39 protein-coding genes and 2 tRNA genes are annotated in these 41,276 nt (G+C 67.1%); 17 read left to right on the top strand and 24 right to left on the bottom strand.

Annotation, left to right across the window (positions count from 1 at the left end):
* Positions 1-195: hypothetical protein (locus tag RT688_RS20040; protein WP_313706600.1), on the bottom strand; the 195-nt coding region annotated here is incomplete at its 3' end.
* A 122-nt stretch (positions 196-317) separates the two neighbouring features.
* Here RT688_RS20040 and RT688_RS20035 point away from each other — a divergent pair.
* The 3 genes from RT688_RS20035 to RT688_RS20025 all read left to right on the top strand — a co-directional run bounded on the left by RT688_RS20035 (position 318) and on the right by RT688_RS20025 (position 4,425).
* Positions 318-1,142, top strand: a complete 825-nt coding sequence (locus tag RT688_RS20035) for a fused MFS/spermidine synthase (RefSeq protein WP_313706599.1) — start codon at positions 318-320, stop codon at positions 1,140-1,142.
* A gap of 126 nt (positions 1,143-1,268) precedes the next feature.
* Positions 1,269-4,124, top strand: a complete 2,856-nt coding sequence (locus RT688_RS20030; RefSeq protein ID WP_313706598.1) for an EAL domain-containing protein — start codon at positions 1,269-1,271, stop codon at positions 4,122-4,124.
* 91 nt (positions 4,125-4,215) lie between these two features.
* On the top strand, positions 4,216-4,425 hold the full coding sequence (locus RT688_RS20025) for a hypothetical protein (RefSeq protein ID WP_313706597.1): 210 nt from the start codon (positions 4,216-4,218) through the stop codon (positions 4,423-4,425).
* 68 nt (positions 4,426-4,493) lie between these two features.
* Here RT688_RS20025 and RT688_RS20020 read toward each other — a convergent pair whose 3' ends face one another.
* Positions 4,494-4,865 carry a hypothetical protein gene (locus tag RT688_RS20020; protein WP_313706596.1) on the bottom strand — a complete coding sequence of 124 codons (372 nt, stop codon included), beginning with the start codon at positions 4,863-4,865 and terminating at the stop codon, positions 4,494-4,496.
* Positions 4,866-4,979: 114 nt separating this feature from the next.
* Positions 4,980-5,117 (bottom strand): hypothetical protein, encoded by a 138-nt coding sequence (locus tag RT688_RS20015; RefSeq protein WP_313706595.1) that lies wholly within the window; start codon positions 5,115-5,117, stop codon positions 4,980-4,982.
* 189 nt (positions 5,118-5,306) lie between these two features.
* Here RT688_RS20015 and RT688_RS20010 point away from each other — a divergent pair, with 189 nt between their 5' ends.
* Positions 5,307-5,483, top strand: a complete 177-nt coding sequence (locus RT688_RS20010; protein ID WP_313706594.1) for a hypothetical protein — start codon at positions 5,307-5,309, stop codon at positions 5,481-5,483.
* Between the two features lie 134 nt (positions 5,484-5,617).
* Here RT688_RS20010 and RT688_RS20005 read toward each other — a convergent pair whose 3' ends face one another.
* Together RT688_RS20005 and RT688_RS20000 are read right to left on the bottom strand one after the other, a co-directional pair.
* Positions 5,618-5,800 (bottom strand): hypothetical protein, encoded by a 183-nt coding sequence (locus RT688_RS20005; protein WP_313706593.1) that lies wholly within the window; start codon positions 5,798-5,800, stop codon positions 5,618-5,620.
* Between the two features lie 72 nt (positions 5,801-5,872).
* Complete coding sequence (locus RT688_RS20000) at positions 5,873-6,055, bottom strand: hypothetical protein (RefSeq protein WP_313706592.1); 183 nt, start codon at positions 6,053-6,055, stop codon at positions 5,873-5,875.
* Between the two features lie 147 nt (positions 6,056-6,202).
* Here RT688_RS20000 and RT688_RS19995 point away from each other — a divergent pair, with 147 nt between their 5' ends.
* On the top strand, positions 6,203-7,114 hold the full coding sequence (locus RT688_RS19995; protein WP_313706591.1) for an alpha/beta hydrolase: 912 nt from the start codon (positions 6,203-6,205) through the stop codon (positions 7,112-7,114).
* On the opposite strand, the gene RT688_RS19990 is transcribed toward RT688_RS19995, so the two are convergent.
* Positions 7,080-7,382 carry a 2Fe-2S iron-sulfur cluster-binding protein gene (locus RT688_RS19990; protein ID WP_313706590.1) on the bottom strand — a complete coding sequence of 101 codons (303 nt, stop codon included), beginning with the start codon at positions 7,380-7,382 and terminating at the stop codon, positions 7,080-7,082. The two genes, RT688_RS19995 and RT688_RS19990, sit on opposite strands and share 35 nt — an antisense overlap.
* Positions 7,383-7,548: 166 nt before the next feature.
* Between RT688_RS19990 and RT688_RS19985 the strand changes: the two genes are divergently transcribed.
* Positions 7,549-8,562 (top strand): L,D-transpeptidase, encoded by a 1,014-nt coding sequence (locus RT688_RS19985; RefSeq protein ID WP_313706589.1) that lies wholly within the window; start codon positions 7,549-7,551, stop codon positions 8,560-8,562.
* Between the two features lie 20 nt (positions 8,563-8,582).
* The gene (locus RT688_RS19980; protein ID WP_313706588.1) at positions 8,583-9,281 is read left to right on the top strand and encodes a M23 family metallopeptidase; all 699 of its coding nucleotides are present in this window, start codon (positions 8,583-8,585) and stop codon (positions 9,279-9,281) included.
* A gap of 331 nt (positions 9,282-9,612) precedes the next feature.
* Here the strand turns inward: RT688_RS19980 and RT688_RS19975 are convergent, their stop codons facing one another.
* The 5 genes from RT688_RS19975 to RT688_RS19955 form a co-directional block, all read right to left on the bottom strand.
* Positions 9,613-11,397, bottom strand: coding sequence for a M4 family metallopeptidase (locus RT688_RS19975; RefSeq protein WP_313706587.1), 1,785 nt, complete (start codon positions 11,395-11,397; stop codon positions 9,613-9,615).
* Positions 11,398-11,564: 167 nt separating this feature from the next.
* Positions 11,565-12,182, bottom strand: a complete 618-nt coding sequence (locus tag RT688_RS19970) for a hypothetical protein (protein ID WP_313706586.1) — start codon at positions 12,180-12,182, stop codon at positions 11,565-11,567.
* Positions 12,183-12,192: 10 nt separating this feature from the next.
* Complete coding sequence (locus RT688_RS19965; RefSeq protein ID WP_313706585.1) at positions 12,193-13,377, bottom strand: zinc-dependent alcohol dehydrogenase; 1,185 nt, start codon at positions 13,375-13,377, stop codon at positions 12,193-12,195.
* 188 nt (positions 13,378-13,565) lie between these two features.
* The gene (locus RT688_RS19960) at positions 13,566-14,450 is read right to left on the bottom strand and encodes a neutral zinc metallopeptidase (RefSeq protein WP_313706583.1); all 885 of its coding nucleotides are present in this window, start codon (positions 14,448-14,450) and stop codon (positions 13,566-13,568) included.
* Positions 14,447-14,623 (bottom strand): hypothetical protein, encoded by a 177-nt coding sequence (locus RT688_RS19955; protein ID WP_313706582.1) that lies wholly within the window; start codon positions 14,621-14,623, stop codon positions 14,447-14,449. The genes RT688_RS19960 and RT688_RS19955 overlap by 4 nt, the downstream gene beginning before the upstream one ends.
* A 183-nt stretch (positions 14,624-14,806) precedes the next feature.
* Between RT688_RS19955 and RT688_RS19950 the strand changes: the two genes are divergently transcribed.
* Together RT688_RS19950 and RT688_RS19945 are read left to right on the top strand one after the other, a co-directional pair.
* Positions 14,807-15,748: a class I SAM-dependent methyltransferase gene (locus RT688_RS19950; protein ID WP_313706581.1), complete on the top strand. Its 942-nt coding sequence runs from the start codon at positions 14,807-14,809 to the stop codon at positions 15,746-15,748.
* A gap of 169 nt (positions 15,749-15,917) precedes the next feature.
* Entirely contained in the window at positions 15,918-17,963 is a 2,046-nt protein-coding gene (locus RT688_RS19945; RefSeq protein ID WP_313706580.1) for a diguanylate cyclase, read from the top strand.
* A 45-nt stretch (positions 17,964-18,008) separates the two neighbouring features.
* Here RT688_RS19945 and RT688_RS19940 read toward each other — a convergent pair whose 3' ends face one another.
* Positions 18,009-18,782 (bottom strand): sulfite exporter TauE/SafE family protein, encoded by a 774-nt coding sequence (locus RT688_RS19940; protein WP_409521955.1) that lies wholly within the window; start codon positions 18,780-18,782, stop codon positions 18,009-18,011.
* Between RT688_RS19940 and RT688_RS19935 the strand changes: the two genes are divergently transcribed.
* Positions 18,781-18,969 carry a hypothetical protein gene (locus tag RT688_RS19935; protein WP_313706578.1) on the top strand — a complete coding sequence of 63 codons (189 nt, stop codon included), beginning with the start codon at positions 18,781-18,783 and terminating at the stop codon, positions 18,967-18,969. The genes RT688_RS19940 and RT688_RS19935 overlap by 2 nt on opposite strands.
* 80 nt (positions 18,970-19,049) lie before the next feature.
* Here the strand turns inward: RT688_RS19935 and RT688_RS19930 are convergent, their stop codons facing one another.
* A complete protein-coding gene (locus tag RT688_RS19930) occupies positions 19,050-19,259 on the bottom strand; it encodes a cold-shock protein (RefSeq protein ID WP_313706577.1) in 210 nt (69 codons plus the stop codon).
* A gap of 311 nt (positions 19,260-19,570) precedes the next feature.
* Here RT688_RS19930 and RT688_RS19925 point away from each other — a divergent pair, with 311 nt between their 5' ends.
* Positions 19,571-20,164: a response regulator gene (locus RT688_RS19925; RefSeq protein ID WP_313706576.1), complete on the top strand. Its 594-nt coding sequence runs from the start codon at positions 19,571-19,573 to the stop codon at positions 20,162-20,164.
* A gap of 202 nt (positions 20,165-20,366) precedes the next feature.
* Here RT688_RS19925 and RT688_RS19920 read toward each other — a convergent pair.
* The 8 genes from RT688_RS19920 to RT688_RS19885 all read right to left on the bottom strand — a co-directional run bounded on the left by RT688_RS19920 (position 20,367) and on the right by RT688_RS19885 (position 28,975).
* Positions 20,367-20,456: transfer RNA gene (locus tag RT688_RS19920), tRNA-Ser, on the bottom strand.
* A 94-nt stretch (positions 20,457-20,550) separates the two neighbouring features.
* A complete protein-coding gene (locus tag RT688_RS19915) occupies positions 20,551-21,255 on the bottom strand; it encodes a hypothetical protein (RefSeq protein WP_313706575.1) in 705 nt (234 codons plus the stop codon).
* A 337-nt stretch (positions 21,256-21,592) separates the two neighbouring features.
* Positions 21,593-21,682, bottom strand: a tRNA-Ser gene (locus tag RT688_RS19910).
* A 94-nt stretch (positions 21,683-21,776) separates the two neighbouring features.
* Positions 21,777-23,072: a serine--tRNA ligase gene (serS, locus tag RT688_RS19905; RefSeq protein WP_313706574.1), complete on the bottom strand. Its 1,296-nt coding sequence runs from the start codon at positions 23,070-23,072 to the stop codon at positions 21,777-21,779.
* Positions 23,073-23,187: 115 nt separating this feature from the next.
* Complete coding sequence (locus RT688_RS19900; protein WP_313706573.1) at positions 23,188-24,501, bottom strand: replication-associated recombination protein A; 1,314 nt, start codon at positions 24,499-24,501, stop codon at positions 23,188-23,190.
* 171 nt (positions 24,502-24,672) lie between these two features.
* Positions 24,673-25,608: an NADP-dependent oxidoreductase gene (locus RT688_RS19895; RefSeq protein ID WP_313706572.1), complete on the bottom strand. Its 936-nt coding sequence runs from the start codon at positions 25,606-25,608 to the stop codon at positions 24,673-24,675.
* A gap of 110 nt (positions 25,609-25,718) precedes the next feature.
* Positions 25,719-26,351 carry an outer membrane lipoprotein chaperone LolA gene (lolA, locus tag RT688_RS19890; RefSeq protein WP_313706571.1) on the bottom strand — a complete coding sequence of 211 codons (633 nt, stop codon included), beginning with the start codon at positions 26,349-26,351 and terminating at the stop codon, positions 25,719-25,721.
* 95 nt (positions 26,352-26,446) lie between these two features.
* A complete protein-coding gene (locus RT688_RS19885; protein ID WP_313706570.1) occupies positions 26,447-28,975 on the bottom strand; it encodes a DNA translocase FtsK 4TM domain-containing protein in 2,529 nt (842 codons plus the stop codon).
* 185 nt (positions 28,976-29,160) lie between these two features.
* Here RT688_RS19885 and trxB point away from each other — a divergent pair, with 185 nt between their 5' ends.
* From trxB to RT688_RS19865, 4 genes are all read left to right on the top strand, one after another.
* Positions 29,161-30,117: a thioredoxin-disulfide reductase gene (gene trxB, locus RT688_RS19880; protein WP_313706569.1), complete on the top strand. Its 957-nt coding sequence runs from the start codon at positions 29,161-29,163 to the stop codon at positions 30,115-30,117.
* A gap of 10 nt (positions 30,118-30,127) precedes the next feature.
* A complete protein-coding gene (locus tag RT688_RS19875) occupies positions 30,128-30,796 on the top strand; it encodes a Smr/MutS family protein (RefSeq protein WP_313706568.1) in 669 nt (222 codons plus the stop codon).
* Positions 30,797-30,927: 131 nt separating this feature from the next.
* Positions 30,928-33,111 carry an ATP-binding protein gene (locus tag RT688_RS19870; RefSeq protein WP_313706567.1) on the top strand — a complete coding sequence of 728 codons (2,184 nt, stop codon included), beginning with the start codon at positions 30,928-30,930 and terminating at the stop codon, positions 33,109-33,111.
* Between the two features lie 87 nt (positions 33,112-33,198).
* Entirely contained in the window at positions 33,199-33,807 is a 609-nt protein-coding gene (locus RT688_RS19865) for a trimeric intracellular cation channel family protein (protein WP_312549489.1), read from the top strand.
* Between the two features lie 109 nt (positions 33,808-33,916).
* Here RT688_RS19865 and RT688_RS19860 read toward each other — a convergent pair whose 3' ends face one another.
* A complete protein-coding gene (locus RT688_RS19860; RefSeq protein ID WP_312549471.1) occupies positions 33,917-34,255 on the bottom strand; it encodes a P-II family nitrogen regulator in 339 nt (112 codons plus the stop codon).
* A gap of 41 nt (positions 34,256-34,296) precedes the next feature.
* Positions 34,297-36,345 carry an NAD(+) synthase gene (locus tag RT688_RS19855; RefSeq protein WP_313706566.1) on the bottom strand — a complete coding sequence of 683 codons (2,049 nt, stop codon included), beginning with the start codon at positions 36,343-36,345 and terminating at the stop codon, positions 34,297-34,299.
* Positions 36,346-36,408: 63 nt separating this feature from the next.
* On the opposite strand from RT688_RS19855, the gene RT688_RS19850 reads away from it, so the two are divergent.
* Entirely contained in the window at positions 36,409-37,572 is a 1,164-nt protein-coding gene (locus RT688_RS19850) for a GNAT family N-acetyltransferase (protein ID WP_313706565.1), read from the top strand.
* A gap of 185 nt (positions 37,573-37,757) precedes the next feature.
* On the opposite strand, the gene RT688_RS19845 is transcribed toward RT688_RS19850, so the two are convergent.
* Positions 37,758-38,651, bottom strand: a complete 894-nt coding sequence (locus RT688_RS19845; RefSeq protein WP_313706564.1) for a LysR family transcriptional regulator — start codon at positions 38,649-38,651, stop codon at positions 37,758-37,760.
* A 293-nt stretch (positions 38,652-38,944) separates the two neighbouring features.
* Between RT688_RS19845 and RT688_RS19840 the strand changes: the two genes are divergently transcribed.
* Positions 38,945-41,233, top strand: coding sequence for a TonB-dependent receptor (locus RT688_RS19840; protein WP_313706563.1), 2,289 nt, complete (start codon positions 38,945-38,947; stop codon positions 41,231-41,233).
* Positions 41,234-41,276 lie beyond the last annotated feature (43 nt).

Raw genomic sequence — 41,276 nt, 5'->3', positions numbered from 1 at the left:
GCTCGGCGCCTCGTTCCAGAACACGATCAGGGTGCCCTTGTGGTCGTGCAGCTGTGTCACCCGCTCGACGAAACCGGTGTTGCCGGCGCTGTCGGCCAGCGCCATCGCATACCCGTAGACGCGGTCGAGCCGCTCGATGCGGTCGGGCTCGGTCAGGCTGTTGGTGGCGGTGATCGATGGGTGATCCAGGAACATGAAGAACTCCGTGTGGCGGCAAAGGCCAGCTTATCAGAATTTAATGCCTGCGAACAAGGCAGAGCCGCCCCGCAGCCACCGGCGGCGCTGCCGAGCGCGCAACGGATCGATATACTTGCGCCATGCCCCACGAGTCCGACGCCACCCGCCCACACGAACGCCAGGGCGCACCGCTGGTGCGCACGCGCGGCAACCGCCGTACCCTGGAGTTCCAGCCCGGCGACATCCAGAGCGAGATGCTGCTTTCCAGGCCCGACGCCCTGGTGCTCGAGTATGCGCGCGCGATGATGTGCTTCGTCCTGTTCGTCCCGCAGCCGCGCCATATCCTGATGGTCGGCCTGGGCGGCGGCTCGCTTGTCAAGTTCTGCCACCGCCACCTGCCGCGCACGCGCATCACGGTGCTCGAGATCAGCGCCGAGGTGATCGCCCTGCGCGAGCAATTCCACATTCCGCCCGACGACGCGCGCCTGCGCATCGTGCATGCCGACGCCGCCGACTACATCGCGGCCATGCCCGCCAGCGCCGACGTGATCCTGGTCGACGGCTTCGACGCCGCCGGCATGCCCGCCGCGCTGGGCAGCGCCGCGTTCTACGCGGCCTGCCGGCGCGCGCTGCGCGAGGGCGGCGTGCTGGTGGCCAACCTGCTCAGCTACGACCCGCAGTACGCGGCGCTGCAGGCGCGCATCGACGCCGCCTTCGGCGGGCGGGTCTGCCAGCTCGACGGCATCGCCGGCAACAACCACATCCTGTTCGCCCTGCGCGCCCCGGGCCCGCCCGGCCCCGGCTCCGCGGCCGACCCCGCGCTGGCGTCGCGGGCCGCCCGTCACGCCCGCCTGGCGCGTCGGCGCAGCGCGCGCCCGTCCTGGCCGGACCGCCTCCGGCATCGCCTGCTGCATCGCCTGCTGGCGCGCCTCGTGGTTGCCTGGCTGGCATGGCGTCCTGTCTGATCCGGACGACAGCGGCGCGCATGCGCGGGCGGGGGCGCGGAAGTGTTTGCCGAAAGCCGCCGTTGTATGACACACTTCGGGGCTTTGGTGCTCTTGGGCAAGCAAATTATTCTTCTGGAACAGAACATGGTGCGTCGCCTGTCGTTTTCCCTCACCCGCGCGGCCGTCCTCACTTTCGGGGCCGGCCTGGCCGCCTCGTGCGCGCTGTTCGTCGGCGTGAGCCATCTCGAATACGACAACCTGGCCCTCTCCTTCGGCCAGCGCGCCGACCAGCGCGTAGCCACGGTGCGCCAGGGCCTGCACGATGCGGTCGAGGTGGTCACGGTCACCAACCAGCTGTTCAGCCTGGGCGCGCCGGTGACGCGCGACCAGTTCCACGATTTCACCTCGCCCCTGCTGCAGCGCCATCCCTACATCAAGGCCTTCAACTTCCACCGCACGGTCGAGGACAGCCAGCGCGCCGCGGTCGAGGCCGAGATGCAGCGCGTACTGCCGGGCACGGTGATCAGCCAGGTGCGCGACAGCCTGAGCGTGCCGGCCGAACGGCGAGCGCAGTACCACGTCGTCTACTACCTCGAGCCGATGGCCGGCAACGAACCGGCCTTCGGCTTCGATTCGGGCACCCGTCCCCAGATCCGAGAAGCGGTGGCCCGCGCCCGCGCCGAAGGGCGCGCCGTCGCCAGCGAGCTGTTCCAGCTGGTCCAGGACACCTATCCGCAGCCGAGCTTCCAGCTGGTCATGCCGCTGAGCGACCGCAGCGGCAAGCCGCTCGGCGACACCACCATCATCGTGCGTGCGCGCGACCTGGTGCACAACGCCCTGGCCAGCGCCAACCTGCTGGGCGACAGGCAGATCGTGATGTCGGTCTACGCCTCGGACAAGCCCGACCCGGCCAGCCTGATCTTCAGCACCCGCGCCGAGGACGCCCCGGTACCGCGCGACACCATGGGCGCCTGGATCGCCCCCGAACACCGCTCCAGCCTGGTGCGCACGATCGAGGCCGCCGGCCGCCCCTGGCTGGTGGAAGTCATCGCCCTGCCGCGCCCGTTCGCGGCCGACCACCTGGCCTCGCTGGCGATCCTGGCCGGCGGCATCCTGCTCAGCCTGCTCACTGCGGCCTGGGTCCAGGCAGCCGGCGTGCGCACCCGGCGCGTGCAGCAGCTGGTGCGCAAGCGCACGGCCGACCTGAAGCGCACCAACCGGCGCCTGGTCGACGACATGATCGCGCGCGAGCGCACCGAAAAGGCCCTGCAGCAGAGCGAGCAGCGCTTCCGCCAGCTGGTGGCGATGTCCTCGGACTGGTACTGGGAACAGGACCGCAACTACCGCTTCACGATGATCACCGGCGGCTTCGCCGAAAAGGCCGGCGTGACGGTCGAGCGCGTGCTCGGCAAGACGCGCTGGGAATACATGCAAGGGCTGGCCGACACCGAATCCGGGCGCGCCCACATCGCCCAGGTGAAGGCCCACGAAGCCTTCAACGACCTCGAATACCAGGTCCTGGACGACAACGGCGACACGCGCTGGTTCCTGGTCAGCGGCCAGCCGGTGTTCGACGAGCACGGCACCTTCCAGGGCTACCGCGGCACCGGCTCCGACATCACGGCGCGCAAGCTCACCGAGCAGCGCGTGCACCACGTGGCCCAGCACGACGTGCTGACCGGCCTGCCCAACCGTTCGCTGCTGCAGGACCGGCTCGGCCAGGCCGTGGCCTACGCCACCCGCAGCGCCAATCCGGTGTGGGTCATGCTGATCGACCTCGACCGCTTCAAGTTCGTCAACGACAGCATGGGCCACAAGGCCGGCGATGTGCTCCTGATGACGGTGGCGGCGCGCCTGCGCTCCTCGCTGCGCGATTCGGACACGGTGGCGCGCCTGTCGGGCGACGAATTCGTGGTGATCCTGTCCGAGCACGGCGAGCAGCACCTGACGGTCGACATCGTGCAGCGCGTGATGGATGCGGTGGCCCAGCCGGTCATGCTCGGCACCAAGGAATTCTTCGTCACCTGCAGCATCGGCGTGGCGGTCTACCCGAGCGAAAGCACGCCGGCCGACGCCCTGATCGAGCACGCCGACATCGCCATGTACCGCGCCAAGAAGCTGGGCCGCAACAACTTCCAGTTCTACACCCCGGCGATGAACGAGGAGTCGCTGGAACGCGTGCGCATCGAAGGCGCGCTGCGCAACGCCCTCGAGCGCGACGAATTCGTGCTGTATTACCAGCCCCAGCTCGACATGAAGAGCGGCAAGATCGTCGGCATGGAAGCCCTGATCCGCTGGCAGCATCCGGAACTGGGCATGGTGCCGCCGAGCCGCTTCGTCAGCATTGCCGAGGAAACCGGGCTGATCGTGCCGATCGGCGCCTGGGTGATGCGCACCGCCTGCGCCCAGAACAAGGCCTGGCAGGATGCCGGTTTCGAGAAGCTGCGCGTGGCCGTGAACCTGTCGGCGCGCCAGTTCGCCGCCGCCGGCCTGATCGAGAGCATCGAGCAGATCCTGCGCGACACCGGCCTGGAACCGCGCTACCTGGAGATCGAGCTGACCGAAAGCCTGTTCATGAGCGACGTCACGCCGGCGGTGGAACTGCTGCACCGGATGAAGGCGCTGGGCGTGAACCTGTCGATCGACGACTTCGGCACAGGCTACTCGAGCCTGTCCTACCTGTCGCGCTTCCCGATCGACGTGCTGAAGATCGACCGTTCGTTCGTGGCCGACATCACGCGCGACGCCAACGACGAGGCCATCGTCACCTCGATCATCGCGCTGGCCCACAACCTGAAGCTGGCCGTGATCGCCGAAGGCGTGGAAACCGGCGAGCAGCTCGACTACCTGCGCCGCCACGGCTGCGACGAGATGCAGGGGTATTACTTCAGCCGTCCGCTGCCGGCGCGCGAATTCGAGCAACTGCTGGTCGAGGGACGCGGCCTGGCGCCGGACGACACCGCCGCGGCCGAACCCGAGCCCGAGCCGGTCACCGCCTGACCATATTGCTAGGTAATTCTTCGTAGCAATCTCTACATCATTCCTCTACAATAGCAATGTCTCTATTGCAATTAACGGAGCTGATGTGAAGATGGAAGAAGTACAGGGCCACCCGGCGTCCGCGGCCAGGCCGCGCGTCACCCGCACCGACCTGCGCACGCGCGACCTGGTCAACCAGGCGGTGGCCTCGATTCCCACGCTCGGCCTGCAGCGCGCGGCCGAATTCCTGGCGGCGATGAACGTCCCGGCGGAAATCGCCGTGCGTACGCTCGTGTATCCGCACCGGCGCCGGCGCGGCTGAGGAAACCTGGGCGGCGCCGCGCCGTAGGGCGGGCACGGCGTGCCCGCCCTACGAATACCGCCGAGCGCCTACTTGCGCGGCTGCTGCGCCAGGATGTCGGCCAGCGATTCCTGGCCCTTGGCCGTGACCTCGAAGCCGCCCTCGGCGCGCGGCGCGATGTGCGATTTGCGGCTGAGGAACTGGACGACGTCGCCCGCGACCGGCGCGGCCGGGTCCTGGGACAGGGACTGCAGGGCTTCGATGCAGCTGCGCAGGAACAGGACTTCCTGCCCCTTGTCGGTCAGGGCCAGGCTGCCGTTGCGGCCGTACTGGATCATCTTCAGGCCCGCGAGGCGCTTCGCGTTGCGCCCGACACAGGCATTCACCCGGTCGCTGCGCGCGCCGCCGCGGATGAATTCGAGCGCGTTGTATTCGTCAGTCGTCAGTTTTTCGTTCTTCATTGCCGCTTTCATGGTTCGGTGCGGCCGACATGGTAACCGCCGCAAGCCCTGGCGACAACCATCGCAGGCACTTGCAGCGGCCTTGCCCCATCCCGCCTGGCGGCAATCGACCGCTTAGCGCAGCGTGCGCAGGGCAACCCAGACCAGGCCGGCCCCGATGATGCCGGCCACCGCCAGCACGCCCTGGAAGCGGCGCGAGGTGAAGCCATGGTTGCGGCCGAGGTAGATCTTGTTGTGCAGCGAATTGCCCATCTGTGTGTCTCCGTAACTGAACCCAATGTGAATGAATATTATAAAAAAACTCACAAACAGGGAACGTTCGACACCGAACATAATTGTAACTTTGTGTGAATTACAACATCCGCGGCGACTCTATTGCGCGCCGATTGCGATCCCTGGCTGTTAGGATTGTTCCAACATTGTCAACGCAAGGAGTACACCATGAGCAATCCACGACAAAGTTCGGACCCGGCGGCCAGGGGCGGCGCCATCCTGCACGAGGACGACATCGGCAGCGGCGAGAAGACGCCGGCGCAGAAGGAAACCGAAGAGATGATCCGCCAGATCCCGCCGCTGCCGTCGGGCGAGAAGAAGGACCAGGGAGAGGGCAAGGCCTGAAGGCTGCGGTAAAATCGGAACATCCTGGCGGAGGGCCCCTGGCCGTCCGCCAGGGGATCGCGCTTGCATGAGCGGCGCGCCCGCGCGCGGCTGAGCGCGGCGACGCAGGATCGGCGCGCGGGCTGCGCGCTTTTTTATTGCGCCCGGATCGGCGGCTCGGGAATCACGGGTTCCTCGACGGGTGCGTGCGCCGGATCGGGCACGTCGTCGGGGACCGGGATGGTGGGCGGAGTCGGGGTCTGCTCCGGGTCGGGCGTGGAATGGGCATGCAGCGGGGCACCCAGCGGAGGGCGTTCGCGCGGGTCGTTGGTTTCCATCGTCGTCCTTTCTGTGAATGCGCGCGTCGCAGGCGGCCCCGGGCCGCCTGCGACGCCTTGCTTGCCTCTGTGTCAGTGATTCTGCTTCTGCTTGGCGCCGCCGCCGGCGCCCTCGCCGGTGCCGGCCTTCACGCGCGACTTGGCGTCATGGCTGCTCTTGTCTTCCTTGCCGGCGCGCTGCTTGGCCAGGTCCTGTTCCGACATGTTGTCCGACTGCTTGTTCTGCGGGCTGCCGCCCGATTTCGACTGGCTCATCTTCGTCCTCCCGTGGTTGTGAAAACATTGACGTTTTGCGCAGACTAGCATGGAAGAACGGGAAAGGTTTTCAATCGTGCGCATCGGGGAAAGCCCCGGTATAGTGCAGCTTTCCCTCAACATTTTCCCTCGATGAAGCTGCGCTCCATGATCCTTGCCGCCCTGCTACCGGCCCCCCTGATGGCCAACGCCGACGCCGCCCCGATGAAGCTCGACGACTACATGGCCCTGAGCGGCCCCGCCCCCGATGCGCGCATCGCCTACGGCGCCGCGCCCTCGCAATATGCCGAACTGTTCGTGCCGCAGGGCGCCGGCCCCTTCCCGGTCGCGGTGCTGGTCCACGGCGGCTGCTGGACCGAGAAGTTCGGCGGCATTACCCAGCTGCGCAACATGGCCGGCGCCCTGCGCGCACGCGGCTTTGCGGTGTGGAACGTGGAATACCGGCGCGTCGACGAGGCCGGAGGCGGCTATCCAGGCATGTACGAGGACATGCACGCGGCGCTCGACCTCTTGCGGGGCCAGGCCGGCGCCCACCGGCTCGACCTGGACCGCGTGGTGGCGGTCGGCCACTCGGCCGGCGGGCAGCTGGTGCAGTGGATCGCCGGCCGCGCGCGCCTGCCGAAAACCAGCCCGCTGTACCGCGAGCGTATGCTGCCGGTGCGCGCGGTGGTGAGCCTGGGCGGCCTGGCCGACCTGCGCCGCGAACGCGAACTGATCAAGACCAGCTGCGGACGCGACACGCCGGAACTGGCCGGCCAGCCGGGTCCGGGCCGGCCCGACGTGTATGCCGACACCAATGCCGCCGAGCTGATGCCCAATGGCGTGCACACGATCCTGGTGACGGGGGAACTGGACACGATCTCGCCGCCGCGCGTCGCCCACGACTATGCGGCGCGCGCGCAAGCGGCCGGCGACAGCGCCGAGGTCGTGATCCTGCCCGGCGCCAGCCACTACGACGAGGTGGCGGCCACGTCCTTCGCCTGGCCGCTGGTGGCGGCCGCGATCGACAAGGCGCTGGCCCGCGCTACCACGCCAGCCGCTTCGCCAGCGGCGCGTTGACCACCACGTCGGCGGTCGGCACGGCGACGCAGGGCAGCAGCCAGTTCTCGCGCTTTTCCTCGATCGACAGGCCGGGCCATTCGACCAGGTAGCGCACGGCGCCGCCCTCGAGGCGGCAGATGCAGGTGCGGCAGGTGCCGTTGCGGCAGGAATTCGGCAGCTCGAAGCCGGCCGCCTCGGCAGCCTCGAGGATGGTCGCGCCGCCGCTGGGGAAACCGCGGTCCAGCGGCTGCAGCGTGATCGAATGGGATGTGGCATCGTGGCTCATGGCGCGATTGTAGCGCGTCGGCCGATACAGCCGATACAGCCGATACAGCCGATACAGCCGATAGCGGCGGCAAGGCACCTCAGTACGTTTCCGCACAGACCGAACCGGTGGGCGCGCCTAGGCTGAGGTTTCTCTCAGTAAGTATCGCAGGTGCCAAATGCAGAAAATGATTACCCCCATCGTCATCGCCGTCCTTGCCGGCGCCCTTCCGGTCGCATCTGCCCAGGTTGCGCCTGCCCAGAATCCCCCCGCCGTCCAGCCGGGCCTGCCGAACGCGGCCCCGCTCCAGGCCGCCCAGCAGCCGGCGCCGGCCGACGCCGGCGCCACCGAGCGCGCCGAATTCGAGCGCCTGCTGCGCGCCCAGGTCCTGCTCGACCGCCTGCACCTCTCGCCCGGCGAGATCGACGGCGCCTACGGCTCGAACATGCGCCAGGCGCTGACCACGTTCCAGCAGACGCGCAACCTGGAAGCGACCGGCAAGCTCGACGACGCCACCTGGAACGCGCTGAACCAGGACACGACGCCTACCCTCACCACCTACGTGCTGACGAACGAGGACGTCGCCGGCCCCTTCCAGAAAATCCCCGAAGACATGATGGACAAGGCCAAGCTGGACAAGCTCGGCTATGCCTCGCCACTCGAAGGCCTGGGCGAAAAATTCCACGCCAGCCCCGACCTGCTGGCGCGCCTGAACCCCGGCAAGACCTTCAGCCGCGCCGGCGAACAGATCGTGGTGCCGAGCGTGCACGGCGGCGCGCCGCTGCCGCAGGCGTCCAAGGTCGTGGTCAGCGACAGCCGCAAGGTGCTGATGCTGTACGACGCGAGCGACCGCCTGGTCGCCCAATACCCGGCCTCGACCGGCAGCGAGCACGATCCCCTGCCGATCGGTAACTGGAAGATCGAAGGCGTGCACCCGAACCCGACCTACCACTACAACCCGAAACTGTTCTGGGACGCGTCGCCCGGCGACAAGAAGACCACGATCGCCGCCGGCCCCAACAATCCGGTCGGCGTGGCCTGGATCGACTTGTCCAAGCCGCACTACGGCATCCACGGCACGCCGGTGCCCAAATTTATCGGCAAGACCGAGTCGCACGGCTGCATCCGCCTGACCAACTGGAGCGCCGCGGAAGTGGCGCAGGTGGTCGCGGCGGGGACGAACGTGGTGCTTCAGGAGTAATCAACTAGAGGGAGGCTCGCATGAGATGGCTGGTCACATTCCTGCTGGGCGTGCTGGTGGGCGCCGGCGGACTTTTCGTCTACCTGCAAGAGATCGCGGACGCGCCGGATCCGATCGTCACCGATGGCGGCGCCCTGCCCGCGCCGCCAGCCGATCCACCCACCGCACCCACGGCTGACAGCCCGCTCGTGCAGACCGACCTGTCGGACGCCGATCTGCCGATCCGTCCGGCGCCGCAAGCCTCGACCGCCACCCCGGCCGCACCCGAGCTGACGGCCGGCGGCAGCATGCCGGCCAAGCTGCTGGTCCCGGTCGAAGGCATCGCCTACGGCCAGCTGAGCGACACCTTCGACCAGCCGCGCGGCCAGGAGCGCCACCACGAAGCGCTCGACATCATGGCGCCAAGCGGCACCCCGGTGCGCGCCGCCGGCGACGGCAAGGTCGCCAAGCTGTTCAACAGCAAACCGGGCGGCATCACGCTCTACCAGTTCGACCCGGCCGAGAAATACGCCTATTACTATGCCCACCTGGACCGCTACGCCGACGGCATCAAGGAAGGCATGCAGCTCAAGCGCGGCGACCTGATCGGCTACGTCGGCGCCACCGGCAACGCCGACCCGAGCGCCCCGCACCTGCACTTCGCCATCTTCGCGCTCACGCCCGAGAAGCAGTGGTGGAAAGGCACGCCGGTGAATCCCTACCCGATGCTGGGCGACTAGCACTGCGGGGTCCGGGGTTGTAGGGTGGGGTCTCGACCCCACGCGGTGCGGCGCCCGCACGTCGCTAACTCAGCCGTCATGCGCGGCTGATCGACCGTTTGACGGCGTGGGGTCGAGACCCCACCCTACGAAAGCGCGTCAGCAAAAGCGGTGATTGACCGGCTCAGCCTTTGTAGGGTGGACACCTGTGTCCACGCGGTCTCACGGCCTGCAATGCGGCGACTGGACCACGAACCAGGCGGCCTTTGTGATCGCGCCATTCTATAGGATGCGGACAGCGGGCCTGGCTGGTGGGCGCATCGGTACGACAGCGTGGACACGGGTGTCCACCCTACAACCCCACCTCATCCACGTCGGCCCCGACGTTGATCGCCGCGTACGCGCGCTGCACCGCGATCGCCTCGGCGCTGCCCGCGCCATACAGTTCCTGCGCGGCCTCGATCATCTTCGCGCGCGCATCCGCATAGTTGGTGCTCGAGGTGAACTTGGTCGTGTTCGCCTTGAACCAGATCCGGAAGGCCTTGTCGGTGCCGATGCCCGTCATCGCGGCCGGCGACTTCACCAGGTACTTGCTGTAGTAGTCGCCGTCCTTGTCGGCCTTCGAGCCCTGGGACAGGAAGTAGAACATGCGGTTGTTCGGCCCGCTGCTGTAGTGGACGTCGAGGCGGCGCAGCGAGGTGCTCCAGGCGTCCGGGCTGCTGCCGTCCTTGCTCGGCTTGTACATCCAGCGCAGCGGCGTGCCGTTGCGGCCGATCTCGCTGCCCAGCATCCAGTCGTTGCCGCCGTTCGGGATCGCCTCGCCCTTGCCGCCGGCGCGCGCGTAGGCTTCGGCGATCTCGCCGCCGATGTCCGAGCTCGATTCGTTCAGGCCGCCCGATTCGCCCGAGTACACCAGGTCCGAGGTCGCCGCCGTCACGCCGTGCCCCATCTCGTGGCCGATCACGTCGATCGCGCCCAAGCTGCTGAAGGTCGAGCCGTCGCCGATGAACATGCAGCGGCAGGTGTCGCTGTAGTAGGCGTTGTCGTAGGCGGTGTTGACGTGCACCGCGATGTAGCTGGCGGTGTTGTGGCCGTCGAGCGACTGCCAGCCGAGCACGTTCTTCAGCGAGTCGTAGGTGTTCATCAGGCCCCACATCGCGTTCACGGCCGCGGTCTGGCCGTTGGCGTCCGTGGTGCTGCCGCCGCGCACGTACTGCTTGCCGTCGCCCCAGGTGTTGCTGGTGTTGGTGTACATCTTGCCGGCGTTGCTGGTGTTGTTGGCGTTGGTGATCGCCATCGCGCCGTAGGCGCCGCCGGTGCCGCGCTCGGGGTCGCGCATCTGGAAGGTGTCGCCCACCTGCGTCGTGCTGATCGGCACCTCGCCGTTGTACTGGCTCTTGCCGACGCCGGTCACGGTCTGCAGCATGCTCCAGCGGTCGATGATGTGGGCGTCCTTCGCGCTGACGATGGTGTCGAAGTACAGCGGCTTGCCGGCGCGCCGCATGCGCGTGCGCACGTGGTAGGCCAGCTCGTAGTGGTCGACGACTTCCACCACGTCGAGGGCATTCAGTTCGGACTCCAGCTTGCCGGCCGCCTCGGGTACGCGTTCGATCTTCATCACCGGATAGATCAAGAGCTCGGCCTTCGGCGGCACCACGTGGGTCGCCTTCGGGCCCGGCGCGGCGCCGGAACCGGCGGTCGCGGCAGCCACCGCGGCGTCGATCGCGGCCTTGGGCGGGATCGCCGGCCTGACGCTGAAGTCGGCCGTGGCCGGCCCGAGCCGGTTGGCGTTGCCGCGGCCGAGGTGGGCCCGGCGGTTCGACGCGGCTTCCGACTGGATCGCGCCGGCCGCATCGACCACCACCACCGATTCGGAGCCGAACACGCGCAGGCCCTTGTAGGTGTGGGCGGCGCGCACCACCTGGGTGCCCTGCAGCCCGGGGTGCTGTTTCGAGACCAGGAAGCCATGGTTGTTGTCGAGGCCGCGCGCCGCGCGCTGCGCGGCCAGCCTGGCCACCAGCGCCGCATTCGATTGGGCGGTCGCCGCCTTCGGCGCGCTCATCATGGGGGCGGCGGCCGCGTCGGTTGCGAACAGGGCGCCGAGCGTTACGGACAGCAGGGTTGCACGCAGGTTCATCTCGTCTCCAGTCGGAAGATGCCGGCCTCAGGCGTAGACCGGTCACTCCAGCAGTGTGGACGAGCCGCGAATCGACGATTTTGCTCAAGCGCAAAAAGCCCCATCCGGAGCGCTTGGGCGCAACGGATGGGGCTTCCTTTTGTTAATGATGCGGCGACGAAGACTGGTCAGTAGCGTTCGTCGCGCCGCTTCATCAGGTACCAGGCGGCCGCGCCGATGGCGCCGGCGATCGCCGCCTTCTTCACCAGGCCCTTCTTGTTGTGCTCCCACTCGGACTTGATGCCCATCTCGCCCAGGATGTTGGGCACGTGGCCCTGGGTCAGGTCCTCGACGACGCCTTCGACCACGTTCACGCGGTCGGCGAGCAGCAGCACCAGCCAGCGCCGGATGTTGTTCTCGGTCATGGTGAAGGCGGCGCGCCGCAGCATGCCGGACAGGCCCGAAGGCGGCTGCACGGTGCCGAACACTTGCGTGATGCCGGGCCGCTCGGTCGAGACCAGCACCTCGACGTTCTGGCGCTGCGGCACCGGCTCGGGAATGTCGGCCGGGGTGTAGCGCGGCGGGGTGCGCTCCATCGGCACGCCGGGACGGTTGGCGCGGTCGAGGTCGGCGCCCCAGCCCTTGATGTGGCTGAGCTGCTCGCGCGTCGGGCGCTGCGCCCGCAGCTGCGGCTGCACCTCGTGGGTATGGCCGTGGTGCTCGGGGTGGTCGAGGTCGCGATGCTGGTGATCGTGATGACGGTGATGGTCGTGGTCGTGCTCTTTGACGTCGGTGCGATGATCCATGCGTGCCTCCTCAAATCGTTGCGCTGGCCTTCACCGCGCGGATCTCATGGGCGCGCGGCGGGATCAGGATGGGCTTGATGCAGTTGTCGAGCTTGCTCGAGAAGATGTGGTAGGCGTCCGCCACCTCTTCCAGCGGCACGCGGTGGGTGATGATCTGCTTGGGATCGATGTGGCCGGCGCGGATGTGCTCGATCAGGCGCGGCAGGTGGCGCTTCACGCTGGCCTGGTTCATGCGCATGGTGATGCCCTTGTTCAGCGCATTGCCCATCGGGACCATGTTGAAGGTCGGGCCGTAGACGCCGACGATCGACACGTTGCCGCCCTTGCGCACCGAATTGATACACCAGTGCAGCACGGTGGCGGCGCCGGCCTGCATCTTCATCAGGCGCCCGGTGAGGGTCTGGGCCATGCTGCCGGCGGCGTCGCCCCCGACCGCGTCGATGCAGACGTCGGCGCCCAGCCAGTCGGTCATCTTCTTGATGTGCAGCGCCATGTCGCCCACGTCCTTGAAGTTGACCACTTCGCACTGGGCGTAGTTCTTGACGAATTCCAGGCGGTACTCGACCTCGTCGACCACGATCACGCGGCCGGCGCCGAACAGCCAGGCCGACTTGGCGGCGAAGATGCCGACCGGGCCGGCGCCGAACACGACCACGGTGTCGCCTTCCTGGATGTCGCCCATCTCGGCCGCCTGGTAGCCGGTCGGCAGCGCGTCGGTCAGCAGCACGGCGTCGTCGTCGACGATGTCGTCGGGAATGACCATCGGGCCGACGTCGGCCATCGGCACGCGCACGTATTCGGCCTGGCCGCCGTCGTAGCCGCCGGCCGTGTGCGAATAGCCGTAGATCGACCCGACCGCGGTGGATTCGGCGTTCATGTTGTGGCAATTACCGTAGAGTTCTTTCTGGCAGAAGAAGCAGGAGCCGCAGAAGATGTTGAAGGGCACCAGCACGCGGTCGCCCACCTTCAGGTTCTGCACGCCCGCGCCCACGTCTTCGACGATGCCGATGAATTCGTGGCCGAAGGTGTGGCCGACCCGGGTGTCCGGCACCATGCCATGGTACAGGTGCAGGTCGGAACCGCAGATGCAGGAGCGCGTCACGCGCACGATGGCGTCGCCGGGGTGCTCGATCACGGGGTCGGGCTTGTGTTGGGCGCGAACGCGGTAGGGCCCGCGGTAGTTCATTGCCAGCATAGAATCCTCCTCGATGGTTTGTGCGTCCAGCCACCATCGGCGGACGCATGAGTCTTCCAAACTTATGTCAAAACTCTATCGATTACGATACGCGCACGGCAATAAATGCAAATTTTTGGTGGCATATTTCGCATTTAGTCGCATTTTATTCACCGCAGGAAACCGCTTGTTCCTGCCAGAAGCGGGCGTCACAATTGGCGCGTGTCGAAGGTATTACACTGCTGCACGTCGCCACTGTCGATGCCGCGCCGGAACCAGCGCACCCGCTGCGCCGAGCTGCCGTGGGTGAAGGAATCCGGCACCACCACGCCGCGCGACTGCTTCTGCAGGGCGTCGTCGCCGATCGCGGTGGCCGCGGCCAGCGCCGTCTCGACGTCGCCGCTCTCGAGGATCGCCTCCTTCTGGTTGGCGTGATAGGCCCAGACCCCGGCCAGGCAGTCGGCCTGCAGCTCCAGCCGTACCGACAGCGCATTGCCCTCGGTCTCCGACGCTCCCTGCTGGGCCTTGTGGACCTGGCTCGAGATGCCGAGCAGGTTCTGCACGTGGTGCCCGACCTCGTGCGCGATGACGTAGGCCTGGGCGAATTCGCCGCCGACGTTGAAACGCTGCTGCATCAGGCGGAAGAAGCTCAGGTCGATGTAGACGTTCTGGTCGGCCGGGCAGTAGAAAGGCCCGGTGGCGCTGTTGCCGGCGCCGCAGGCGGTCTGGGTGTAGTCGTTGAACAGCACCAGGGTCGGCGGCCGGTAGGTCGCGCCCTGGGCGCGAAACAGCGGCGTCCAGACGTCCTCGGTGTAGCCGAGCACGGTGCGCACGAAGCGCGACTCGCGGTCGGTGGCCTGGGGCGCGTTCGGGTCGCGCTGCTGCGCCACCTGGGGCGCCGGCCCGCCGCCGCCGCCCAGCAAGCTCAGCACCACGCGCGGATCGACGCCGAAGAAGAACGACGCCACCAGCGCGATCGCCACCGTGCCCAGGCCGATCGAGCGCCCGCCCAGACCGAAGCCGCCGAATCCGCCTCCGCCTCCGCCGCGGCGGTCCTCGACGTTCTCGCTTTCGCGGTCTCCTTCCCACCTCATCGCGACCGCCGCAGGTTGGTGGAATTCATGCTTTCGCGGGCATCCTTCAGGCGGAATTCGCCGTCGAGGTCGAGATGGGCGCGCACCTCGTCGTGCAGGTGGCGCTCGTGGCGTTCGCGCTCGACTTCACGGTCGACGCGCAGGTGTTCCTGGTCCGGCAGCAGTGGCTTCATGATGATCCTTGTGCGGTAGCGCGCCCGGCCGGCACCCCTTATGCCGGCCCGCGGCGTGCTGCCAGTATGGACGCGCCCGGCGCAAAGGTATGTTCGGATATTCACATAAGAGCGCCGCTGCGGCGCCTGCGCTATGTGCGTCAGCGTACGGAGGGCGGACCGCCGATCCCGGATGCTCGCGGGATGACCTCCACCATCCACGACCCCGATGCCCTGCTCGCGCTGGGCCAGGCCCTGCAAGGCGCAGGCTACCGCTTCGTCACCGTCACCCCCGCCACCCACCGGCGCGTGAACGACCGTCCCGGCAATGCGCGGGCGCGCGACCTGCGCGGCGTGTTCGGCTGGAGCCGCCCGTTCCGCGAAGACGCCGTGCCAGGCGAGATCCTGGCCCTGATGCGCCGCGCCGGCGTGCTGCGCGAAACGAAGAACGGCCTGTGCGCCACCGTGCGCGCCTCGACCATCGGCGCGCGCCTCTACTTCCACTCCGCCTTCCCGACGCGCGCGGACGACGCGGTCTTCTTCGGGCCCGACACCTACCGCTACATCGCCGCCCTCCAGCGCTCCATGGAAACGCTGGCGCCGCCGCGGCGCGCGGTCGACATCGGCGCCGGCAGCGGCGCCGGCGCGATCGAGGTGGCCTGCCGCTTTCCCGGCTGCGAATCGGTCGGCGCCGACATCAACGACCATGCGCTCGAACTGACTGCCGTGAATGCGCGCCTGGCGGGCCGCACGAACGTGCCGACCGCGCATTCCGACCTGCTGGACGGCCTGGACGGCGGCTTCGACCTGGTGCTGTCGAACCCGCCCTACATCCTCGACCCCGCGAAGCTGCGCTACCGCCACGGCGGCGACATGCGCGGCGCCGGGCTGTCGGTCTCCATCGTCGAGGCGGCCCTGGCGCGCCTGAACCCCGGCGGCAGCCTGCTGCTCTACACCGGGATCGCCATCGTCGACGGGCGCGACGAATTCCTGGAGACGGTGCGGCCGAAGCTGGACGCGCGCTGCGCCGGCTGGACGTATGAGGAGCTCGATCCGGACATCTTCGGCGGGCAGCTCGATTGCGAGGGCTACGAGGACGTGGAGCGGATCGCGGCGGTGTGGTTGCGGGCGACGCTGGCTGCATGACGCGAAGCGGGCCGGCGCGTCACGGGCCGGCGCGTCAAAGTGTTGTGCGCCGACATCATCGCGTTGCGCGACGGCGCCCCGAGCGCTATTTCCGTGAATCAACTTAGATTTCCATAGATAATTACCGGTCCTGCGCGTCCCGCGCCTGTTCCGCCGCCGATCGCCCGCCATGCCGCTTGCCGCCCGTTTCGCCCTGTCCGCCGCCGCTTCCCTGTTCTGCGCCAGCCTGTGGGCGGCCCCCGTCGGCCAGCAGGAGGCGCAAGCCGAGCTGCACGCGATTCGCGCCTTGTCCGAAACCTCGGCCCAGCAAGCGCTGGAACGCCTGGTCGCCCTGCAGGCGGCGGCCGGCAAGGACGCGCCGTATGCCCTGCGGCGCGAACTGCTGCGCACCGAGGTCTGGCTGCGCGAGGATGCCGGGCAGCTCGACCAGGTCTACCGCGCCGACCGCGAGGCGCTGGCGCTGGCGCTCGCCAACCACGACCGTCCCGGCGCCGTGCTCGCGCGGCTGGGCCTGGTCAAGCAATTGGTCGACGAGAACCGCGCCAACGAGGCCCACGAGGAACTCGAGCGCATCCTGAAGGACATGCCGCGGGATGCGCCGCGCGAGCTGAAGGTCACGGTGGCGCAAGTCCAGGGCGATGTCCTGAACGCGCGTGGGCAATACGACAAGGCCATCGCGGCCTTCCTCGGCAGCCTGAAGCTGCAGCAGGACCGGCCGGATGCGGATGCGGCCGAGAGCCGCGCCTACCTGCAGTCGCGCATCGCCAAGGTCTACATCAACGCCGACGATGCCGGCAAGGCCCTCGAGACCGCGCGCCTGGGACTGCGCGAGCCCGGCCTGCCGCCGCGCACCACGGGCTCGCTGCAGTTCCTGCAGGGGATGGCGCTGCTGCGGCTGGACCGGCCGGCCGAAGCGCTGGCCGGCTTCCGGCATGCGCTGGCGACGGCCGAGCGCGGCGGCCTGGCGGGGCTGGAAGCCGAGGTGCGCGGCAACATCGCCGATTACTACCTGCGCCGCCGGGACTATGCCAGCGCCGAGCACGAGGCGCGCCTGGCGCTGGCGGCGTCGCAGCGGGTCAACAACGAGAACCTGACCCTGATGGCCAAGGCGAATCTTGGCTTCGCCCTGTTCGGCCAGCGCCGCATCGCCGAAGGCACGCCGTGGATCGACGGCGTGATCGAGGACCTGCGCAAGGCCGGCGCCCTCGCCGACCTGGAGGCGATGTACGACGAAAAGAGCCGGATGCAGGAGAACGCCGGCCTCTACAAGGACGCGCTGGCGACCGTGCGCCTGCAGCAGCAGCTGCGGCAGACCAGCGCCAGGGCCGAGCGCGACCGCGCGATCGCGGCCCTGCAAGAGGAATTCGACGCCAGCCAGCGCACCCGCCAGATCGAGTTTCTGCACCGCGAGAACGAGGCCAAGGAAACCCAGCTGCGCAGCCGCCGCCTGATCCAGTTCGTCACCAGCTTCGCGGCGGTGCTGACGGTGCTGGCGGGCGCGGTCGTGTTCGTGCTCTACCGCCGCGCGAAACGCAGCGCCGCGCGCCTGCAGCAGCTCAACACCCAGCTCGAATTCCATTCGCTGCGCGACGCCCTCACCGGCCTGTACAACCGCCGTTCCTTCCTCGACAAGATGCGCGCACGGGAGACCCAGGGCGCGGCCGAGCGGCGCCGGCCGGCCGGCGACGCCGACTGCTTCCTGCTGATGGACGTCGACCACTTCAAGGGCATCAACGACCGCTGGGGCCACGGCGTGGGCGACGCGGTCCTGGTCGAGGTGGCGCGGCGTTTGACGCTGGCGGTGCGCGACACCGACATGGTGCTGCGCTGGGGCGGCGAGGAATTCCTGGTCCATGCGCCGGGCACGGATCCCGCTCACGCCGGCGAGCTGGCCAGGCGCATCCTGGACGCCATCGGCGGCGCGCCCGTCGATGCCGGCGCCTGCAGCGTCCCGATGACCGTGAGCGCCGGCGTGATCGCCCTGCCCGGCGCCGGCGGCCTCGATGCCGCGCCGGACTGGCAGCAAGCGCTGCGCCTGGCGGATTGGGCGCTGTACCAGGGCAAGGCGAACGGCCGCAACCAGGCCTGGATCGTGACCGGGCTGGCGGCGCCGTTGGCGAAAGTGCTGACGGCGATCGACGCGGCCGATGGCGGCGTCAAGGCAGCGGAGATGATCGAGATGCGCTGCGTGCGCGGACCGGTCCAGGCGGGATAGGCAGGCACGCGGGCGCTGAAGCGAAACAGGCCGGCGTGGCCGGTGTCATCGCATCGCGGCCAGCATCGTGGCCGCCGTCCCCAGCAGCACCGCGCAGAACAGCAGGCGCAGCCGCGCCGGCGGGAAGCGGTGGGCCAGCGCGACGCCCGCCGACACGCTCGCGATGCCGCCCACCGCCATCGGCAGGCCGACGTCCCAGGCCACGTGCTGCCCCTGGGCGTAGGCGAACAGGGCGATCAGCGAGCTGGGCACCACCAGCGCCAGCGCCGTTCCCTGCGCGCGGGTCTGCTCCATGCGGAACAGGCCGACCAGGGCCGGCACCACCACCAGGCCGCCGCCGATGGTGAAGATCCCCGACATGGCGCCGCTGGCGATGCCCAGCATGGGCAAGGCCGCATTCGGCATCCGGCGCGGGGCGTCATGGGCCTTGCCCGGGTGACGCCTGCGCAGCAGGTCGAAGCCGAAGTACAGCGCCAGGGCCACCAGGAACAGGGCAAACGCGACCCGCAAGGCGCCGGCATCGATGCCGCTCGCCAGCCGCCCGGAGACGTAGGCGGCGATCATGGAAAACACGCTGATCCCCGCCACCGCGCGCAGGTCGATGCGGTGCTTCTGGTGGTAGCGGAAGACGCCGATCAGCACGTTCGGCGCGATCATGACCAGGGCCGTGCCCTGGGCCAGGTGCTGGTCCATGCCGTACAGCCAGGCCAGCATGGGAATGGCGATCAGGCCGCCGCCGATGCCAAGCAGGCCGCCGGCAAAACCGAGGCCGGCGCCAAGGGCGGTGTTGAACAGGACAGTTGGCAAGGCAATACTCATGATGAAAAAAACCGGCTGCGGGAAAGGCAGCGCAAGATCGGCGGCGCATGACTATACCCGACCTGGCCGCGGTTTGCCGAATCGGCAGGCATCGGCAAATGGACAACGCAACAACGCAAAAACGGATTCACGTTACCGTGAATCCGTTCTTTATTTCCGCCATTGTTCGATTGATCGCTATCGATGAATCAAGCAAGGCGAATCTTTCCTTGTTCCGGTGCGCCCATGCTATCTGCGTGGTGCGCGCCGGCATTCAGGCTGGCAAATTCAAATTGCGCAGATATTGCCGGCTTTTTCGCCTTTCGGGCCGGTCGATCGCACGAAAGAGACACGCTGGTTTTCGGCCAGGCTCTTGAAGCCTTGCGACTGGATGTCCTGGAAGTGCGCGAACAGGTCGGCGCCGCCTGCGTCAGGGGCGATGAAGCCGAAGCCTTTGGCGTCGTTGAACCATTTGACGGTGCCGGTTTGGGTAGTCATGTTTAATATCCTTTAGGTTGCATGGGCAAAAGCGCCCGGGTGCACGAACGACCAAGAAGAGGTGAAACGGAAGGAAATCAAACGGGACTGCCGAAAGGCAAGACAGGAGAGAGACCAACAATAACAGCGGCTTGATGCAGTGCCCGATTCAATATACAGGTGCACGGCCGGTTCGCCTAATCATTTCGGATTTATTTTTGTCTTTTGTGGGATTTCGGCGCCTGCGCTTCTATCCCTGAAATGACTGTTAGAATCGGCTGCCCCGCACTACGCGCATTTCGCCGAAACGGAAAATAGAAAGGCGCGCCACCATGACGCAACAAAGACCGGGCGTACTTATTCCGGGCAATCTGGAGCCGGCTCTCCAGGCCTGGGAAAACTTCGCATGCACCGTCGCGCTGCCCGCGCCGGCCACGGACGATCGCGCCCTGCGCCACCATGCCCGGCAAATGCCGCAGGCCTTCGCGGCCGGCCTGCCGCCCCGCCAGACCGGCGAGGAAGCCGGCGCGACAGCGGAGGGCCCGGACAAGCGCGGCGCCCCCGCCCACGTTGCCGGGCCACGAAAAATCCTCGTGGTCGACGACGAGCGCGACCTGGCCGACCTGGCGTGCGCCCTGCTGGATGCCCACGGCTTCGCAACCATTGTCGCCTACTCGGCGCGGGAAGCACTGGAGGCGCTGGAGCGCGACGGCGCGATCGATGTGCTGTTTTCCGACGTGATGATGCCGCGCATGACAGGGCTGGAACTGGCCGGCATCGTGCGCGAGCGCCATCCGCACGTCGTCATCGTGCTGACGTCGGGCTATACCGCGCCGGATCTGCTGGCCGGGCACGAACGCGGGTATCGTTACCTGGCCAAGCCGTACAGGATGGCGGAACTGGTGGAGATGGCGGTCGGCGGGTAAAGCTGGGCTGAAACAAAAAGGGCTCCCATCGGGAGCCCTTTTCTTGTTACTGGCGGAGAGGGTGGGATTCGCCTACATCCTGCAGGCCGCCTTGGCGCGAGTACGCGCCAAGCTTCGAATCCCACACGCAAGGCCCGCAGGGGCCTTGCTCCTCTCCGCCAGCAAATAAAAAAGGCTCCCATGGGGAGCCTTTTTCATTTACTGGCGGAGAGGGTGGGATTCGAACCCACGGTACGGTCACCCGTACGCCTGATTTCGAGTCAGGTACATTCGACCACTCTGCCACCTCTCCTTATTCGGTGCGTTGCGGTCGCTGCAAGCGAGGCCGCATTATAGCGAAGGTTTGGCGGTTGTGGGAAGGGGAAAGATGTTCTGTGCGTAAATTTTTATTTAGCCTGCGGCACACTGCGGCCAACCAGGCTGTAGCTGATGCGGGCCTCGTCGGACCAGGTGCCATCGCCCAGGCGCGGCACGCTTGCGTGCACCGTGCCCTGGACCAGCCGGCGTGCGCCATCCTCGATCGTGACGGTGTCGTAAGCGCCCTGCGGCACATCGATCTTCGTCACTTCCAGTTCCTTGCATACGCCAAGCCCGAACATGCCGGCGGCCGCGAGCACGGCGCGGAACTTGAACCCTTCCGCCTTGGCCATCTCCATTTGCGCCGCGCAGGCCAGCCGCAGGTCGCCCATGCGCCTGACGTTATCGGGAAGGCCGGGCGAACGTACCGCGATGTTCGGATGCAGCGTCTCGCCTTTTCGGAAATGCCGGTTTGCGACCACCGTGGCGGCGCCGTCAACCCGGCCAAGATCGCGCGGTAATGCGAACGAGGCGCCGGACACCATCGGCAAGGCGATGCGCTGGTCGCCTTGCACGAGCTCGACCTGGTTATCGCCCTGCTCCGGCGGCACTTTCGGCAGGCTGAAGGCCAGCGTCGCGCCTGGGGCCTGCATGGGTGCGCGCTGCTCGAACGCGTCCTGGGCGGTTTCGAGCAGGCGGTAAGGCCAGGCCATCGGTTTTCCGGAAGGCTGGCTGTCGGCGGCGTGGACGCTGCCGGCGGCGAGCAGGAGGATCAGGGCGAGTCGGGTGTGCATTTCGTTGGGATGGGTTTTGCAGATGCTGAACGATAGCATTCGAGCAGCCGGGCTGGGCGGGAATTGCGATGGGCGGTGGGAATGGGGGATGGGTTGCGTGGGTGACTGTAGCTTGTTGCTTTGCAGACCACAAAAGCAGAGCTATAAAAGCAAAAAAACCCGAAAGCGATTTAGGCTCCCTGCGGTCGCAGAGGGGGTGGGATTCGCCCACGTGCCGCGGGCCGCCTTGGCGCGAGTACGCGCCAAGCTTCGAATCCCACACGCAAGGCCCGCAGGGGCCTTGCTCCTCTCCGCCAGCAAATAAAAAAGGCTCCCATGGGGAGCCTTTTTCATTTACTGGCGGAGAGGGTGGGATTCGAACCCACGGTACGGTCACCCGTACGCCTGATTTCGAGTCAGGTACATTCGACCACTCTGCCACCTCTCCTAATTCGGTGCGGCGCGGTCGCTGCAAGAGACACGCATTATAGCGAGGCTCCCGCAAAAACGGAAGAGCAAATTCAGCCGCGAGCGATACGGCTTCAGGCCGCCGGCGCCAGGCGCTCCAGCCCGCCCATGTAGGGACGCAGCACTTCCGGAACGATCACGCTGCCATCGGCCTGCTGGAAGTTCTCCAGCACCGCCACCAGGGTGCGGCCGACCGCCAGGCCCGAGCCGTTGAGCGTGTGCAGCAGCTCCGGCTTGTTCTGGGCATTGCGGAAGCGCGCGGCCATGCGGCGGGCCTGGAAGGCTTCGGTGTTCGACAGCGAGGAGATCTCGCGGTAGGTGTTCTGGGCCGGCAGCCAGACTTCCAGGTCGTAGGTCTTGGCGGCGCCGAAGCCCATGTCGCCGGTACACAGCAGCATCACGCGATAAGGCAGGCCCAGGCTCTGGAGGATGAATTCGGCCTGGCCGACCATCTCTTCCAGCGCAACGTAGGACTGCTCCGGATGCACGGCCTGCACCAACTCGACCTTGTCGAACTGGTGCTGGCGGATCATGCCGCGGGTGTCGCGGCCGTAGCTGCCGGCTTCCGAACGGAAGCACGGGGTGTGGGCGGTCATCCTGATCGGCAGCGCGTCGAGCGCCACGATCTCGTCGCGCACCATGTTGGTCAGCGACACCTCCGAGGTCGGGATCAAGTAGAAGTGCTCGCCCTCGCCTTCCGCGCCGCCCTTCTTCACCGAGAACAGGTCGGCTTCGAACTTCGGCAGCTGGCCGGTGCCGCGCAGCGAATCGGCGTTCACCATGTAGGGCGTGTAGCACTCGGTGTAGCCGTGCTTTTCGGTGTGGGTGTCGAGCATGTACTGGGCCAGCGCGCGGTGCAGGCGCGCGATGCCGCCCTTCATGACCGAGAAGCGCGAGCCGGTCAGCTTGGTCGCGGTGTCGAAGTCCAGGCCCAGCTTTTCGCCGATGTCGACGTGGTCCTTCACTTCGAAGTCGAAGGATGGCGGCGTGCCGAACTTGCGCACCTCGACGTTGCCGGTTTCGTCCTGGCCGGCGGGCACCGACTCGTGCGGCAGGTTCGGGATCGCTTCCATGAACTCGGCCATCTTGCGCTGCACCTCGCCCAGCGCGACCTCGTTGGCCTTCAGCTCGTCGCCCAGGCCGGCCACTTCCGCCATCACGCTCGTGGTGTCCTCGCCTTTGCCCTTGAGCATGCCGATCTGCTTGGACAGCGAGTTGCGCTTGCCCTGCAGTTCCTCGGTGCGGGTCTGGATCGCCTTGCGCTCCGCTTCCAGCGCGTTGAAGGCGCTCACGTCGAGCTGGAACTTGCGGGCCGCCAGGCGGGCGGCGACGTTGTCGATGTCTTTGCGGAGAAGTTGGATGTCAATCATGTCGGGTTGGACTTGGCTATGTCGAAACCACAATTGTACCAAGCCGACCCGATTTATTTGGATGATTCGGTCATCGAATTGCGGTGCATGCATCAGGCCGCCCACCCTGCCCGCTTCACTCCTGCGTATCGTCCTGGGCGTCGGCGTCGAGCTGGCGCAGGAAAGCCAGCTTGTCCGCGATCTTCGCTTCCATCCCGCGCGGCACCGGCTGGTACCAGCCCGGTTCAAGCATGCCCTCGGGCAGGTAGGTTTCGCCGGCCGCATAGGCGTGCGGCTCGTCGTGGGCGTAGCGGTATTCATGGCCGTAGCCGAGCTCCTTCATCAGCTTGGTCGGCGCATTGCGCAGGTGCACCGGCACCTCGCGCGACCGGTCCTTGCGGACGAACGCCATGGCGGCATTGAAGGCGTTGTAGCCGGCATTGCTCTTGGCCGCGATCGCGAGATACACCACGGCCTGGCCCAGCGCCAGTTCGCCTTCGGGCGAGCCCAGGCGCTCATAGGTGGTGGCCGCGTCGTTGGCGATCTGCAGGGCGCGCGGGTCGGCGAGACCAATGTCTTCCCAGGCCATGCGCACGATGCGGCGCGACAGGTACTTGGCGTCGGCGCCGCCATCGAGCATGCGGCACAGCCAGTACAGGGCCGCGTCCGGATGCGAGCCGCGCACCGACTTGTGCAGGGCCGAGATCTGGTCGTAGAAATTGTCGCCACCCTTGTCGAAGCGGCGCGAATTGAGCGTCAGAGCGTTGTCGACGAAGTCGCCGGTAATGTGGGTCACGCTTGAAGTCTCGGCCGAGGTCTTGGTCTGTTCGAGCAGGTTCAGGAAGCGGCGCGCGTCGCCGTCGGCATAGCCGACCAGGGTGTTCACCGCCACCTCGTCGAACGTCAGGTGCTTCAGCACCCGCTCCTGGGCGCGCTTGAGGAGCTGGCGCATCTCGCCCTCGTCCAGGGCTTTCAGCACATACACCTGGGAGCGCGACAGCAGCGCGGAGTTGACCTCGAACGAGGGGTTCTCGGTGGTCGCGCCGATCAGCGTCACCAGGCCCGATTCGACGAAGGGCAGCAAGGCGTCCTGCTGCGACTTGTTGAAGCGGTGGATCTCGTCGATGAAGAGGATGGTGTGCTTGCCGCGCGCCAGGTACTGCTCGGCCTGCTCGACGGCGGCGCGGATGTCCTTCACGCCCGACAGCACGGCGGACAGCGCGATGAATTCGCAATCGAAGGCGTAGGCTGTCAGGCGCGCCAGCGTGGTCTTGCCGACGCCCGGCGGCCCCCACAGGATCATCGAATGCGGCTTGCCCGACTTGAACACCAGGTTCAGCGGCTTGCCCTCGCCCAGCAGGTGGCTCTGGCCGACCACCTCGTCTATCGTGCGCGGGCGCAGCGCCTCGGCCAGCGGCGGCGCGGGTTCGTTCTTGAAAAGGTCATCCACGGCGGCCTCCGGCGCGCCGCGCAACAGCATGATTCGGGTGCAAGGTATTGTGCATACGGCTAGTGTAGCCGATGCGCGCAGGCGCCGCGAGGGCGCTACGCCCGCGTGACGGCGCGCACGCTTGATGCAAACGCAGGCGCACGCGGCAGCACAACCTCCATGAAACCAGGCTCAAGGCTTGCCGACGTAGAGCACGATCTTGCCCACCGCCCGTCCGCTTTCGCTGAGCGCATGCGCGGCGGCGATGTCCTCCAGCGCGAACTCGGCGCCCACGATCGGGCGCAACCGGCCGCCGTCGACCATCGTCGCCAGCCGTTCGAGCACCGGCGCGTTCGGCCCGATGAAGACGAAGCCGGCGCGCACGCCCAGCACTGTCGCCTTTTCCTCGCTGGGCGGGCTGATGATCGAGACCTGGATGCCGCCCGGCTTCAGGATGGACCAGGCCGCTTCCTGCACCTCGCCGCCGATGGTGTCGAACACGGCGTCGACCGGCTCGACGGCTTCGGCCACTTTGGTCGTCGTGTAGTCCACGAACTGGTCCACGCCCAGCGACTCCACCAGTGCGCGGTTGCGGCCGGAGGCGGTGGCGATGACGGTGGCGCCCGCGGCTTTCACGAGCTGGACCGCGAGCGAGCCGACGCCGCCGGAACCGGCCTGGACCAGCACGCGCTGGCCGGCCTGCACCCGGGCGGTATCCATCATCGCTTCCCAGGCCGTGATGCCCGCCAGCGGCAGCGAGGCCGCTTCCACGTGCGAGATGGTGCGCGGCTTGCGCGCGCATTCGCTGGCGCGGACCGCGACGTACTCGGCATAGGTGCCGTTGCGGGCGATGTCCGGGCGCGCAAAGACGGCGTCGCCGGTCTGCCACTGCGTGACCCGGGTACCGACCGTTTCCACCACGCCGGACACGTCCCAGCCGAGGGTCAGCGGCAGCGCGTGCGGAATCATTTGCGCCAGGTAGCCTTCGCGCACTTTCCAGTCGACCGGATTGATGGAGGCGGCCACGACCCGCACCAGCACGTCGTCCGGGGCGATGTCGGGGAGCGGGATATTGTCGATGGAGAGGACTTCGCGTCCTCCGTAACGATGGATGCGGACTGCCTTCATGGGGGTTCCTCGCGTCGCCGTTGATCGTGGAGCGATTCTACGGCGTACGCGGGGAAGCCCTGTTCCGCATGGAGCGCTTCCGACAATTGTTGGATTACCCAAACAATTGTTTAGTTGTTGATGACGTCCGCGCCCTTCGGGATCTCGAACTTGAACTGCTGGGCGCCCAGCGACGGGTTGCGCTGGAAGTTGGTGAACTTCAGCACCGAGGTCTGGCCGAAGGTATCCTTCAACTCCATCGCCTGTGGAATACCGTCGCGCAGGCCGATGCTGATCTGTTCGAAGGTGGTGTCGCGCGCCTTCGGCACGGCGTTCAGCCACTCCAGGCCGTCGCGGGTGCCGGCTTCGGACAGGGTGAAGTTCTTTTCCAGGTCGTTGCTGCCGAACAGGATCGCGGCCGGCGAGGAGCCCAGCGCATTGCCCAGCTTCTTGACCGTGACCTGGTTCAGGTCCTTGTCGTAGATGTAGAGCTGGTCGCCGTCGGCCTGCAGCAGCTGTTCGTAGGGCTTCTGGTAGTTCCAGATGAACTTGCCGGGACGGGCGAAGACGAAGCTGCCGCTCGAGGGCGGGGTGGCCTTGCTGTTGGCGGACTTGCGCAGTTGCTGCTGGGTGAATTCGCCCTTGGCGGACTTGGTGCCGGAGACGAAGGCCTTGAACTGGTCGAGGGCGGCGGCGTGGGCGGCGCTGCTGACGAGGACAGAGCTGGCCAAGGTAGCGATCAGGGTAGCAAGGGTGGTTTTCATGTTGTTCTTCATCGTGATCCTTTTAACGGTGGGGTGTTCGAAGGGACGACCGCGTGGGTACAGGTGCCCACCCTACGAAACCCCTGACACCCCGATTATTCGGCGTTGGCGGCCGGGACGAGGATGTCGCGGTTGCCGTTCGACTGCATGGTCGACACCACGCCGCTCTGTTCCATCTGTTCGAGCAGGCGGGCGGCGCGGTTGTAGCCGATGCGCAGGTGGCGCTGGACCAGCGAGATCGAGGCGCGGCGGTGCTTCAACACCACGGCCACGGCCTGGTCGTACATGGCGTCGGACTCGCCGCCGCCTTCGCCGGCCATGGCGCCGTCGCCGCCGGCCCCACCCTCTTCCAGCGTGCCGCCTTCGAGAATGCCTTCAATGTAATTCGGCTCGCCCATCGATTGAAGATGTTTTACAACTCGATGCACTTCGTCGTCCGACACGAAGGCGCCGTGCACCCGGACCGGCAGGCCGGTGCCCGGCGGCATGTAGAGCATGTCGCCCATGCCGAGCAGGGTTTCGGCGCCCATCTGGTCGAGAATCGTGCGCGAGTCGATCTTCGAGCTCACCTGGAACGCGATGCGGGTCGGGATGTTGGCCTTGATCAGGCCGGTGATGACGTCGACCGACGGGCGCTGGGTAGCGAGAATCAGGTGGATCCCGGCCGCGCGCGCCTTCTGGGCGATACGGGCGATCAGTTCCTCGACCTTCTTGCCGACGACCATCATCAGGTCGGCCAGTTCGTCGATGATGATGACGATGGTCGGCAGCTTCTCCAGCGGCTCGGGGTTGTCCGGCGAGATCGAGAACGGGTTCGGGATGTGCTCTTCGCGCTTTTGCGCGTCTAAAATCTTGGCGTTGTAGCCGGCCAGGTTGCGCACGCCCAGCTTCGACATCAATTTGTAGCGGCGCTCCATCTCGTTCACCGCCCAGTTCAGCGCGTGGCCAGCCTGGCGCATGTCGGTCACGACCGGCGCCAGCAGGTGCGGAATGCCCTCGTAGACCGACATTTCCAGCATCTTCGGGTCGATCAGGATCAGGCGCACGTCGGCCGGATCGGCTTTATACAGCAGCGACAGGATGGTCGCGTTGATGCCCACCGATTTACCCGAACCGGTGGTGCCCGCCACCAGCAGGTGCGGCATCTTGGCCAGGTCCGCCACCACGGGTTTGCCGGCGATGTCCTTGCCCAGCGCGACCGTCAGGTTCGAGGCGCTGTCGTTGTAGACCTTGGAGCCGACGATTTCCGTCAGGCGCACGATCTGGCGCTTCGGGTTCGGCAGCTCGAGCGCCATGTAGTTCTTGCCCGGGATGGTCTCGACCACGCGGATCGAGGTCAGCGACAGCGAACGCGCCAGGTCGCGCGCCAGGTTCACGATCTGGCTGCCCTTCACGCCGGTGGCCGGCTCGATTTCGTAGCGGGTGACAACCGGGCCCGGATAGGCGGCCACGACCTTGGCTTCGACGCCGAAGTCGGACAGCTTCTTCTCGATCAGGCGGCTCGTGAATTCCAGGGTGTCGTTGGCCACCACTTCCTGGGCCGCCGGCGGCTCGTCCAGCAGGGCCAGCGGCGGCAGGGTCGAGTCGCCCGGCAGGTCGCGGAACAGCGGGGTCTGCTGTTCCTTCTGGGCGCGCTCGCCCTTCGGCACCGACAGCATCGCCGGTTCGATCTTGATCGGGGCCAGGCTCGGCTCGGCGCCGGGCGCCGGCACCGTCCTGGCGGCCGTGGCGGCCGGCAGCGGCTTCGCGTCGAAGTCCTCGTCCGCATCGAAGCGCGGCTCCTTCGGGGCAGCGATCGGGCGCGGCGGCGCAGCATCGAGCTGCGGCTCGGCGCGCAGCGCCGGCGCCGCCTTCTCGGCCTGCTTCTCGCCCTGCTTCTCGCCCTGCCTTGCGCGCTCGTTGACCACGGTCTCGTCGCGCTTGACGGCCGCGGCCTCGCCCTGGCGGCGGTCTTCGCGGTCCTCCATGCGCAGGCGGAACCAGTCCAGCGTCAGCTCGAGCGTTTCGCCGATCCGCTCCGCCACGGCCAGCCAGGAGACCTGGAAGAACAGCGAGAAGCCCAGGCCGAACAGCAGGAGCAGCAGCAGGGTCGCGCCGGTGGAGCCGAAGGCCGCCTGCGAGGCGTGGCCGAGCAGCTGGCCGAGCACGCCGCCGGGGGCGCGCGGCAGGTCGACGTCCCAGGACCACATGCGCAGGTATTCCAGGCCGACGCTGCCGGCGAACATCAGGGCGAAGCCGATCCAGCGGATGATGAACTCGTCCTGGTGCTCGGGCTCGCGCGGTTGCGGGTTCTTGTCGGTCAGGCGGCGGTAGCCGCGCCAGACGACGCGCAGGAACAGCACGCCCCACCACCAGGCGGAAAAGCCGAAGATGAACAGCAGCAGGTCGGCCAGCCAGGCGCCGGCGCTGCCGCCGAGGTTGGCAATGGACGCCACCGTGTTGGCGTGCGACCAGCCGGGATCGGCCTTGTTGTAACTTAACAGGATCAGGACGAAATACAGGAACGCGACCGCCGTGGCGATCCAGCGCGCCTCGAGCAGGAGGCGCGCGAGCCTGCCCGGCAGCGGCGCGCGTGCCGGATTGCGGGGGACGTTCGAGGGAGGGGCGGAACTCTTCTTGCTCATGCTGGGTGATGCTGTTCTGTTCGCGGAATGCGGAATCCATCCATTCTAAGGCATATATTGCCGAGACGGCCTCATCATTCATGCTTGTGCGCATCATCGTCTATAATCGTTGTTGTTTCCGGCGACCTTGATTCTGCTCGCCGCGCCCCCAGTTTCCCATTTTCCACATCATTCATTCGCTCCCCATGACCACTAAGAAACACGCCAAAGTCCTGATCCTCGGTTCCGGTCCGGCCGGCTACAGCGCCGCCGTCTATGCCGCCCGCGCCAATCTGAGCCCGATGCTGGTCACCGGCGTCGAGCAGGGTGGCCAGTTGATGACCACCACCGACGTGGAAAACTGGCCGGGCGATCCCCTGGGCGTGCAGGGTCCGGAGCTGATGCAGCGCCTGCTCCAGCATGCGGAGCGTTTCAACACCGAGATCGTGTTCGACCACATCCACACGACCTTCCTGAACGAGAAGCCGATCCGCCTCTTGGGCGACTCGCACGAATTCACCTGCGACGCCCTGATCATCGCCACCGGCGCCTCGGCCCAGTACCTCGGCCTGGAATCGGAGCAAGCCTTCATGGGCCGCGGCGTGTCGGCCTGCGCCACCTGCGACGGCTTCTTCTACCGCAACCAGGAAGTGGCGGTCATCGGCGGCGGCAACACCGCGGTCGAGGAAGCCCTGTACCTGGCCGGCATCGCCTCGAAAGTCACCCTGATCCACCGCCGCGACAAGTTCCGCGCCGAGCCGATCCTGGTCGACCGCCTGATGGCCAAGGTTGCCGAAGGCAAGATTGCGCTTGAACTGAACCACACGCTGGAGCAGGTCGTCGGCGACGACAGCGGCGTGACCGGCCTGAAGCTGAAGTCGACCGCGGACGGCGCCGTCAAGGACCTGACCGTGCACGGCCTGTTCGTGGCGATCGGCCACAAGCCGAACACCATGATCTTCGAAGGCCAGCTCGACATGCACAACGGCTACATCAAGACCCGCAGCGGCACCGAGGGCATGGCCACGGCCACCAGCGTGCCGGGCGTGTTCGCGGCCGGCGACGTGCAGGACCACATCTACCGCCAGGCGATCACCAGCTCGGGCAGCGGCTGCATGGCTGCGCTCGACGCCCAGCGCTACCTGGAGGCCCTCGGGGAATAAAGGGAGCACGATGGCGGGCTTGAAAGATTTTGCCGACCTCAAATCCTTGCGCGACAAGCTCAAGGAAGAGGAGCGCCTGCGCGCCATCGAACAGGCCAGGCGCGAGCGGCAGGAACGGATCGCGCGCGAGCGCGCGGTCGAGTTCCGCGGCGCCATGGAAGGCGTCACCCGGATGCCGGAATCGGACCGCTACGTCTACCGCCCGGTACAGGAAGCCCTGCTGCGCGCCACGCCGGAGCAGCGCAGGCTGAGCCAGGAGGAAGACGACGCCCTGGTGCTGCAGGAATCGCTGTCCGACCTGTTCGACGTCGACGGCCTGCTCGACGACGACCCGACCCTGAGCTACGCCCGCGAGGGCGTGGGCCCCGATGTCGTGAAAAAGCTGCGCAAGCGCCACTGGCCGGTGCAGGACGAACTCGACCTGCACGGCATGACGCGCGACGTCGCGCGCGGCCAGCTCGGCGACTTCCTGCGCCGCTCGACCCGCCGCGGCGTGCGCTGCGTGCGCATCATCCACGGCGTCGGCTACGGCTCGCCGGGCGGCGAGCCGGTGCTGCGCTCGGTGGTGCACAGCTGGCTGGTGCAGAAGGACGAGGTCGTCGCTTTCTGCGTGGCCAACCGCAACGACGGCGGCAACGGCGCCCTGATCGTGCTTCTCAAGCCGGCGCTGGATTTGTGAAATGCCGATTACCTCCTGAAACAAACTCCCAGTGTCGCGCCGGATTCGCGTTGTAGAATGCGACTGTAGCCGCGCATGCGGCCCACCCTCAACATAAGGGACATTCTTTGAAGTCGCTTCCGGCCACTCCGATGTCCGTGCCCAGCCAGGTGGACCTGGCTTCCTGTGCGGACGAACCCATCCATATTCCCGGATCGATCCAGCCGCACGGTTTCCTGCTGTTCCTGGACGCGGCCGGCCGCATCGAAGGCTGGAGCGCCAACGCTCCCGAGATCCTGGCAGGCCAGCTGCAGCTCGGCCTGGCGTACACTACCCTGCCCCTGCCGCCCGCCTGTACTGACCTGATCGCCGAATGCATCGACCTGCTGGCCGAGGGCGAATATGCGCCTGCCGTGGCGGCGGTGAGCATCGCAGGGCATGATTACGACGCCATCGTCCACGGCAGCCATGGGCGTGTCATCGCCGAGTTCGAGAGCCGCGACGTCCCGGCCGACACCGTCGCCATGTTCGCGGTGAAGGCGCACAGTTCGATCGAACGGGTGCGGCGCCAGCGCAGCATCGAGGGCCTGCTGGAAACCGCGGTGCGCCAGGTGCGCGAGTTCACCGGTTTCGACCGCGTCATGGCCTACGTGTTCCGCGAGGACGACAGCGGCGACGTGGTGGCCGAGGCGCGCCGCGACGACCTTGCTCCCTACCTCGGCCAGCGCTATCCGGCCGGCGACATCCCGGCCCAGGCGCGCCGCCTGTACGTGCTGAACACCCTGCGCATGATCGCCGACATCGGGTACACGCCGGTGCCGCTGCTGGGCGCGCCGGGCGCCGCGCCGCTCGACATGAGCTTCGGCGTGCTGCGCAGCGTCTCGCCCATCCACGTCGAGTACCTGCAGAACATGGGCGTGCATGCCTCGATGAGCGTGTCGATCGTCATCAACGGCCGCCTCTGGGGCCTGATCGCCTGCCACCACATGGCGCCCAAGCGGGTGCCGCACGCGATCCGCATGGCGGCCGACGTGCTGGCCCAGGTCATGGCCTCGACCGTGCAGAGCATCGAGGCGCGCTCGGACGCCGAACTGGTCGAGCAGTCGGCCAAGGTACGCACCGCGCTGGTCGAATCGCTGCTGATCGACGAGGAACCGCTCGATGCGCTGGCGCGCCATGCCGACGACCTGCTGGCGGCCACACGTTCGCAGGCGCTGGTGAGCGTCCACAACGGCAAGATCATCAGCCACGGCCCGATCGAGCGCGAGACCGCCGAGGCGATCGTGCGCGCAATGCCGGCCGACGCCAGCGACATCCTGGTGCGCGACAAGCTGGGCGAGTGGCCGCAGGACGTGCACGCCAGCGTCGGCAAATGGGTCGGCCTGCTTGGCCTGCCGTTCGATCCGCCCGGCGGCGGCTGGTGCCTGCTGCTGCGCACCGAGCAGATCGAGCACGTCTCCTGGGGCGGCCGTCCGGAAAAGCTGGCGCAGGTCGGCCCCCTGGGCGAGCGCCTGACGCCGCGCGGCTCCTTCGACGCCTGGCACGAAACGGTGCGCGGCCACGCCCATCCGTGGGAAGCCACGGTGCTGGCCAACGCCCGCCTGACCCAGTCCGAACTGCTGCGCGCCTCGAACGCGCGCCGCGCCCAGCTCGACTCGACGCGCGCCCAGCTGCTGGCCATGCTCGGCCACGACCTGCGCGACCCGCTGCATTCGATCAACATGGCCGGCACCCTGCTCGAACGGGGTGCGGTGCAGCCAACCCTGGGCCGGCGCATCCAGTCCTCGAGCAACCGCATGCAGCGCCTGATCGGCCAGGTGCTCGACATGAGCCGCATCGACGGCGGCATGGGGCTGGGCATGGTGTTCGAACCGCTCGATCTCGCGGCCCTGGTCGAGGACGTGATCGACGAGTCGCGCATGGCCTACCCGAGCATCGATTATTCCTTCGCCAACCCGGGCCCGACCTGCGTGCGCGCCGACGGCGGCCGCCTGGGCCAGGTGTTGTCCAACCTGCTCAGCAATGCGCGCCACCATGGCGAAGTCGGCCGCCCGATCGTGGCCACGCTGGCGCGGGAGCCCGGCTGGGCGGTGCTGGAGGTGGCGAACGGCGGCGCCCCGATCGCGCAGGACGTGGCCGCTTCGCTGTTCAATCCCTTCAAGCGCAGCTCGCTGCACAACCCGCGCAACCGCACCGGCATGGGCCTGGGACTGTACATCGTGGCCCAGATCGTGCGCGAACACCAGGGCGAAATCGCCTATCGCCACGAGCACGGCCAGGTCGTGTTCACGGTGCGCCTGCCGCTGGCGGAGATGGAGCGGGCCGGCCCGACCTGAAGAGTTAGGCTCCAGGCACGCGCCGCGCTTTCGCGCGATGCTGTTGGCATGTTAGGCTTGCATCATGCCAACAGCACCCTGCCCTGCATGACCCTCATCAAGTTCATCGAGATCGTGGCGATCCTCGTCGGCGCGTTTTCCGGATTCATCGAAGCGCGCCGCAAACGCATGGACCTGGTGGGCGTGTTTACGGTCGCCTTCATCGCGGCTTTTGGGGGCGGCACCCTGCGCGACATCCTGCTCGACCGCCGTCCGCTGTTCTGGGTCACGCACCAGGAATACGCGATCGCCATCTTCGTGCTGGCCCTGATTGCGTCGCCCCTGATCCGCACCCTGCGCCACATCGTCTCAGAACGTTTGATCGTGATCGCCGACGCGGTGGGTCTCGGCCTGTTCTCGATCGCCGGCGTCTCGGCCGCGCTGGACGCGAACATGCCCTTATTTATTGCTTCGATGATGGGCGTGATCACGGGGATCTTCGGCGGCGTGCTGCGCGACATCGTCTGCAACGAAGTGCCGATGGTGTTCAGGGACGGCAAGCCGTATGCGATCTGCGCCTTCCTCGGGAACTGGATGTTCCTGCTGATGGGGCTGTACACCAGCGTGTCGCACGATTTCGCGCTGTGGAGCAGCGCACTGTTCATCAGCGTGCTGCGCTTGATTACCTGGAAGTTCGATATCCAGATGGGGCGGTAGGGTGGGCACTTTGTGCCCACGCGGGGAATGCCGGCGGCTCCGATGTCGCGCCTGGTGGTCTTGCCGATAACGATCACCGCGTGGGCTCGAGAGCCCACCCTACCAAACCTTACACTGCGTCCGGCCCGGTCTCGCCGGTACGGATGCGGATCACCTGCTGCACGTCCTGCACGAAAATCTTGCCGTCGCCGATCTTGCCGGTGCGCGCAGCCTTGATGATGGCGTCGACCACCTGGTCGACGATGCCGTCGTCGACCACCACCTCGATCTTCACCTTCGGCAGGAAGTCGACCACGTATTCCGCGCCGCGATACAGCTCGGTGTGGCCCTTCTGGCGGCCAAAGCCCTTCACTTCCGTGACCGTCAGGCCGGTGACGTTGACGTCGGCCAGGGCCTCGCGCACTTCGTCCAGCTTGAAAGGTTTGATCACGCAGGTAATCTGTTTCATGTCTGCTCCTTATCTAATAATGGGTGTTCAATCCGGCGCATCTAGTCCGGAATATTCGCCAGCTCGTCGAGCCAGACGGTCGCTTCCGAGTCGCTCGGGGCGCGCCAGTCGCCGCGCGGCGACAGCGAGCCGCCGTTGCCGACCTTCGGCCCGTTCGGCACGCAGCTGCGCTTGAACTGGCTGGTCTTGAAGAAGCGCCACAGGAAGATGCCGAGGTTGCGCTTGATCGCGCCCAGGTCGTATTCGTTGCGCGCGCCGTTCTCGTCGGGCCAGCGGCCCGCCAGGCGCGAATGCCAGGCGCTGTAGGACAGGAAGGCCACCTTGCTCGGCGCAAAGCCGTAGCGCAGCGTGTAGTAGAGATTGAAGTCCTGCAGCTCGTAGGGGCCGATCACGCTCTCGGTGATCTGGGCCGGCTTGTCGTCGCCTTCTTTCCCGGGCACCAGCTCGGGGCTGATCTCGGTGCCGAGGATGTTCAGCAGCACCTCGGCGCCGCCGGCCACGACCGCCCCGGTCTCGGCCACCCAGCGCACCAGGTGCGTGATCAGGGTCTTCGGCACGCTGGCGTTCACGTTGTAGTGCGACATATGGTCGCCCACGCCGTAGGTGCACCAGCCCAGCGCCAGTTCGGACAGATCGCCGGTGCCGATCACGATCGCGCCCAGGTGATTCGCCAATCGGAACAAGTGGTTCGTGCGTTCGCCCGCCTGCACGTTTTCGAAGGTGACGTCGTACTGCTCCTTGCCTTCGGCGAAGGGGTGGTTCAGGTCCTTCAGCATCTGCAGGCAGCTCGGGCGGATGTCGATTTCCTGGGCGGTGCAGCCGACCACGCGCATCAGGTCGTGCGCCTGCTTCAGCGTGCGCCCGCTGGTGGCGAAGCCCGGCATCGTATAGGCCAGGATATTCGTGCGCGGCAGCTTCAAGCGGTCCATCGCCGCGGCGCAGACCAGCAGCGCGTGGGTCGAGTCCAGGCCGCCGGAGACGCCGATCACGACCTTCTCGATGCCGCTGGAGGACAGGCGCTGGATCAGGGCCTGGACCTGGATGTTGTAGACCTCGGTGCAGCGCTCGTCGCGCAAGGCGCGGTCGGCCGGCACGTAGGGGAAGCGCTCGATCTCGCGCGCCAAAGGCAGCGTGCGCTCCAGCGGCAACGCCAGCGGGAAGCGCCGCACGCGGAACTTCTTCACCTCGTCCGCGTGGCGGCGCGCCGACTGCGCGAAGGTGGTGGCGCGCATGCGCTCCTGCGACAGGCGCTCCAGGTCGACGTCGGCGAAGATGATGTGCGACTCGTCGAGGAAGCGCTGCGATTCGGCCAGCAGCTCGCCCTTTTCGTAGATGATGGACTGGCCGTCCCAGGCCATGTCGGTGGTCGATTCGCCGCGTCCGGCCGAGGTGTAGAGGTAGGCCGCCATGCAGCGCGCCGACTGCTGGCTGACCAGCTGGTGGCGGTAGGTGCTCTTCCCGACCAGCACGTTCGAGGCCGACAGGTTGACCAGCACCGTCGCGCCGGCCATCGCCGCGAACGAGGACGGCGGCACCGGCACCCAGACGTCCTCGCAGATCTCGACGTGGAAGCGCAGCAGCGGGAAGTTCTCGACCTCGAACACCTGGTTCGGGCCGAAGGGGACGAGTTCGCCGAACAGCTCGACGCTGTCGACATGCGCGCTGTCGGCGGCGCTGAATTGGCGCGACTCGTAGAACTCGCCATAGTTCGGCAGGAAGCTCTTCGGCACCAGGCCATGCACGCGCCCGCCCGCGACCACGGCCGCACAATTGAACAGCTGGTGATTGACCCGTAGTGGCAGGCCCACTACCATCGCCACAGGCAGTTCGCGGGAAGCCTCGACCACGGCGGCCAGCCCCTCTTCGCAGGCCTCCAGCAGCGCGCGCTGGTGGAACAGGTCCTCGCAGCTGTAGGCCGACAGGCCCAGTTCCGGGAAGGCGACCAGGGCCGCGCCCTGCTCTGCCGCCTGGCGCGCCAGCGCGATGGTCTGCTCGACGTTGTAGGCCGGATCGGCGATGCGGCAGCGCGGAATGGCCACCGCCACGCGGGCGAACTGGTGTGAATACAGGTTAAAGAATCGGTTGTTCATCTCGGAGTCTTTCGCATAGCGAGCAGTGCGGGAGCGGACCTTCTCACCGCACTTCTTCTAGTTATGGAAGCAATTTTGAACGCAATTAATCATTATCGCACGCATGTCGTTTCTTCCTTGTCCGAGATTGGGCAATCCAGCTGGGATGGACTGCTCGCGCTCCAGGATGAGCCGAACCCTTTCCTGTCCTATGCTTTCCTGCACGCGCTGCACGAATCCGGCAGCGCCTGCCCGGAAACGGGCTGGCAGCCGCAGTACATCGCGCTCTACGACGGCGACGACCTGGCGGCCGCCCTGCCGCTCTACGTCAAGGGCCACTCCTACGGCGAATACGTGTTCGACTGGGCCTGGGCCGACGCCTACCGGCGCCACGGCCTGGCGTACTACCCGAAGCTGCTCGCCGCGGTGCCCTTCACGCCGGTGGCGGGACCGCGCCTGCTGGCGCGCGCCCCCGCTGCGCGCACGGCCCTGATCGAGGTGCTGGTCGCCACCCAGCAGGCGACCGAGGTCTCGTCCACCCACGTCCTGTTCCCGCCCGAGGAACATGCGCGCCAGTTGCAGGACGCCGGCTTCCTGCTGCGCAGCGGCGTGCAGTTCCACTGGCTGAACGGGGGCTATGCCAATTTCGAGGATTTCCTGGCGACGCTGGAACAAAAGAAACGCAAGAACATCCGCGCCGAGCGGCGCAAGGTGCGCGACGCCGGCGTGACGCTGCGGCGCGTGCGCGGGGTGGACGCGACGGAAGCCGATTGGCGCTTCTTCAACCGCTGCTACCGCCACACCTATGCGGCGCACTACTCGACGCCCTACCTGAACCTCGATTTCTTCCTGCGCATCGGCCGGTCCATGCCGGAGAATATCCTGCTCGTGATCGCCGAGCGCGAAGGCCGGCCGATCGCCTCCTCGCTCGTCGTTCACACGGAAGACACCCTGTACGGGCGCTACTGGGGAGAGATCGAGCACGTGCCCTGCCTGCATTTCGAGGCGGCCTATTACCAGCCGCTCGAGTTCTGCATCGAACAGGGCATCCAGACCTTCGAAGGCGGCGCCCAGGGCGAGCACAAGATGGCGCGCGGCTTCCTGCCCACGCGCACGTATTCGGCGCACTGGCTGGCGCATCCCGCGTTCTCGGATGCGATCGAGCGCTTCCTGGAGCGGGAAGCGGGCGGGATCGACGACTACCTGGACGAGCTGAACGAACGCACGCCTTTCCGTAGCCAGGGCTGAACGTGCCCGCCTTCACGTAGGGTGGGCGGCTCCAGCTGGTCGGGCAAGCAGACGCGGCAGGGGCGCCCCCACGCGTTCAACCGACGCCGGCATGAACGCGGCGGCGCGTCAATGCGAACGCGGTTTGAACGCGTGGGCGGCGCACTAGTCCCGGCGACGCTCCCACCCCGGTCGAGCCGCCCACCCTACACGAACAGCCCCGGCTGACTATCCGCATAATCGCGCAGCAGGTTCCACACCACCTTCACCCGCCGCAGGCGGTAGAGGTCGGTCGGTGCGGCCAGCCAGAACGAGCGCTCGGCGAAGAAGTCGGGCAGGACCTTGACCAGGCGGCCGTCGTCGGGCACCGCGTAGGGCGGCGCCATCATCAGGCCCATGCCGAGAGAGGCCGCCTCGATCTGCGCCGTCATGCCCGAGCAGCACAGGCGCCGGCGCGGCGTGAAGCCCAGTTCGCCCATGTAGGACAGTTCGCGGCTGGCCAGGCGGTCCTGCACGTAGTCGACGAAATAATGCTTCGCCAGGTCGGCCTGCTCGCGGATCGGCGGATGCTTCGCCAGGTAACCGGGCGAAGCGTACAGGTAGAAGCGGAACGAGGCCAGGCGCGTGACCATGTAGCGGCCGGTGGTGGGCGGGTCCAGCATCACGCCGAGGTCGGCCTCGCGGTTGGCGAGATTGGCGAAGCTCGGCAGCGCCAGCAGGTCGATCGACAGCTCGGGATTGACGTCGAGCAGATCGGCCAGCAGCGGCGCCACCACCTTCACCCCGAACACCTCGGGCACGCCCAGGCGCACCACGCCGTGCGCCGCCACTTCCGCCCCGCCCAGCTGCTCGGCGGCGGCCAGCGCGGCGCCTTCCATCGCTTCCGCATGCGGCAGCAGCGCGTGGCCCATTTCCGTCAGTTCGTAGCCCTCGCGCGAGCGGTCGAACAGGGTCGAGCCGAGTTCCTTTTCCAGGCGGTCGATGCGCCGCGCCACCGTCGTGTGCTCGACGTCGAGACGGCGCGAGGCGCCCGACAGCGTGCCCGCGCGCGCCAGTTCGAGGAAGAATCGGAGGTCGGTCCACTCAGGCAGGGTATTCATCGGCGCGCTTGTTTAATATCAAGATGACATATTGTGCACTAGTGCACATTCCCTCTGCAATCAAAACCCATTCCTTGCACTGCGGACGCGCAAATTGTGCAACCGCAGCATTTTCCCTCGGCGAGAAATGCACCACGACCGCGCATCGGCTTGTGCAAATTCGCACAGTCGGTGGGCGGATTGTTATCTTTTCAGCCAGAACCAGGCGAGGCACACTGCTGGGCGTGCAGGATCGAGCCGAAAGCGCGAGCTGTTCGCGAGCATGTCCGCCATTCCAAAATCAGGAGACAACGATGCGTCTGACAAAGAAAAAAATGAAGCTGCTCAACCGTTCCGCCGCCGCCCTGCTGGCCCTGTCCAGCAGCGCAATGGGTGCTGCCCAGGCCCAGGACGCCGCCGGCGCCCCGGCGCCTGACGGAGAAGCCGCCGCCGAGATCCAGAAAGTGGTCGTCACCGCGCGTCGCCGCGAAGAGTCGTTGCAGGACGTGCCGGTATCGGTTACGGCCTTCTCCGCCGACCAGCTGTCCAAGCAGGCCACGCCGGACGTGACCGCGCTCGCGCTGGCGCTGCCGAACACCACCCTGAAAGCCTCGCGCGCCACCAATTCCACGCTCACCGCCTTCATCCGCGGCGTCGGCCAGGCCGACCCGCTGGCCGGCTTCGAGTCGGGCGTCGGCATCTACATCGACGACATCTACCTGGCGCGTCCGCAGGCCGCCGTGGCCGACATCTACGACGTCGAGCGCATCGAAGTGCTGCGCGGCCCGCAGGGCACCCTGTACGGCCGCAACACCATCGGCGGCGCGGTCAAGTACGTGACCCGCAAGCTCGGCCCGAAACCCGACCTGCGCCTGCGCGCCACCGCCGGCACCTACGGCCAGATCGAAGGCGTGGCGACGGCCAGCACCCCGGTCTCCGACACCGTCCGCGTCGGCGGCACGGTCGCCCGCTTCAAGCGCGACGGCTTCGGCACCAACCTGTACACCGGCGCCGAGAACTACGACAAGGACGTCACCGCGATGCGCCTGTCCGCCGAATTCACGCCGACGCCGGACCTCTTCATCCGCATCGCCGGCGACGCGACCCGCGACGAGTCGAATCCGAAGAACGGCCATCGCCTGACGGTGGGCCGCACCAGCGGCGCGCCGATCCTGGAGAACGTCTACGACACCCGCGCCAACCTGACCCGCGCCCTCGGCCACGAGCAGGAAGTCAAGGCGCACGGCGTCTCGGCGCTGGTCGAATACCAGATCGACGACCAATTGAGCGTCAAGTCGATCACGGCCAGCCGCAAGGACAAGTCGTGGGCGCCGATCGACTTCGACGCCCTGCCGACCGTCGACATGGAAGTGCCGGCCCTGTACACCAACAAGCAGTTCAGCCAGGAATTCCAGCTGAGCTACACGAGCGAGCGCCTGCAGGGCATCGCCGGCGTCTACTACATGGACGCCAACGCCTTCAACAAGTTTGACACCATCCTGGCCGGCGCCTTCCCGAGCTCGACCTTCACCAGCGGCGACATCGACACCAAGGCCTGGGCCGCCTACTTCGACGGCAGCTACAACGTCAACGACGCCCTGTCGGTCTCGCTGGGCGGACGCTACACGGTCGACGAGCGCACCGCCTCGATCTACCGCCAGATCTTCCTGGGCCTGGGCGGTTCGCCCGAGATGGGCAACCCGGGCGCGATCCTGTTCCGCACCGACACCGATTACCGCAACGGCACCCTCAAGCGCAAGGACAAGAAGTTCACCCCGCGCGTCGCCGTCAACTACAAGCTGAGCAGCGACCACAACGCCTATGCCTCCTACTCCGAAGGCTTCAAGGGCGGCGGCTTCGACCCGCGCCTGAACATGGTCGGCACCCGCCTGACCGACGCCCAGGCGCGTGCCGGCTACGAGCCCGAGACCATCAGGACCTACGAGCTGGGCCTGAAGTCGGCCTTCGACGGCGGCCGCATCACGACCAACGCCGCGGTGTTCTACAGCGACTACAAGGACGTGCAGATTCCGGGCTCGGTGGCGATCGACACCAACGGCGACGGCCGCGACGACAGCTTCGCCGGCGTGACCACCAACGCCGGCAAGGCCAAGATCAAGGGCCTGGAACTGGAGGCGATCGCCAACCTGACGCGCGACTTCATGATCGCCGGCATGTACAGCTACATCGACGCCGACTACAAGGAATACATCGTGAACGGCCTGAACGTGGCCGACCAGCGCTTCTTCCAGAACACCCCGAAGAGCTCGGCCAACCTGCGCGCCAACTACGACATCGCGCTGCCGCTGCTGGGCCGCAACGGCAAGCTGTCGCTGATCGGCAGCGCGTCCTACAAGGGCGCCATCCACCAGTTCGAGTACGCCTCGGTGCTGGACGAGGAGTCCTACACCCTGTACGACGCGAGCATCGTCTGGACCCGTGCCGACGGCAAGATCCGCGCCGGCATCCACGGCAAGAACCTGAGCGACGAGCGCTACAAGACCGCCGGCTACTTCTTCCCGACCCTGGGCAACGAGGGCACGCTGACGGCCTTCTACGGCAACCCGCGCACGGTCTCGGCCACGCTCGAGTACCGCTTCTAGACTGTTCCGCTTGGGTGGGCATCCGGGCGCCGCCCGGCCCGGG

The organism is Massilia sp. (assembly GCF_032106685.1).
Taxonomy (GTDB): Bacteria; Pseudomonadota; Gammaproteobacteria; order Burkholderiales; family Burkholderiaceae_D; genus Telluria.
The sequence above is the reverse complement of the archived record's forward strand: the minus strand, read 5'-3'. Positions and strand labels throughout refer to the sequence as shown.

Bases quoted from the DNA above. Each gene is read 5' to 3' on its own strand.
- RT688_RS20035 (WP_313706599.1), top strand. From the start codon at position 318: ATGCCCCACGAGTCCGACGCCACCCGCCCACACGAACGCCAGGGCGCA.
- RT688_RS20030 (WP_313706598.1), top strand. From the start codon at position 1,269: ATGGTGCGTCGCCTGTCGTTTTCCCTCACCCGCGCGGCCGTCCTCACT.
- RT688_RS20025 (WP_313706597.1), top strand. From the start codon at position 4,216: ATGGAAGAAGTACAGGGCCACCCGGCGTCCGCGGCCAGGCCGCGCGTC.
- RT688_RS20020 (WP_313706596.1), bottom strand. From the start codon at position 4,865: ATGAAGAACGAAAAACTGACGACTGACGAATACAACGCGCTCGAATTC.
- RT688_RS20015 (WP_313706595.1), bottom strand. From the start codon at position 5,117: ATGGGCAATTCGCTGCACAACAAGATCTACCTCGGCCGCAACCATGGC.
- RT688_RS20010 (WP_313706594.1), top strand. From the start codon at position 5,307: ATGAGCAATCCACGACAAAGTTCGGACCCGGCGGCCAGGGGCGGCGCC.
- RT688_RS20005 (WP_313706593.1), bottom strand. From the start codon at position 5,800: ATGGAAACCAACGACCCGCGCGAACGCCCTCCGCTGGGTGCCCCGCTG.
- RT688_RS20000 (WP_313706592.1), bottom strand. From the start codon at position 6,055: ATGAGCCAGTCGAAATCGGGCGGCAGCCCGCAGAACAAGCAGTCGGAC.
- RT688_RS19995 (WP_313706591.1), top strand. From the start codon at position 6,203: ATGATCCTTGCCGCCCTGCTACCGGCCCCCCTGATGGCCAACGCCGAC.
- RT688_RS19990 (WP_313706590.1), bottom strand. From the start codon at position 7,382: ATGAGCCACGATGCCACATCCCATTCGATCACGCTGCAGCCGCTGGAC.
- RT688_RS19985 (WP_313706589.1), top strand. From the start codon at position 7,549: ATGATTACCCCCATCGTCATCGCCGTCCTTGCCGGCGCCCTTCCGGTC.
- RT688_RS19980 (WP_313706588.1), top strand. From the start codon at position 8,583: ATGAGATGGCTGGTCACATTCCTGCTGGGCGTGCTGGTGGGCGCCGGC.
- RT688_RS19975 (WP_313706587.1), bottom strand. From the start codon at position 11,397: ATGAACCTGCGTGCAACCCTGCTGTCCGTAACGCTCGGCGCCCTGTTC.
- RT688_RS19970 (WP_313706586.1), bottom strand. From the start codon at position 12,182: ATGGATCATCGCACCGACGTCAAAGAGCACGACCACGACCATCACCGT.
- RT688_RS19965 (WP_313706585.1), bottom strand. From the start codon at position 13,377: ATGCTGGCAATGAACTACCGCGGGCCCTACCGCGTTCGCGCCCAACAC.
- RT688_RS19960 (WP_313706583.1), bottom strand. From the start codon at position 14,450: ATGAGGTGGGAAGGAGACCGCGAAAGCGAGAACGTCGAGGACCGCCGC.
- RT688_RS19955 (WP_313706582.1), bottom strand. From the start codon at position 14,623: ATGAAGCCACTGCTGCCGGACCAGGAACACCTGCGCGTCGACCGTGAA.
- RT688_RS19950 (WP_313706581.1), top strand. From the start codon at position 14,807: ATGACCTCCACCATCCACGACCCCGATGCCCTGCTCGCGCTGGGCCAG.
- RT688_RS19945 (WP_313706580.1), top strand. From the start codon at position 15,918: ATGCCGCTTGCCGCCCGTTTCGCCCTGTCCGCCGCCGCTTCCCTGTTC.
- RT688_RS19935 (WP_313706578.1), top strand. From the start codon at position 18,781: ATGATGAAAAAAACCGGCTGCGGGAAAGGCAGCGCAAGATCGGCGGCG.
- RT688_RS19940 (WP_409521955.1), bottom strand. From the start codon at position 18,782: ATGAGTATTGCCTTGCCAACTGTCCTGTTCAACACCGCCCTTGGCGCC.
- RT688_RS19930 (WP_313706577.1), bottom strand. From the start codon at position 19,259: ATGACTACCCAAACCGGCACCGTCAAATGGTTCAACGACGCCAAAGGC.
- RT688_RS19925 (WP_313706576.1), top strand. From the start codon at position 19,571: ATGACGCAACAAAGACCGGGCGTACTTATTCCGGGCAATCTGGAGCCG.
- RT688_RS19915 (WP_313706575.1), bottom strand. From the start codon at position 21,255: ATGCACACCCGACTCGCCCTGATCCTCCTGCTCGCCGCCGGCAGCGTC.
- serS (WP_313706574.1), bottom strand. From the start codon at position 23,072: ATGATTGACATCCAACTTCTCCGCAAAGACATCGACAACGTCGCCGCC.
- RT688_RS19895 (WP_313706572.1), bottom strand. From the start codon at position 25,608: ATGAAGGCAGTCCGCATCCATCGTTACGGAGGACGCGAAGTCCTCTCC.
- lolA (WP_313706571.1), bottom strand. From the start codon at position 26,351: ATGAAAACCACCCTTGCTACCCTGATCGCTACCTTGGCCAGCTCTGTC.
- RT688_RS19885 (WP_313706570.1), bottom strand. From the start codon at position 28,975: ATGAGCAAGAAGAGTTCCGCCCCTCCCTCGAACGTCCCCCGCAATCCG.
- trxB (WP_313706569.1), top strand. From the start codon at position 29,161: ATGACCACTAAGAAACACGCCAAAGTCCTGATCCTCGGTTCCGGTCCG.
- RT688_RS19875 (WP_313706568.1), top strand. From the start codon at position 30,128: ATGGCGGGCTTGAAAGATTTTGCCGACCTCAAATCCTTGCGCGACAAG.
- RT688_RS19870 (WP_313706567.1), top strand. From the start codon at position 30,928: ATGTCCGTGCCCAGCCAGGTGGACCTGGCTTCCTGTGCGGACGAACCC.
- RT688_RS19865 (WP_312549489.1), top strand. From the start codon at position 33,199: ATGACCCTCATCAAGTTCATCGAGATCGTGGCGATCCTCGTCGGCGCG.
- RT688_RS19860 (WP_312549471.1), bottom strand. From the start codon at position 34,255: ATGAAACAGATTACCTGCGTGATCAAACCTTTCAAGCTGGACGAAGTG.
- RT688_RS19855 (WP_313706566.1), bottom strand. From the start codon at position 36,345: ATGAACAACCGATTCTTTAACCTGTATTCACACCAGTTCGCCCGCGTG.
- RT688_RS19850 (WP_313706565.1), top strand. From the start codon at position 36,409: ATGGAAGCAATTTTGAACGCAATTAATCATTATCGCACGCATGTCGTT.
- RT688_RS19845 (WP_313706564.1), bottom strand. From the start codon at position 38,651: ATGAATACCCTGCCTGAGTGGACCGACCTCCGATTCTTCCTCGAACTG.
- RT688_RS19840 (WP_313706563.1), top strand. From the start codon at position 38,945: ATGCGTCTGACAAAGAAAAAAATGAAGCTGCTCAACCGTTCCGCCGCC.